Source organism: Paenibacillus favisporus (assembly GCF_040545415.1).
GTDB classification, from domain to species: domain Bacteria; phylum Bacillota; class Bacilli; order Paenibacillales; family Paenibacillaceae; genus Paenibacillus_AQ; species Paenibacillus_AQ favisporus.
In genome coordinates this window covers 1-57,671 of record NZ_JBEPLV010000011.1, presented here as the reverse complement: position 1 = coordinate 57,671, position 57,671 = coordinate 1, and the positions used below count along the sequence as shown (strand labels likewise).

The window sequence follows — 57,671 nt, the reverse complement described above, 5'->3', positions numbered from 1 at the left end:
TACGGTAAGCACGAAAGTATCGTTTTCATAGATCAGTTGGACTTTTTGTCTACACATGCTTTAACCCGCAGCACGGCACAATGGGTCTCCTATATGGATTTAGCCGCAGAATGCAGGAAGAAATTGCGCTACAATGTGAATAGCCAACTCTGTCTTGAACAGTTTTTAATCGGTTTGGAAGGATAGCTTCAAGGCTAGCCAATGGTCTCTGGCATATAAGGGGGTTAGTTTTTGTACAGTGTAGTGGGTGTCCGTTTTAAAAAGGCGGGCAAAATTTATTACTTCGATCCGCTCGATTTCCCGATTGAGAAGGATAACAGCGTTATCGTCGAAACGGCGCGCGGTATCGAATACGGCAAGGTTGTCGTTGGAAAAAAAGAGGTGCAGGAATCCGATGTGGTCCTCCCGCTGAAGAAGGTCATCCGGATCGCCGGTGATTCTGACGCACGGGTTGTGGAAGAGAACAAGCAGGCCGCCAAGGATGCTTTTGCCACCTGTTTAAATAAAATCCGCGATCACGGCCTCAAGATGAAGCTGGTGGATGTGGAATTTACGTTTGACCGAAATAAAATTATATTTTATTTTACGGCTGAGGGAAGAGTGGATTTTCGCGAGCTCGTCAAGGATCTGGCCGGTATTTTCCGGACTCGGATTGAGCTTAGACAAATTGGTGTGCGTGACGAAGCCAAGATGCTGGGTGGTATTGGCCCATGCGGTCGCATCCTTTGCTGTTCGTCCTGGCTCGGCGATTTCGAGCCTGTATCCATCAAGATGGCTAAAGACCAGAGCTTGTCGCTGAATCCGACCAAAATTTCCGGCTTGTGCGGAAGACTCATGTGCTGTCTGAAATATGAGCATGATAATTATGAAAGTGTGAAGGAAGAGCTGCCATCAGTAGGCAAAATCGTCATCACATCGTTGGGAGAAGGCAAAGTGGTCGGTATCAATGCCGGTAGCCGAAGCGTCCATGTCCAGCTGTTTGAAATCAGCAAGGTCAAGGAACTGCCATTGGATGATGTTGTCATCAAGTAAACCGTAGAGGTTACTTTCGGGGTGGAAACTTGGAAAAGAAAAATATTTTTGCACACATTCAAGAGATGGAAACACAAATGGAGCAGGTTCACAGTGATCTGGGTGAAATGAAGCTTCTCATCAAAGAGCTGCTGGAGGAAAACAACCGCCTGAGCCTGGAGAATGAGCAGCTGCGCAAAATATTAAAAGGAGCCATACCGGAGGAAGGATCCCCGCTGCCACAACCGGCCCATGCCACAGCAGAGCAGGAGCATGAGATCGAAGACGTGGTGGGGGAAGGATACGACAACCTCGCGAGGCTGTATCACGAAGGTTTCCATATATGCAACGTCTATTATGGACATTTGCGCACAGAAGGCGATTGCCTTTTCTGCCTGTCTTTTCTGAATAAATGAAGCCGTAGGATAACTCCCTACGGTTTTTTTTCAATGTTTTTATGGTTTACAATGGTTTTATGTAAAGTACCAAGGAAGGTTACCCTATGCTGCAGAGAAGGAAAATGAAGAATGAAAATCGATAAATCACAGGTAAGTCTGCGGCCGACGGAACGTCTCGACGATCTGCTGACGCACGACTTGCATATTATCCAAAGCGACGAAGTGTTCAGCTTTTCCATGGATGCGGTGCTTCTGGCACGCTTCGCGGGAATTCCGGCCAAGGGGAGAGTGCTCGACCTGTGTACGGGGAACGGCGTCATTCCGATGCTGCTCACCACCCGTACCGCGGCGGCCATCGAAGGTATTGAAATTCAGCCCCGTCTGGCGGACATGGCCCGGCGGAGCGTGGAGCTGAACGGCTTGAATGACCGGGTTCTCATCCGTGAAGGCGATTTGCGGGAGCTGCACAAGGAGACCGGGCACGGCGTATATGACGCTATTACGGTCAATCCGCCCTATATGCCGCTGAACGGCAGCGATATCAAGCTGAATCCTCACCAGGCGATCGCCCGCCATGAAATCAGCTGCACCCTGGAAGAGGTTATTCAGACCTGCTTCAGATTGGTCAAGCCCGGCGGGAAAGTCAGCATGGTTCATAAGCCGCAGCGGCTTGCAGACATTATATCGCTGATGCGGCAGCATCGGCTGGAGCCGAAACGGATTCGCTTCGTTCATCCGAGGGCCCATTTGGAGGCGAATATGGTGCTGGTCGAGGCGATGAGGGAGGGCAAGCCGGAGGTACGGTTGCTGCCACCGCTCATTGTATATAATGAGAATAACAGCTACTGTCCGGAAATTCTGGATATTTATTATGGAGCTAAAGAGGGAAAAGAATGAGTCTGAGCATACAAAGCAGTTTTCAGGAAAAAGAAGAGGGCGCGCCGGGTTCGTTATACCTGGTGGCCACACCCATCGGCAATTTGGAGGACATGACGTTTCGGGCGGTAAACACGCTAAAGGCCTGTGACATCATCGCCGCAGAGGATACAAGGCAGACGCGAAAGCTGCTCACCCATTTCGACATTTCCCCGTCTATGTTGTTCAGTTATCATGAGCATAATAAGGCGGCAAGCGGACCCGAATTAATACGCTATATAATAGAAGGAAAAAATTTGGCTCTCGTCAGCGATGCCGGTCTGCCGGCGATTTCCGACCCCGGGGCCGACCTCGTCCAGCTGGCGTTGGAACAAGGAATTTCCGTTATCCCGGTCCCGGGTGCCAATGCTGCGTTATCCTCCCTGATCGTGTCGGGACTTCCGACCGAGCGCTTTACGTTTATCGGTTTTCTTCCCCGGGAACGCAAAGAGATTCAAGCGGTGCTGGAGCCGCTGCAGGCGGCATCCGGAACGCTGCTGTTTTACGAATCGCCTCATCGGGTAATGAAGACACTCAAGGCCATCCTTGAATTTCTCGGCAATCGGAGAATTGTGCTTGCCCGTGAGCTGACCAAACGATATGAGGAGTTTGTCAGGGGAACCATTGAAGAGTGCCTCGAGTATCTGGAGGAGCATGCCCCGCTTGGCGAATACTGCCTCGTTCTGGAAGGCGCGGATCCGAAGGAGGAACAGAAGCAGCGGGATGCTTGGTGGCAGGAGTTGACCGTGGAAGAGCATGTGCAGCATTACGAAGGGGAAGGATTGCCAAGGAAAGACGCCATGAAGAAGGCAGCCGCCGACCGCGGCGTTTCCAAAAGGGATGTATATAACGCGCTGTTGTAATGAATGCAGTGGTGAGGGAGCAGTAGGTAAAAGAGAGAGATTGGGTGCATAAACCACATTTTTGAAAAGACAGTCGCCTTTTATAGGGATGAAAGTTTTTCCGAAGATAGGGAATTTGTGGCAAAATGGAAGCAGCCGGGGTGGGACGTCGTGCGGCTGCTCCTCTTCTCCTTGGAGCGGTCATATCGTCTTCAATCAAAAAAAATGCCTCCCACGGCCGGGTTCTGAGCCGAGGAGACACCAAGGAGATATGAAAAAGGTTAGAATTAACAATTTGAATTACTCTTATTATATACTAAAAATCTTAATTTGTCACAGGTGTTGGGATTTCTGATATGCAATCGTGACAAACAATTTTTCCTTTGAAGTAAGTAACATTCTCGGCATTGCCGCAGAAGATGCAGGCCGGTTCGTATTTCTTGAGCATAATACGTTCTCCGTCCACGTAAATCTCAAGTGCGTCTTTCTCTCCAATGCCCAAGGTACGGCGCAGTTCAATGGGGATAACTACCCGACCCAGTTCGTCTACCTTTCTTACAATACCAGTTGATTTCATCATAACTGATCATTGCTCCTCTCGCCATAGTTTTAAAATGTCATAATTCGACAACGTTCTCTCTTTAATGATATCAATAATACCAACGATTCCCAAAACAGTCAACCAGTAAATTTGGTTCAATAACCTTACAAATAGCATAACAGCTAGGAAATCACTCATATCAGGATTCTTTTCCAATTATATCGCCTTGGTAGTATAATGTCGATTTGGAAAACCTTAATTCTGCTTATTTCGACATGTATCGACACTAATTGTCAAAAATATTTCAAAATTAAAACACTTAACAACCCGAATTTCACAAAATGAATGGAGTTGACCTGAACATGAACCCACTAAGTGAGGAAAAGGTTTTTAAAGATCCGGTTCACAATTATATTCACGTCCAGGACTCCACGATTTGGAGGCTCATTAATACAACCGAATTTCAGCGCTTGCGGCGGATCCGGCAGCTTGGAACCTCGTATTTGACGTTTCATGGAGCGGAGCACAGCCGTTTCTCCCATTCTTTAGGGGTATATGAGATTACACGGCGGATTATTTCGCAATTTGAGCGCAGCGGATATCCGGATTGGCCGAAAGAAGAGAGGCTGCTGACGCTGTGTGCGGCGCTGCTGCACGACCTCGGACACGGCCCCTTTTCCCATTCGATTGAAGAGGCCTTTCATATGAATCATGAAGACTGGACGCGCCGGATTGTCACCGGAGATACGGAAGTGAATGACATTTTGAGCGAGATCGCCCCGGACTTCCCGGACAAGGTATCCGCCGTCATCGCGAAGACCTATGATAAACCGATTGTGGTGAACCTCGTTTCGAGCCCCTTGGATGCCGACCGGATGGATTACCTGCTTCGGGATGCCTATTATACCGGGGTGAACTACGGCACGATTGATATTGACCGTATTTTACGGATGCTCCGTCCTTACCAGGGGAGAGTAGTGGTCAAGGAGTCCGGGATGCATGCCGTGGAGGATTATTTGATGTCGAGGTACCAGATGTACTGGCAGGTCTACTTCCATCCGGTAACCCGCAGTTCAGAAATTATTTTGCGCCAAATATTCCGGCGGGCCAAGGAGCTGTACCAGGATGGTTATCCATTTGGCTTTATGGTCGAGCCGCTACCGCAGCTCTTTGAAGACAAACTGGACGTGCAAGCTTATCTGAAGCTGGACGAGGCGCTGATTCAAACGGCCTTCCTCCAGTGGTCCTATGAGGACGACCGCATACTCAGCGAGCTGTGCACCCGATTTATGCACCGCAAACTGTATAAATATGTAGAAATGGACTCCGTCGATTTGGAAATGATCGATGAAATCCGCCGGGAGTTTGGACAAGCCGGAATGAACCCGGAATATGATCTGGAGATTGATTTTCCGACCGATCTTCCTTACGATGTATTTCGTCCGGGTGACGAGTCGAGCCAGAAACAGATCCTGCTGCTCGACCGCCAGGAGCAGCTGCGGGAAATATCCGAGGTGTCGGATATTGTCCGTTCCATCAGCGGCATTCACCGCGGGAAATATCACTTGTATTATCCGGAAGATAAACTGGAAAAGGCGATAACCGATCTTTCTCCTTCGATTTCCCGCATTTTCAAGCTTTAATGACAAAATACCGTACGAAAAGGAACATGGGGTACCGACAAGAAAGGAGTTCAAATTCATGGAACTGTTCGACACGCACACCCATCTGGATGCGCAACAATTCGACGAGGACCGGGAGCGGGTCATTGATAATGCTGTACAAGCCGGTGTAACCCGGATGATCAACGTTGGTTTTAACCGGGAGACGATTCCATCGACGATGAAGCTGGTGGAAACGTATGATTTTATATATGCGGCCATAGGCTGGCATCCGCAGGACGCCGTTTTTATGCAGGAAGGCGATCTGGAGTGGATTGCATCCTTATGCAGTCATCCCAAGGTGGTGGCCATCGGTGAAATTGGACTGGATTACTACTGGGACACCTCGCCGAAGGACGTGCAGCACAGGGTTCTCCGCCAGCAAATTGGACTGGCTCGAGAGCTCAACATGCCAATTGTTATACATAACCGGGACGCCCATGAGGATATCGTGAAAATATTACGGGAAGAGAAGGCCGGCGAGGTCGGCGGCGTCATGCACTCATTCTCGGGGAGCTGGGAAACGGCGAAGCTGTGCCTGAATATGGGCTTCCATCTTTCGTTTGGCGGACCTATTACGTTCAAGAATGCCAGAGTCCCCAAAGAGGTCCTGGCTCAGGTTCCGATGGACAGGCTGCTCATCGAAACCGACTCTCCTTATCTCACGCCGCACCCCTTCCGAGGGAAGAGAAACGAGTCGGCAAACGTCCGACTGGTCGCTGAGGCGGCAGCCCAGATTAAGGGGGTTGACCTGGAGGAAATTGCCCAGATTACCACCCGAAATGGGCTGGAACGATTTGGAATTGTGTGAAATCGGGAGAAAAACAGCCAAAAAAATGAGCATGAGCGAATGATTAAAGAATTTTAACAAACAAAACGCCGAATATTACATTTTTTTAACCACTTTTTCAAATAAACGTGGTTGATTACCGCTTTACAACATGCATCAAAACAGGATATCATCTTTTCAGTGAATCATTGAGCTGTCGTTAAGGTCTTACCTTCGCAGCTTTCATGAACCAGTCTCGCTGAGTCTCCCGCATGGGAGAACGGGGGAACCAATACTGGAGTGGGTCATGACAGACCGGAAGCGGTCCCATGCTCGCAAACGTATTTGATTTCTTTCTTGGGTCTCTGGGGTGAATTGAACGGCTTTACGCCATGAGCGTAAGGACGCGAATAGGGCGGCTCTCTTTCGCCCGAACCCGACAGCTAACCCCGTAAGCGGATAAAGAGAGGTACCCTCGTGCATGACAATTCCGATATTCAGACATCCGGAAGCCACGAAAGAGTCCTCGTAAGCTCTTTTCTATCGGCTTCTTTTGTTTTGAATAAAGGAGAGGCAGTCATCATACTGTTGTATAACAGGAGGTGACAAATCATGATGGAGAGATTGGTTCATGGTGCAAGAACGCATGCTTTCTGTGGGTTCTTGTAAAAAATTGAGTATAGTCGCGTCAAATACAATCATGCATAACTCTAGACGGCGAGGCTATGAAGGAGGATCGAGAAAGTGGGCGTTTTCCAACCAGAGAAGACCCATGATTCAAAAATCTCCAGCATGTCTTACGCATTGCGATGGAAGCATGAGAATTTGCGCCAGATCTCCACTGCAGCTATCGTTTCAATCGCGGTTACCCTGATGATCTTGCTACTCGTGTACAGTCAATCGCGAAAACAAGTTTATTTGGTAGTAGACGGTCAAATGAAATCTGTACAGACCAATACATCTTTACTTCAAGAAATGCTGGATGAGCAGGAAATCAGTCTGAAACCCGAGGACCAAATATCGATGCCGCTGAGCGGGGCTATATCCGACGGCGACAAGGTCGTGATCGACCGCGCGAGTCCTGTGAAGGTGACGGCTGATGGTGCAACGAAGCATTTGTATACAACGGCCAAAACGGTCGGCGACGTGCTGAAAGAAACCGGCGTCAAAGTCAAGGAAACGGACATTGTCACTCCGGCTGTCGAAACGGCGGTCTCCACCAACACGGACATCCGGATCGTCCGGATGAACAAACAAGTGGTACAGCGTCATGAATCCCTCCCCTTCCGGGTGGTCAAAACCTCCGACCCCAGCATTTACAAAGGCGAGTCGCGGGTGATTCAGCAGGGAGCTCCTGGCGTCATGGTGCAGTACATTGAGAAGAAGTACAAAGACGGCAAGCTGGTGTCCATGAAGATGGTGGGCAAAAAAGTGGAGACGGTGACCAAGGATAAGGTCATTGCCGTCGGCACGAAGAAAAAGCCTGTTCCCGTAGTGACCGAAGTCAAAACAGCCGTTGCCAAAGCTTCTTCTACCCCTGCCAAGGTGAAGAAGGTCAGCAGCAGCAGTAACAACCGGGTCAGCAAGGCCGGCGTTGACTTTTCCTACAAGAAGCTGATCAAAGTATCCATGACCGCTTATTCGTCTGGCGAGTCCGGAGTCGGCACACGCACCGCCACAGGAACACGCGTCGCGGAAGGCCGCACGATTGCGGTTGATCCAAGCGTCATTCCTTTGGGATGGTGGGTTTACATTGAAGGCATTGGCTTCCGTCGTGCGGAAGACACGGGCGGAGCCATTAAGGGAAATAAAATCGATATATACTACGATTCCGTCCAGCAAGCACGCAATTTTGGCCGTAAATCCGGCCTTAAGGTGTACGTGATTGGTCCGGTCAAACCGGAGCTGAACTAATTTCGTTTTACTTTGCCATTCTAATGTTATAGTATTATGATCATGAAAATGTCATGCTAAAGAAGAGGAGCATTCCTCTTCTTTTTGTTGTTAATTTACAGCAGTTTGTCTATACCGGGACCCCGCAAAGTACCTGAACAGGCATCACGGTTTATGCCCACTTGCAGGGACTTGGCTGTCCGGCGGCATTGACGGGTATAATGTACTCGAAAGGAAGACAGGAAATCATGATTAAAGAAGTCATTGTGGTGGAAGGCCGGGATGATACCGTGGCCGTGAAGCGGGCGGTGGATGCCGATACGATCGAGACGGGCGGCTCCGCCATCAATGCGCGAATACTCCAGCGGATCGCGCTGGCTCAGGAACGGCGGGGGGTCATTGTGCTGACGGACCCGGACCACGCCGGCGAAAGAATCCGCAAAATCATTTCGGCCAAGGTGCCCGGCTGCAAGCATGCGTTTATCCCGGAGGCCGATGCTACCCGCAAGGGGGATATCGGTGTTGAGAACGCCTCGCCTGCGGCGATCCGCAGAGCTCTGGAGCGGGTTCACACCTCTTATGAGGGGGCGGAAAGCCAGATCGACATGGAGGACCTGATGGAGGCGGGGCTGATGGTGCACCCGAATGCCGCCGCCCGGCGGATGGCGATGGGCAACCTCCTCGGTATTGGCTACTGCAACGGCAAGCAATTTTATAAGCGACTCGCCATATTTCAAATATCCCGCGAAGAATTCGCGGATGCGCTTGCCCGTATCGAAGATGAAGGAGGCCGGACAACGTGAACGGCATGGACGACATCGCCACACCAAGGCGAACCAAAGAAATTATCCAGCGTCACGGTTTTTCATTCAAGAAGAGCCTGGGGCAAAATTTTTTGATTGACCAAAATATTTTAAATAAAATCGTGGATGCGGCCGGGCTCGATTCCACGAAGGGTGCCCTGGAGATCGGTCCCGGCATCGGCGCCCTGACCGAGAAGCTGGCCCAGCAGGCGGGGGCCGTCACGGCGGTTGAGATCGACCAGAGGCTGATTCCGATCCTCGAGGAGGTTCTCGCCCCATACCCCGGCGTAAAGGTACATCATGGGGATGTACTGAAGACAGACCTCGCTGCATTGTTTAAGAGCAATTTTGCCGGCGTATCCAAAGTCAGCGTCGTGGCCAACCTTCCGTACTATGTGACGACGCCGATCTTGATGAAGCTGCTGGAGGAGCGGCTCCCGCTGGAGAACATCGTCGTGATGATCCAGAGGGAGGTGGCGGACCGGATGGCCGCCCGGCCGGGCACGAAGGACTACGGCAGCCTGAGCATCGCCGTGCAGTATTACAGCGTGCCGGAGCTGGTGTGTATCGTGCCGAAGACGGTATTCATTCCACAGCCGAACGTTGAATCGGCAGTGATCCGTCTGGCCGTGCGGGAACAGCCGCCGGTTGCGGTGGACGATGAGCGGCATTTCTTCGAGGTGGTACAAGCATCGTTCGCTCAGCGGCGGAAGACGATATCGAACAATCTGAAAAGCCGCTTCTTCCCCACAGAGGGACGGGAGCGCCTGGATCAGCTGCTGCAGGCAGCGGGAATTGACCCATCCCGCCGCGGCGAGACGCTCAGCATTGAGGAATATGCCGTGCTTAGCAACCTGCTGCGGAAGGAAGGCATCGGCTTAAATTAAACAAAAGATGAACCAATAGGGGGATTCGCCCATACCATGGGGTAGGGGTGATGTTCATGAATATTGGAGACCTGGTCGTGCGCAGATCCTACGGCGGCGATATCGCGTTCCGCGTCGAGGATTTGCGCAGGGACGAAGCGGTGATTAAGGGAACGGAGTTCAGACTTCTGGCGGATTCGCCGCTCGATGATCTGGTAAGGGTCCCTTATGCGCCGGTAAGCGAAAAAACCGAGAAAGCAAATATTAGAGCAAACGAGTCGCTCAGTTTACTGAAACGTCACCGTCAGGAGCAGACCCAGCGGAATCAGGCCACCTTGAGCGGAAGCGGGGAATGGGGAACAGCTGAGCCGGCTTATTTCGAAGTCCCCGGGAAGGTGCTTCATCTGGATGGAGATCCGAATTATTTGAAAAAGAGCCTGAGCCTGTATGAGCAGCTTCGGGTTCCGGCCGAGGGCCATTATGTGAATGAGGCGGGGATGGCGGACGCCCTGTACCGGCTGCTGCCTCGGGTCCGGCCGGATATTGTGGTGATCACGGGCCATGACGGCGTACTGAAGCATCGCCAAAATCATGATTTGTACAGCTTGAACAGCTATAAAAACTCGCAAAACTTCGTCAGGGCGATTCAGGTGGCGCGCCAGTTTGAGCGCCATTACGATCAGATGACGATTATCGCCGGCGCATGCCAGTCGCACTTTGAGGCGCTGCTGCAGGCCGGAGCCAACTTTGCCAGCTCTCCGGGGCGCATCTTGATTCATGCCCTGGATCCGGTATATGTTGCCGCCAAGGCTTCGTTTACATCGGTTAGAGATACGATCAATATGACGGATGTGCTTCACAATACGATCAGCGGTACGCAGGGCGTCGGGGGCATTGAAACCCGCGGGAGCTACCGCATCGGCCTGCCCCGGCTTAACGACTTAACCAAGCTTAAGGTGACGCCGTCGGCCATTTAACATATCCGGAAATGCCATGCAAAGCACTTGACCTGACAGCATAACGAAATGCAGGAACCGTAATCTGCCGGCGGATTGCGGTTTTTTGTTGTTATCCGGGTGTAAGCAGAAATGAGCTGGGTTTTCGCAAAAAAATTCGTTGACAACATAAAATTGATGCTGATATAATTATTGTTTTGATTTGACAAAACCATCTTTTCGAGTTATAATGGACAAGGAAAGAGGTGGTCGTCGACAATGGCTAAAAATACGCTGTTGGAAATCAAACGCAATCTCGAAGCTCACGTGGGTCAGAAGATTTCGCTTCGGGCTAACGGTGGTCGTCGCAAGACCGTCGAGCGTACTGGTGTTTTGGAAGAAACGTACCCATCTGTTTTTATTGTGAAATTGGATCAAGAGCATCAAACCTTTAAACGTGTTTCATACAGCTATGCCGATATTCTTACGGAATCCGTGGAGGTTATTATTTGCGATGATAATACCGGCACCCGGATCGAGTTGGAGAAAGCGTAACTTTAATGACAAAACAGCCTTCCTGATGGAGGGCTGTTTTTAGTTGGCAGAGGGATATGGAATGAGGAGCGGTCGGGAGCGGGATAATACTTATGGCAGCAGCCTAATTCCGATGGAACCAAAGGAGGATGTTCATGAGCCGCAGACGCCGCAGTGTCATGTCGGATGAGCTGAAGAATGAGCTGGCTAAGGATTTGGGATTTTACGAAACCGTCCAGCAGGAAGGGTGGGGAGGTATTAAGGCCAAGGATGCGGGCAACATGGTAAAAAGAGCGATCCAGCTTGCCGAACAGGCCGCCGCACGTAAATCCTGATTCACACCAGCAATGCCGGCGGAGGCCTCCCAAGCGGGAGGTTCTCCGTTTTTGAATTCAAGGCTGTGTCCGCTCCGCCCTTTGTCTGTAAACGGAAAATGACTTGACTGGTTCAGTTTGATATAATGATTTGAAGTTGCAGATCTCTGGATTGAACTCAAGAGAAAAAAAGCTTGAGGTTCATTCCAGATCTCTGGATTGAACTCAAGAGAAAAAAAGCTTGAGGTTCATTCCAGATTTCGGATTGATCCCAAGGATTCGAAGCGGCTTGTGTCAATCCAGATAGAGGGAATCTTGAGGGTGGGTGAACGCCTTGAAAATTTACGAAAAAGCACCGGCCAAAATCAATTTGATGCTGGATGTATTACATAAACGGCCAGACGGGTACCATGAGGTCGAAATGGTTATGACGATGGTCGACCTGGCGGACCGGCTGGAGATGTCGGCTTTGCCCCGGGATACGATTATTATTTCAAGCCAGGCGGGATACATACCGCTGGATGAGAAGAACTTGGCGTTTCAGGCCGCAAGGCTGATTAAGGACCGGTATGACGTCAAGAGCGGGGTGCATATCCATCTGGATAAGAAGATCCCCGTGGCAGCAGGTCTGGCGGGAGGAAGCAGCGACGCCGCCGCCACCCTGCGTGGTCTGAACCGGCTGTGGAATCTGAACATTCCGGTAGAGGAGCTGCAGAAGCTGGGTGCGGAGCTCGGATCGGATGTTCCGTTCTGCGTGACTGGAGGTACCGCACTGGCGACCGGGCGGGGTGAAAGGCTGACGCCTGTGGCGAATCCGCTGCAGTGCTGGGTGATTTTGGCCAAACCGCCGATTAATGTGTCGACCGCGGAGGTCTACGGCAAGTTCAGAGCGGCGCAGGTCAAAGAGCATCCGTCGGCTCAAGGCATGATCGGCGCGATCGAAGCGGGAGACTTTCATGGCGTATGCAGCCGCCTGGGGAACGTGCTGGAGGATGTGACGCTGAGGCTGTATCCCGAAGTGCAGCAGCTGAAGGAAGGGATGCTGCGTCTCGGCGCGGACGGGGCTTTGATGTCAGGCAGCGGGCCGACCGTATTCGGCCTGGTGTACAAGGAATCGAAGGTAGCACGGATCTATAACGGGCTGCGTGGCTTTTGCAAAGAAGTGTATGCGGTGCGCCTATTGACCTAACTTCGCCAACCATGTTGTACAAATCCGTACAAAAATGATATATTCTTACTATAATATTCGGATTTTCTGGGTGATTTTGCTTTAGATTCCGATGAATACAGCGATAGCGAGGAGTATTTCGTGAAAAAATTAAAGCGAAGCGCGCGTTTGGTGGAGATGACGCAGTATCTTTTGTCCAGACCGCATACATTGATCCCGCTCACCACATTTGCCGATAGATACGGAGCCGCCAAGTCTTCGATCAGCGAAGATTTGGTTATTATCAAGGAAGTGTTTGAGGAGGAAGGCATCGGGGACCTGCTGACGCTGGCCGGGGCCGCCGGAGGCGTGAAATATATTCCGAAAATGCCGAAGGAGCAGGCGCTGGTGTTTGCGAACGATCTTTGTTCCCAGCTTCAGCAGAAGGACCGGATTCTGCCCGGCGGGTATTTGTACATGTCCGATTTGCTGGGACAGCCTTCTCTTATGAACGAGGCGGGAAAGATTTTTGCCACTGCATTCTCCGGCAAGGACATCGACGTGGTCATGACCGTGGAGACCAAAGGGATTCCGCTGGCTTACGCCACCGGGGCCCAGTTGAACCTGCCGGTTGTTCTCGTGCGCCGGGACCATCAGGTGACGGAAGGATCTGCCGTGAGCATCAATTACGTTTCGGGATCGCATAAGAGCATCCACACGATGTCCCTTTCGCGGCGGGCGCTGAAGGAAAAGTCGCGCGTCCTGATCGTGGACGATTTTATGAAGGCGGGCGGCACCATCCAGGGCATGGTAGATCTGCTGGCGGAATTTGATGCCGAAGTCGCAGGCGTAGGCGTATTGGTCGAGTCGGGAGCGGTGGAATCAGAGGAGCGGCTCCTGCACGATTATGTGTCCCTGGCGACACTGACGGCGGTCGATCCAAAGACGAAAGAAATATTTGTGAGCCCGGGGAATTATTTTGATCCGTCTTAACGTCGAAGAATCCTGCGGATTTTGTCGATAAAAATATTTTATCGGCGAATAGTTCCGAAGTCTGTCGACACTCACATTCTTATAAAAAAATTCCTGATTTTAGGACATTTTGTTAACTTAAAAAAGAGGATTTCGCGCATGCTGTGTGGAATTATACACCAAGTCTCTGATGGAAAAAGGTGGTGAACACACACATGCAAATTACGGATGTCAGACTCCGCCGCGTTAACTCCGAGGGGAGAATGAAAGCAATCGCATCCATTACCATTGATAACGAATTTGTTGTTCATGACATTCGGGTCATCGATGGAAACAATGGAATGTTCGTTGCTATGCCGAGCAAACGCACTCCGGATGGAGAATTCCGCGACATTGCCCACCCAATCTCTTCCGGCACCCGGGAGAAGATTCAAACGGCCGTCCTGGCGGAATATGAACGCGCTGCCAGTGAAGAAGAAGTGATCGAGGAAGGCGCTTAAGTTTACAATTGGGGTTCAAGGAAAGGAGGGCCAGGACTATGGCTCTCTTTTCTTTTTGCTTATAATACGATATATTCAGTATTGAGCGAGTTCTAGAGTAGGAGGTCAAGATCCTTGAAAAGAATGGCGATTGTTCTTGCCGCAGGGCAGGGAAAACGAATGAAATCCAAACTATACAAAGTGCTTCATCCCGTCTGTGGCAAACCGATGGTTGGGCACGTGGTGGATACCGTCAAACAGGTGAACTGCGAACGGAGCATTGTCATCGTTGGCCACGGGGCAGAGGCTGTCCAATCTTATCTGGGTGAGGCCGCTGAATATGTGCTGCAGGAGCAGCAGCTTGGTACAGGCCATGCAGTAAAGCAGGCTAAAGCTTTACTGGGCTCGGAAGAAGGCTCGACCATTGTCATCTGCGGCGATACTCCGCTGGTCACAGCCGAGACACTGCAGGGACTGACGCAGCTGCATGAAAGCAACAACGCTGCCGCCACCGTACTGGTCGCCTATACAGACCAGCCGCAGGGTTACGGGCGCGTGATCCGCAGCGAGGACGGAAGCGTACTACGTATCGTTGAACAGAAGGACTGCACGCCGGAAGAGGATGCGGTTCGTGAAATCAATACAGGCACTTATGTTTTTGATAATGCGAAATTGTTTGCCGCTTTGGAGAAGGTAACGAACAACAACGTCCAGCAGGAATATTATTTAACGGACGTGATCGGGATTCTTGTAGGCGAGGGAGAAACCGTTCTCGGCTATGTGACCGACGACTACGCTGAGTCGATCGGCGTTAATGACCGCCGTGCACTTTCAGAGGCTGAAGGATTAATGCGGGAACGCATTAATATCCGTCATATGCTGAACGGCGTCACGATCATTGATCCCGCTTCAACGTATATCGGTGCCGACGTGACCATTGGAGCCGACTCCGTGATCTATCCCGGCACGGTACTGAAGGGAAAAACGGTTATCGGTGAGGATTGCGTGATCGGTCCGCAGAGCGATATCAGCGATTCCGTCATTGGCGACGGCGTGACGATCAAGCATTCGGTGCTGGATCAGGCAGAAGTGGGTTCTAGAACATCGGTAGGCCCATATGCATATTTGCGTCCGAAATCCAAGCTTGGGGAAGACGTGAAGATCGGCGATTTTGTGGAAGTGAAAAATGCAACGATCGATAACGGCTCCAAGGTATCGCATTTAAGCTATGTCGGCGACGCGACGGTAGGCAAGAATGTCAATGTCGGCTGCGGTGCGATAACGGTCAACTACGATGGGTATAATAAGTTTATGACTGAAATTGAAGATGATGCTTTTATCGGCAGCAATGTGAATTTGGTCGCTCCGGTGAAAGTGGGCAAAGGAGCCTACGTGGTCGCGGGCTCGACGATTACACAATCCGTTCCCGAAAATGACCTGGCCATCGCCAGAAAACGCCAGGAGAATAAACCTGGGTATGCCGAGAAAATTCGCTCCAAGGCCAAAGCCAAGAAGGAAAGCAAGCAGCAGGTTTAAACGTAAAGCGTCCCCGTCTTATCGGGAAGTGTGAGATACATGGTTTCAAGCGGCATGGAGGCAGGCCAGAATTTCAATGAACCAGCACGGAGGGTTTTAATTCTATGACTTATTGTGATTCGAAGTTAAAAATATTTACATGCAATTCCAATCCGAAGCTCGCACAGCAAATTGCGGATTATATCGGCATCCCCATGGGGGATTCGCATACGACCAGCTTCAGTGATGGTGAGATTCAGGTAAAATTATCGGAGAGCGTTCGCGGCTGCCACGTTTATGTCGTGCAGTCGACATGTGGTCCGGTAAATGACAATCTCATGGAGCTGCTGATCATGGTCGATGCGCTGAAGCGTGCTTCTGCGAAGAGCATTAACGTCGTAATCCCTTATTATGGGTATGCGCGTCAAGACCGTAAGGCCCGTTCCCGTGACCCGATTACCGCTAAGCTGGTTGCGAATCTGATTGAGAAGGCGGGTGCCCACCGTGTCATCACGATGGACCTGCATGCCATGCAGATTCAAGGCTTCTTCGACATTCCGGTTGATCATCTGCTTGGGGTGCCGATTCTGGCCCAGTATTTCCGTTCCAAGCAAATCGAGAATCCGGTTGTTGTGTCTCCAGACCACGGTGGTGTGGTTCGTGCCAGAAAACTGGCTGATTTCCTGAATGCCCCGCTGGCCATCATTGATAAACGCCGTCCGGAACCGAACGTAAGTGAAGTTATGAACATCATCGGTCATATCGAAGGCAAAACGGCCATTTTGATCGATGACATTATCGACACGGCCGGCACGATCGTGCTTGGGGCCAATGCCCTGATGGAAGGCGGCGTCAAGGAAGTGTATGCTTGCTGTACGCATCCCGTCTTCTCCGGCCCGGCGATGGAACGCCTGGAGAATTCTCCACTCAGCGAAGTCATCGTGACGGATACGATTCCGATTACGCATCCGGAGCCGAGCAAGAAGATCAAAGTTCTGTCGGTAGCTCCGTTGATGGGTGAAGCCATCATCCGTGTGCATGAGGAATTGTCCATAAGCAAACTGTTCGAAATCGAATAAGGCAAGGGAAGGTATATGCAAAGAGAGGGTTATGTTTCCTGGCTCCAGGAAATATAACCCTTCTCGCGCATGCTCTTTAATATCCGGGAGTCGACACAAAGGTATACACATTCCGGTTGTAGAGCGTACCTTGAATTTCAACGAAGTGCTTGGTGAATGAGGTAATCGTTCCAATGTCCACGTGTACGCCCTGCCGGAGAACCTGAACGGGGATGCCGTGGATCTGGTGCTGATGAAAGTGCCGGTGCAGCGTAAGCAATTGGCCGAATTCAGTCATGAACCGTACCGCCTTCTTATGGTGATCATGGATGCCATGGCTAGAAGCGATGCAGCATCCTATACTCTATTGTAACAAAATTTGGTGCTAATGCTAACTTGCACAGCAGGCGTAGCGGCAGCAGCCGGTCTGGAGGATCGAATAACGCAATGAAATGGATTGTAGGACTCGGGAATCCGGGATCCAATTATGAAAAAACGCGTCACAACGTCGGCTTTATGATGCTGGATGCGCTGGCGGAGCGGCATGGCATTAAGTTTGGGCCAAGCAAATGCAAGGCGCTGATCGGCGAGGGCTTTATCGGAACCGACAAGGTCGTTCTTATCAAGCCCATGACCTACATGAACCTGTCCGGAGAAGCGGTGCGGGCCTATATGGATTATTACAAGGCTAAGCTCGAGGATATGATTGTCGTTTATGACGACATGGATACGGCAACCGGCAAAATCCGCCTGCGGTATCAGGGCAGCGCCGGAGGCCACAACGGCATCAAATCGATCATTCAGCATACGGGAACGCAGGTGTTCGACCGGATCCGGATGGGGATATCCCGGCCTGAGCCGGGATATGCGATCGTCGACTATGTGCTCTCGAATTTTCCGAAAAAGGAGAACGAGCTGCTGAAGACGATGATTGTGCAAGCCTGCGACGCCGCGGAGTTCAGTCTGAACCATACCTTTGAACAAACGATGGCCAAGTTTAACGGTTGATCTCGAGGGCAGGAATCGGGGGCTAAACGAACGTTTTTTCGGGCATACTGAAGTATAAACGACTTTCAGGAGGCATATAGATGGCAATAAATTATATTTGCCGGCACTGCCGCACGCCGCTCGGAAAAATAGATTCGTCCCTGGTTACCGACGCCCAGCTGGGGTTCCATTCCTTGACCCCGGCAGAACGTAGAGATATAATAGCGTATGATTTAAGCGGCGACGTAACGGTCAAAGTGATCTGTGATTACTGCAGAGAAGCGCTGGAGAACAATCCGGAGCTGAGCCTGTTGGCAAACCCGCTTCAATAATGCTGTGCGCGAAACCGCGACTAATGCGGACAGATACCGTGAATGGAAGGGCCTTGGCAGTGCTGCTGAGGCTTCTTTTGGGTATTCCTTTTGTCCGGTCTTCTAAGACCAGGGGATGTCCGCTGCCGGTAGATATATTTTAATGAAGCACAGCGAAAAATCACCGCAGTCAGGTATTTTATGGTAAAATTCAATCTACCATCCAAAAGATAACAAGTAAGCATAAGAGAGGTGCCCCCTTTGTTACATGCACTTATAGAAGCTTTCTCTAAAGATCCGGATTTGAAGTCGATTACCGCCGGGTTATCGGCCGGTATGAAGGAACAGCTCGTTTCCGGGTTATCGGGGTCCGCGCGTCAGGTTATGCTGTCGGCACTGTTTGAAGAAATCAAACGCCCGATGCTCGTCGTCACTCACAACATGTTTTCCGCCCAGAAAATCGCGGAGGATTTACAGGAAGCGCTTTCACCGGACCGTGTGCTGCTGTATCCGGCCAATGAGCTGGTGGCAGCCGAATCCGCGGTATCCAGTCCAGAGACCCTTGCGCAGCGTATTGATGTGCTGATGAAGTGCGCGCAGGGGTTTTCGGGCATTGTGGTGGCACCGTTTTCGGGGGTGCGCCGGTTTCTGCCTGCCCCGGAAGTGATGGCCAAAGCCCAAATTGTGATTCAGGATGGCGGCACACTGGACGCCCAAGCTTTCCTGGCCCAAATGATCGAAATGGGATACGAACGGGTAGAACGGGTCGAAGGCAAGGGCGAAATGAGCGTACGCGGAGGAATTATCGACTTTTACCCGATGACCTCCCTATTGGCCTACCGCGTCGAGCTGTTTGACGACGAAATCGATTCGATTCGCACGTTTGACCCGTCCGATCAGCGGTCAATCGATAAAGTTAAGGAAGTCACCATTACGCCCTGCAAGGAGATCATCGCCGATCATCAGAGGCTGGAGCAGGCAGCTGCAGCCACCGCTCAACTGCTGGAAGAGCAGCTTGGCAAGATGACCGACCGGCAGGCGAAGCTGCGTCTATCGGAAGAAATGAAACGGGAGATGGAGCTGCTGCGCGAGCATGTCTATTTTCCGGAAATCTATAAATATATCTCTTTGCTCTATCCGGAGCACAAGACGCTGTACGACTATTTACACAAGGACACCGTCCTCATTCTCGACGAGCCGGCGCGCCTTCTTGAAACAGCCAAACAGCTGGAGCGTGACGAATCCGAGTGGAACTTGCATCTGCTGCAGAACGGAAAGACGCTGCCGCAGCTGCATTTGTCCGTTGACGGCGACGAGATACTGTACCAGCGTCCTTTCCAGACGATATTCATGTCGATTTTCCTGCGTCAGGTTCCGCATACCCAACCTCAGAACATCCTGAACTTTATCAGCCGTGGGATGCAGGATTTCCATGGGCAGATGAACGTGCTGAAAGCGGAAATGGACCGCTGGCATAAGTCCGGGGTTCAGGTGATGATGCTTGCCAGCAGCGACGAACGGCTCGACCGGATGCGGCGGGTGCTGCAGGATTATAACATCGAGGAGCCGATCATGCTGCAGGGTAATTTGCAGACGGGCTTTGAGATGCCGTCCATTCATCTGGCGGTGATTACCGAGGGCGAAATGTTCTCCCAGAAGCAGCGGAAGATCCGCAAGCTGGGCAAAAACATTGATAACGCCGAGCGCATTAAGAGCTATACCGAGCTGAAGGTCGGCGATTATGTCGTCCATCAAAACCACGGTATCGGTAAATATATGGGTATCGGCACGCTGGAAATCAACGGCATCCACAAGGACTATATGCATATCCTGTATGCCGGCGGCGACAAGCTGTCCGTGCCGATCGAACAGATCGATCTCATTCAGAAATACGTCGGTTCAGAGGAAAAGGAGCCGAAGATCTACAAGCTGGGCGGCAACGAGTGGACACGCGTTAAAAATAAAGTCCGCTCTTCGGTACAGGACATCGCCGACGATTTGATCAAGCTGTACGCCGAGCGGCAGTCGACGCCGGGATACGGCTTTGAGAAGGACACGACCGAGCAGCAGGAATTCGAGGAAATGTTCCCTTACGATGAGACACGCGATCAGCTGCGGGCGATCGAAGAGATCAAGAAGGATATGGAGCGGAACCGTCCGATGGACCGGCTGCTGTGCGGAGACGTAGGCTACGGCAAGACCGAAGTGGCGATCCGCGCCGCGTTCAAGGCTGCCATGGAGGGCAAGCAGGTGGCCGTTCTTGTGCCGACGACGATTCTGGCGCAGCAGCATTATGAGACGTTCCGGGAGCGGTTCTCGGGATATCCGATGAACATTCAGGTGCTGAGCCGGTTCCGTTCGCGGAAGGAGCAGAACGAGACGATCAAGGGAATCCGCCAGGGGACGGTCGACGTCGTGATCGGCACCCACCGCTTGTTGTCCCAGGATCTGGTGTTCAAGGATCTGGGCCTCCTGATTGTGGACGAGGAGCAGCGGTTCGGTGTGACGCATAAGGAGAAGCTGAAGCGTCTGAAGACGAATGTCGACGTGCTGACCCTGACGGCGACGCCGATTCCGCGGACGCTGCATATGTCCATGCTGGGAGTCCGGGATCTGTCTGTCATCGAGACGCCGCCGGAAAACCGCTTCCCTGTGCAGACGTATGTCGTGGAATACAGCCAGACGCTGGTGCGAGAGGCCATCGAACGGGAGCTGGCCCGCGGCGGTCAGGTGTATTATCTGTACAACCGCGTTCAAGGCATTCATGAAATGGCTGCCCAAATTTCGGCGCTGGTGCCGGAGGCCAAGGTTGGAGTGGGCCACGGGCAAATGTCGGAGACGGAGCTGGAAAAGACGATTCTCGACTTTCTGGACGGGGAATACGACGTCCTTGTCAGCACGAGCATTATCGAGACAGGCGTCGATATTCCGAACGTGAATACGCTTATCGTGCATGATGCTGACAAAATGGGCCTGTCCCAGCTCTATCAGCTGCGCGGCCGTGTCGGACGCTCCAACCGGATTGCGTACGCGTACTTTACGTACCAGCGGGATAAGGTGCTGACCGAGGTGGCGGAGAAACGCCTGCAGTCGATCAAGGAGTTTACGGAGCTTGGCTCCGGCTTCAAAATCGCGATGCGCGACTTGGCGATCCGCGGAGCGGGGAACCTGCTCGGTGCGGAGCAGCACGGGTTCATTGCCTCCGTCGGCTTCGACCTGTACTCGCAAATGCTTGCCGAGGAAATCCAGAAGCGGAAGGTGTCCGTTCTCGGAGAAAAGGTCGAACCGGAGAAGACGTGGAACACCGCGCTCGATATCGGCATCGATGCGTATTTACCGTCCGAGTACATTTATGACAGCATTCAAAAGATTGAAATTTATAAGAAAGTGGCGGCAGTTTCTTCGTTCGACGACGGGAAGGAGCTGGAGGATGAGCTGCTGGACCGCTTTGGGGAGCTGCCAGAGGCGGTGACGAACCTGCTGACCGTCGCCCGGCTGAAGGTATACGGCAAGATGTACGGCATCGACTCTATCAACCGCCGTGGGGATGATCTGATCCTCAAATTTTACGAGGGGCAGGAAAAGGCCGTCAGCACCGCGAAGCTTGCACAAGTTGGCAATCGCTTCGAGAGACGTGTACAATTTGAGCAGGATGCTCAAATGACGATCCGAATCAAAGGCAAGGGGCTTGATGACAAGCAGCTGCTCGATCTGCTGGAACAATTCTTGGAAGCGATCCGTGAGCTGTTCAAATCGAAGGAGGAACTTCAGGATGTTGTTCAATAAGAAAAGAGCATGGAGAGGAATTCTGCTGACTTTGGTGTGCGTATTGACCCTCTCCGTGCTGGCAGCCTGCGAGAAAGGCGGCTCCGATAAAGAGAAGGATGCCAGTAAAACGGTGGCAACCTACGAAGGCGGAGAGATTACGGAGAATGAATTTGAGACGCAGAAAAAAATCATGACGTTTATGTCTCCGGAGTATGCCCAATTTATGGACATGGCCGATTTCCAGGATTATTTGGTGAAGCAAAAAATTGCTTTTAAATATTTGAGCGGCAAGGCTACGGACGATGCCAAGAAGGAAGGCGAGAAAAAGGCCGGCCAGCAAATCGACCAAATGAAGAAACAGGTGGGCGATGACCAGTTCAAGCAGCTGCTGAGCGACCAGAAGCTCAAAGAGGACGAGCTTAAGCAATATTTGGTGCAGGTTATGACGGTCATGGAGGACATGAACGCCAAAGTGACCGAAGACGACATCAAGAAGCAGTATGAGGCCAACAAGCAGGATTTCATGGTGGCCACGGTGCATCATATTTTGATCGGGCTGACCGATTCGAATAACAAGGAGCGCACCAAAGAAGATGCGCTGAAGATTGCCAAAGACGTCAAATCGCAGCTGGACAAAGGGGGAGATTTTGCCGAGCTGGCAAAAAAGTACTCGGATGATTCGTCCTCCAAGGACAATGGCGGCGTCTACAAAGACTTTACCGTTGGACAGTGGAGTGTGCAGGAGTTCAAGGAGCAAGTGCTGACCCTTCCGCTGAACAAAATCAGTGCTCCCGTCGAATCTAATCTCGGATACAGCATTATCAAGGTCGACTCCCGCAAGGACACGCCTTATGACAAGTTGACGAACGATCAGAAAGAAATGATCCGGAGCAATCTGGGCGCATCGAAGATCGATCAGTTTATGCAGAATGACCTGACGAAGATCATCAAGAAGATCGATCTGCCGAAAACGGCGGATACCTCCAAGAGCGGCACAGGAACAACCGGAACGGGAACGTCCGGCAGCGGCACGGAAGGCACCACTTCCGGGGGCTCTACTTCCGGTACATCCGGCACCGGTACAGGCACGACAGGCAGCAGCAGCGGAGATGCCAAAACCAGCGATAAAGGTACGACTACTTTTGAAGAAAAGGTAACCGAGCCCGGCGAGGGATCGGGCAAATAATCCATATTCCGCATTGAATCGTGTGCAGGAAGGAAGGCGCGGGCCAGACCCGCGTCTTTTTTTGCGGCATTGAGCTGGATAAAATGTGCAGAACAACCGCAACTAATAGTTCCAACATCATGTATAAGGAATTGGGAATGGATGAATACTATGGGCAGATATCACAACTTATATTCCTGGGACTCACCTCTTCCCATAAGAACAGTAGTTGAAAAATCTTCTCTAGAAAGCGGGGCAACATGTTAATGAAAGCTACTGGAATAGTCCGCCGTATCGATGACCTGGGCAGAGTGGTCATCCCTAAAGAAATCAGACGTACACTGCGTATCCGTGAAGGAGATCCGCTTGAAATTTTTGTAGACCGTGATGGTGAAGTTATTCTGAAGAAATACTCCCCGATCGGCGAGCTGGGCGATTTCGCCAAGGAATATGCGGAGTCGCTGTATGAAGGTACCGGACACATCACGATCATTTCCGACCGCGACACCTTTATCGCCGTTGCAGGCGGCTCCAAGAAGGAATACTTGGAGAAACCGATCGGATCCCTGATCGAGAACTGCATGGACAGCCGCAAGACGCTGCTGGAAACAAACCAAGGCAGCTACGAAATCAGCAAGGACCATCAGGAGAATCTGTCCTCTTTTGTGGCCGCGCCGATCATTTCCGGCGGAGATCCAATTGGTTCAGTCATTCTGCTTAGCAAGGACGAAGCGACCAAGATGTCCCAGCTGGAAGTCAAAATGTCCGAGACAGCCGCTGCTTTTCTTGGCAAGCAAATGGAGCAGTAATCCGGCAGCCCGGTACGGCTCTTCCTCGAGTACCCGAAGCTCCCCCTTCATATTCACGGATGATCCGGGAATGAAGGCGGGAGTTTTTTGTGTCCGCTCTCCTCAGGTATAATAGGGGTATTCGTATCGAAAAAACGGAAGCAACGCCAAATGACCGAGGTTGAATCCGGGCAAAAAGTAGGGAAGAGGATGAAACAGACAGGTGCGGCATCGAAGATGCTGCAGGGGGCTTTGATTTTAAGCATGGCTATGGTGCTGTCGAAACTGATCGGCACGCTGCAGAAAATTCCGCTGCAAAACATGGGCGGGGATGCGGTGTTCGGCATCTATAACACGGTATATCCGCTCTATTCATTAATGATGACGATCGCACTCGCGGGCCTGCCCGCCGCGATCTCGAAATTCGTCGCAGAGGACGAAGCCGTCGGGGGGACGGGGGAAGGACTCCGGGTGATGAGGCTGTCCTCGGTGCTGCTGGCGCTGCTGGGCATCGTCCTGGGGGCCGCCGTGTACACCTGCGCTCCGCTTATCGGGACCTGGATCGACAATTCCAGCGTCGTGCCGGCGGTGCGGACGGCGTCCTTAGCGCTGCTGTTCGTGCCGGTAATGACCGGGATGCGCGGCTTTTTTCAGGGATACCAAAACATGATGCCCACCGCCGTTTCGCAGATCACGGAGCAGTGTGCGCGGGTGGCCGTCATGATCGGACTGCTGATTTACCTGACGGGGATCGGGGCGAAGCCGGAGACCATCGCAGCAGGGGCACTGTTGGGATCGGCTGCTGGCGGAGCCGCGGGTCTCATCGTCATGCTCGGCTATTGGCGCAGGTTCCGGCGGACTCGGCGTGGCTCTGCCGGCGCGGTAGGCGCTGCCGTGTCGGCACACAAGGCGTCTTCCGTTCGGACGGGGCAGCCGCGTCAAGCCGGGCGAGAGAGCAGCTGGAGCCTGCTGAAGCGGATCCTGCTGTACGCGATTCCCGTCTGTCTGGGTTCACTGGCCGTGCCTTTAATCGGCATGGTGGACAGCTTTACCGTACCGCGGCTGCTCAAAGCCGGAGGCGCCGGTGAGGCGGGAGCAATGATCCAGTTCGGCATCTATAACCGCGGCATCCCCATCGTCCAGCTGGTGACGATGCTGGCTACGTCGTTGTCGGTGCTGTTCATCCCAGCTTTGGCGGAGGCAAAGGCGAGAGCCGACCGCGAGCTGGTGGGCGAGCGTACCCGGCTGTCCCTGCGCTGGTTCTGGCTGCTGGGCCTCGCCGCATCGGTGGGGATTGCGATTCTGGCCGATCCCCTGAATATCGCGCTGTACCAGGACACGGCGGGCAGCGGCGTCATGCGCTGGATCGCCTTCACCGCCGTCGGCAGCGCGCTCAGCATCATTTCGGCTGCGCTCCTGCAGGGCGTCGGCATCGTGCGTGCGCCGGCCGTGCATCTGCTGGCCGCGGCAGCGGCGAAGACGCTGCTGAACCTGCTGCTGGTTCCGCAGCTGGGCATTACCGGCGCGGCCATCGCCGGCGTGGCCGCGCACTTCCTGGCGGCAGCGCTCAACATCGCGCTGCTGGCCCGCAGCACCGGCCTGCGCATTCGCGCCGGTGCCGCCTTGGCCAAGCCGGCGCTGATGCTGGCCGGCATGGCCGTGGTGGCGGGCGCTGCGGCGCTCGCGGCGGACGCGGTGCTGTCCGCGCTCGGGCTGCCCGCCCGCCTCGTGGCCGCCGCGGCAAGTGTTGCCGGTGCCGCGGCCGGAGGCGCCGTGTTTCTCGCCGGCGCCGTGCTGGCCAAGCTCCTTACCGAAGAGGAGCTTGCCATGCTGCCGAAGATCGGCCGTCCGCTGGCCGCCTTACTGAAGCGGGTTCGGCTTCTGCGGTAATAACCGCAGGGGACGGAGGAATCTTCTATTTTTGGCCGTCATAGAGGGAGAATGATAGAAGGCGGAGGATTAAAGGAGCCGCTGAACTAGCTTCAGTAAAGGGCCGGGCCATGCGGGGACCCCCTTGCGCTTCTGGTTTTCTTTTAAAAAAGAAACCGTGATATAGTATATTTATGCCCCATTCCCGGAAGAATGGGAAATAGAGCGGAGGAATGACATATGAGCGCAGTACTGAAGGTTGTCGGTCTCGGTTCGGGCAACCCGGACCGGCTGACGATGGGTATTGTGAAGACATTGCAGCAGGCATCGCAAATCTACGTCAGAACGAAAGAGCATCCGGTCATGTCGATGCTGGAGGAGCTGAAGCTCGAAATTAGCTCGTTTGACCACATCTACGAAGCGCATGATTCGTTTCCGGAGGTGTACGCCTCCATCGCAGACCGGCTGCTGGAGCTGGCTTCGGCCGGCGATGAACAGAGCGTGATCGTCTATGCGGTGCCCGGGCATCCGATGGTGGCGGAGTCCACCGTTCAGCTGCTGAGGGAGCACTGCCCGCAGAAGGGGATCTCCCTTGAAATCCTGGGCGGGGAGTCCTTTCTCGACGAAGCCTTCATCCGTCTCGGCTTTGATCCGATCGAAGGCTTTCAGCTTCTCGATTCCACCGGCATTCGCAGCAGCATGCTGCAGCCCCAGCTGCACACCGTGATCGGGCAGGTATACGATGAGTTTACCGCTTCTGAGGTGAAGCTGTGCCTCATGGAACTCTATCCTGACGATTACCAGGTCGTTGTCGGACATGCGCTTGGTGTCGAAGGGGAGGAGCAGGTGCTTCAGGTTCCGCTGTTTGAGCTCGACCGCGCCCTTGGCTATGGCAACCTCTCGCTCGTATACGTTCCTAGAAGTGACGACGAGAGTCTGCGCCAGCGGACCTTTGCCCGGCTTCATGAGATCGTCGGCATCCTCCGCAGTCCGGAGGGCTGCCCTTGGGACCGGGAACAGACGCATGCGTCGATCCGGAAAAATCTCATCGAGGAAACCTACGAGGTGCTGGAGACCATCGATGACGATGACCCGGAGCATATGCAGGAGGAGCTTGGAGATTTGCTGCTGCAGATCATGCTGCATTCGCAAATGGAGGAAGAGGAAGGCACTTTCAGCGTGTTCGACGTCATTCAAGGGTTGAATGACAAGCTGATTTTCCGCCATCCGCATGTGTTCGGCGAGAACAAGGCCAAGGATGCGGAAGCCGCCTTGCAGAACTGGGATGCCATGAAGGCTGAGGAGAAACGCCGTAAAGGCATCGAGCCTGAGAAGGCGTCCGCCCTGGACGGGATTCCAAGAGAACTGCCTGCGCTCATGAAGGCATATAAGCTTCAGAAGAAGGCATCCAAGGTCGGGTTCGACTGGGACTCCATCGAGGGTGTATTCGACAAGATCGAGGAGGAGCTCGGAGAGCTGCGGCAGGCCGTGGCGGAGGGACAGAGCGTCGACGAGCAGGTGGGCGAGCTGGGTGACCTTCTGTTCGCGGCGGCGAACGCGGCCCGGTTCCTGGATGCCGATCCGGAAGAAGCGCTGTCGAGAACGAACCGCAAGTTCGTCAACCGGTTCCGTTACATCGAGGATGTGCTGCACGCAGAAGGCAAAATGCTGCAGGAAGCCAGCCTGGATGAGATGGAGAAAATTTGGCAACGGGCCAAAAATGAGGTATGATATGAAATCTCCGGTCCCTGGAGGGACGGGAGGCGCCTTCAATGCCTGCGGAGTGAAGCCCTTTTAGCGAACACGAATGAATGACTTCCGTGTTTCATGGTTCCGATTTCGCGCAAAATTTCCGTTAGACGACGTCCAGCAGCTTCTTTTTGCAGGGATTTCCTCGGAAATTATAAAAAATTGGCGGATTGAGGCAGGAATTCGGGCAGCACAGCAAGAATACCATACAGAACGCGCCAAAAGCGGTATGTTTTGGGGCTAAGCTCCTCTACCGCGCCAATACTTATTTCTTTGTATATTGGGAGGATTATAATTTATGAACAAGACAGATCTGATCAACAACATTTCCACGAAAAGCGGTTTGACTAAAAAAGACGTGGAGTCCGTTTTGAACGGTTTCCTGGGTGAAATTGAGGAAGCTCTGGCAAGCGGTGAAAAAGTTCAGCTGATCGGCTTCGGCACTTTTGAAACCCGCAAGCGTTCCGGTCGTACAGGCCGCAACCCGCAAACCGGCAAAACCATCGAAATTCCGGAATCCAACGTTCCTGCTTTCAAAGCGGGCAACAAGCTTAAAGAAGCCGTAAAATAAGATGCGCGTCGACAAATTCCTTAAGGTATCAAGGTTAATTAAGCGGCGTACCGTTGCGAAGGACGTCTCCGATCAGGGAAGGGTCCTCATTAACGGCAGGGAAGCCAAGCCCAGCAGCACGGTCAAGGTGGGCGATGAGATCACCGTCCAGTTCGGCCAGAAGCTGGTCACCGTGAAGGTGGAGCGGCTTGCCGAAACGACCCGCAAGGACGAGGCGAACAGCCTGTACACCTTGGTCAAGGAAGAACCGATCGCCAAAGATAACGGTTTGAACTGGTAGGCGGGCATTCCAGAAGGCATATAAGCAGCACATTAGAGGCATCTTCCGATCACGATCGGGGGATGCCTTTTTAGCTTGGCACGATGTTCGGCTCATGCTTAAAGTTCCTCTGTTTCACCCGGCAGGGCTGGTTCTAAACCCCGAAACCGCTCCATAAGCTATTGTTAAGAAGGAGGGGTACATGCCATGATCGAGCAAGCGAAAAACAAGCAGCATGAATTGCATATGCTGAATCGCAAGCAGCTGCACCTGACGGGGGTAAACAATGTGGAGAGTTTTGACAGCGAGGAGTTTCTGCTCCAAACCGAGCTAGGGCACCTGACCATCAAAGGCCAGAATTTACATATTAAAAATTTAAACCTGGAAGAAGGCCTGCTCTCGATCGAGGGCCACGTGAATTCCCTGGTTTATTTGGATCCCGGTTCGCACAGCAAAAACAAAGGAATGCTCGGCAAGCTGTTTAAATGAGTCCACAGATTCAATGGATTACCCTGCTGTGGATGCTGTTCTCGGGAGCGGCGTTGGGGGTGGCCTATGACAGTTACCGGGTGCTGTCGGGCCAGCTCCACTTTCCGAAATGGACCCTTCATGTATTGGACGTGCTGTACTGGAGCGCTGCGGCCCTGTTTGTGTTTCGGATGCTGTATATCAGCAATTACGGCCAGCTTCGGTTTTATGTATTTGTGGGACTCTTTATTGGGGTATGGTTATATTTTTTAATCTTGAGTGTTACAACCCAGCGTTTTGTGGTAATGTTAATAAGGACAGTACGTTACGTGATTGATGTAATCAAGCGTTTGTTTCGGGCGCTCGTCTGGGCTCCGATCCGTGCGATCTTGAAACTGTTGAAGTGGATTGCCGTCATGCTCGGCAGCCTCCTGATGTTTCTTCTCCACGTGATCCTGCGCTGTCTCACGCCTTTCTGGAAGCTGCTTCAATGGATGCTCCGCCCCATCACCTCCCGTCTGAAGATGCCCGAGTGGTTCAGGAAGTTTCTCACCGCAGCTGCAGAGCTGTGGAAGCGATGGTTCTCCAAGGAGTAGACAAGGCTTAGGAAACGGCCCGTTACGCAACGATTTCCGTATTTGTAAAGAGGAGGCATTCATGGGAAAATACGCTGCATCACCAGCCCAAACCCGTCCGCAGACTACACAAAAGAATGACAAACAGCCTGCCGGTCATCATGCTGGCGCACGGAGGCGGATTTTTTTATGGCTGACTTTCATGATTCTGTTTATGGGGTGGGCAGGTTATACCTTTATTGACCAGAATTCGCAAATTGCGGACAAGAGTTCCGAGCTGTCGAAGAAGCTGAAGCTGGAGGCACAGACCACACAGACGAAGGCACAGCTCGAGCGGGACGTGAAACGGCTGAACGATCCGGAGTATATTGGACAGTTGGCAAGGAAAAATTATGGTCTGTATTTGCCGGGGGAAACCCCGATTCATGCGGAATCCACCAGCCCTTAATATAGGCGCTGAAGTGGGTTATTACTCAGTTGACCTGGGTTTACGCTTTATGTATAATCAAATCACCACAGCCAAGGTTTTATTAAATCTTGTTGTATATTTTTAAGGGAGGATCATTTTATTCTATGGCAATCGAAGTGGGCACCAAGTTAGAAGGCAAGGTGACAGGCATAACGCATTTTGGAGCATTTGTGGATCTGTCAGGAGGTGTCACGGGTCTCGTTCACATCTCGGAAATCGCCGATAATTACGTCAAGGATGTTAACGATCACCTGAAGATCAATGATGTTGTGACAGTGAAGGTGATCAATGTCGATAAGGACGGCAAGATCGGGCTTTCCATCAAACAAGCTGTTGATAAGCCGGTATCCGAAGCTCGGCCTCCAAGAGGACCAAGACCGGAACGTACCGGTGGAGGCGGCGGAGACCGTTTTGGCGGTGGTGGAGGTTACAATCGTGAACGTGGCGGGCGTCCGTTTAAGCCTGCGGCCAACAAGACTTCATTCGAGGATAAAATGTCTCGTTTCCTAAAAGACAGCGAGGAGCGCATATCGTCGATCAAGAAGAACACGGAATCCAAGCGCGGAGGCCGTGGCGCGAAACGCATGTAATTTTTACCTAACAGATTAGAGCATACGATAACCGTATGAAGCAGATAACCGTAGAGGGCACCGAGCCTTCTGCGGTTTTTTTGTTTTTGCAGCGGGCCAGGCGCAGTTCTGCAGTCTTCTTCCCGTTCAAGGGCGGCATTCGGTAATTTTGTCGTTCTGCAAGAAATTACCGACAGCATCCAACGCCATTCCAGCTATCTCTTTCGCAATCGCTAGCCGAAGCGGTGATTTTATTCGGGAGATTCCCCCGGATCGAACCCGCTGGAAACGGGCTGGAAGTGTTGGGGGACAACCAGTCGACCCGGATTTCCGATCATTCGGGAACGCAGGCTTTTTTGTCGGAAATTTCTTGTTCGCTTGTCCGCTGTTCTGACAAACTTTCATGTTTCACCGGTTCTATAATGGGTACCAACAAATCCTACGAAATGGTGGTGCCAAGATCATGGAAAAATGGAATGTGATGGACGTGCCTGTCATGAAATCGGCAAAGGGGGAAGCGGTCGTGGACGGAATGAGCTGGTCGGAACGGATCCGGAACATGTCGGCCGTGCAGCGGCCGATGCAGTTCCTCGCAGCTAAGAAGTGGATGCTGCTGCTGACTTTTATGGGCTTCTTACTCGGAAAAGCCATGATACTGGACGAGCTGTCGCCGTTTGCAGTCGCCTTTTTTGCAGTCATCGCCTTCATGCGGAGGGATTACATCCTGCCGGTAGGGATGGCCGTGATCCTGGGCTCCCTGTTTGCTCCGTTTCCGGCACCGCTGATTATCGCCGCCGAGCTCATCATCTTCCACCTGATGTATAAAGGGCTGAACGCTTTTGACCACGCCGAGCTCTCCTACGCGCCGCTGATGGTGTTCGTCTCCGCCTTCTGCGTCAAAATATTCACGGTGCTGATCGGTCCGCCGTTTACATGGTATGCCCTGATGATGACCGCGGTCGATGCCGTACTCAGCTTCGTGCTGACGCTCGTGTTTATCCAAGCGATCCCGGTGTTTACGTACAGGAAAAAGAACTACCAGCTGAAAAACGAAGAAATTCTATGCTTGATTATCCTGCTTGCTTCCGTCATGACGGGTGCGGTGGGGTGGAGCGTATATAATTTGTCCGTGGAGCATGTCCTCTCCAGATACCTGATCCTGGTGTTTGCGCTGGTCGGCGGGGCGCCGCTAGGGGCTTCGGTCGGCGTCGTAACCGGGTTGATTCTGAGCTTGGCGGATATATCGGCCATTTATCAGATGAGCCTGCTCGCTTTTTCCGGGATGCTCGCCGGCATGCTGCGGGAAGGGCGGAAGGGAGCGGTATCCATCGGCATGCTGCTGGGCTCTTCCATTCTGTCCATCTATTTCAGCGGTCCGGGCGACGTCATGCAGTCCACCTGGGAAACCTGTATCGCCATCGGACTGTTTCTGCTGACCCCGAAAGCGATGATTGCGGTGATCTCCAAGTATGTGCCGGGGACGACGGATCACAGCAAATCGCAGCATGAGTATGCCAAGCGGGTAAGGGATCTGACCGCCGAGCGGGTGACCCAGTTCTCGCAGGTGTTCCGTCAGCTGTCCCAGAGCTTTGGCCAGGTGTCCGGCACGGAGGAGGTGAGCAAGCGGAACGAAGAAATGGACCATTTTATGAATGCCGTGACGGAAGGGGCGTGTGCGAACTGCTTCAAGAAAAGCCATTGCTGGGACGCGAAGTTCTATCAAACCTATAAATATATGACCGACGTGATGACTTCGGTGGAGGAGAATCCGGAGATGTCGGCTGAGGACGTTCCGGAGGAATGGAAGAGAATGTGCGCCAAAACCGGCGACGTTGTGGATGTCATGAAGCAGCAGTATCATCTCTACCAACATGATATGCAGTGGAAACGGCAAATATACGACAGCCGTCAATTGGTCGCCGAGCAATTATCGGGCGTATCCCAGGTGATGGAGGACCTGGCTAAGGAAATTCAGCGGGAAGGACAAGCGATGTACCGGCAGGAGGAGCAAATTCGGGACGCTTTGGAGAAGCTGGGGCTGTCGATCCAGGGGATCGAAATCATCAGTCTGGATCCCGGACATGTGGAAATCGAAATTGTGCATGCGTATACAAGGGGGTACGATGAATGCCGTAAAATTATTGCGCCGCTGCTGTCCGATATATTGGACGAGCATGTGGCCGTACTGAATGAAACGTTCAGCAGCACCAAAGACGGGCTTGCGACCGTCATGTTCGGGTCGGCCAAAACGTTTGAAATTACGACGGGGGTGGCCGGGGCCGCCAAAGGAGGAGATCTGCTGTCAGGCGACAGCTTCAGTACGGTCGAGCTGGGCAACGGCACTTTCGCCGTGGCGCTGAGCGACGGAATGGGCAACGGAGAGCGGGCGAGACTGGAGAGCAGCACCGCGCTGAACATTTTGGAGCAGCTGCTGCAGTCGGGCATGGATGAGAAACTGGCGATCAAATCGGTGAATTCCATTCTGATGCTGAGATCCCCGGAGGAGATTTATGCGACGGTGGATATGGCGTTAATTGATCAATATACAGCGGAAACGACGTTTATGAAAATCGGCTCTGCCCCAAGCTTTATCAAACGCGGCAATGAAGTGATTCCCGTCTCGGCCAGCAACCTGCCGATCGGCATTATTCAGGATATTGAGGTGGACCTGGTCACCTTGAAACTGCAAGCAGGGGACATCGTTATCATGATGACGGACGGCATCTATGATGCGCCGGGTTACGCCGTGAACAAGGAATTGTGGATGAAGCGGATGCTGCAGGAGATCGAAAGTAACGACCCGCAGCATATTGCCGACTGCCTGCTCGAGAAAGTAATTCGTTACCAGCAAAATCAAATTCATGACGACATGACCGTCGTTGTCGGAAAGGTGGAGCATTACCAGCCGGAGTGGGCTACCCTGCATGTGCCGGGCGTCGACCGCATGGAGCGGCCGCGCACGGTCAGCTGACCGCATTGCCGGATCATCATCGGAGGTGAATATGTAAAACTAGTTGTTATCCGTCCCATTGCCCGGGAAATGGGATGGAGAGGCCGGGCAGCCGTTTGAATCTCTCAAAAGTGGAAATACTAGAACTTAAAGGGTGATAGTCACTTTTGGGAGGAATGATGCCATCATGAAACAAATTTTATTAATTACGGACGGTTGTTCCAATGTCGGGGCAAGCCCGGTCATGGCCGCAGCTCATGCGCTGCAGGAGGGAATTACGGTAAATGTCGCCGGTGTGATCGATTACGGAACGATTGGGGAGCTTGGCAGCTTGGAAATTGCTGAAATTGCCAAGGCCGGCGGGGGGGTTAGCCGCATCGTGGGGACCAGGCAGCTGGCTCAAACGATGCAGATGATGACGCGCAAAACGGTGATTCAGACAATACAGCAGGCGGTTAATAAGGAGTTAAAGACGATTTTGGGGGACGGATCCCTGGAGGAGCTTCCGCCCCAGCAGCGGTCTCAGGTAGTTCAAGTCGTGGATGAGCTGACCGAAACGACACCGCTTCAGGTCGCCCTGTTGATTGATGCCAGTGCCAGTATGAAGCCGAAGCTGGCTGCGGTCGAGGACGCCATTCGGGATTTGATGCTCAGCCTGCAGGCCAGGGAAGGCCAAAGCGAACTGGCTGTATTCCATTTTCCCGGACGGAAAAGCGGAGAGGACGCCGTCATGGACTCCGACTGGATCCAGGATCTTGGCGGAGTGCGTAACTTGTTCCAACGAATCCAAATGAAAGGGGCCACGCCAACCGGACCGGCGATTCTGAAGGTGATTGATTTCTTCCGTTATGGTACACTAGACGGACAAACCTGGCGGGGAAATGACGGAGAAGGAGAAGGGATGCTCGGTGACTACGTCGTCTAGACCGGCATATCCGGCCGGAACGGTAATTACGGGAAAATGGCATAATAACCGCTTTGTGATCCGGCGAGTGCTTGGACAGGGCGGCAATGGCATCGTGTACCTCGTTCACAAGGCCGGATACCGGAATTTGTACGCGCTGAAAATGGGGTATGACACGCTGGATCTGCAGTCGGAGATCAATGTGCTGACCTCATTGCAGTCACAGAGCAGGCGCCAGGACGGGCTGAAGGGGAGCTTCAAAACTCCGTTTCTGCTGGAAGTGGATGATTTTACGGGGATGGGTAAAGAAGTGCCATTCTACGTGATGCGTTATATTGAGGGGAATCCGATCCATCATTTTATCCGCCGGCGGGGCGAGGAATGGGTTGGAATTACAGGGCTGCGGCTGCTCGAAAAGCTGACCGGCCTGCATCGGCTCGGATTCATATTCGGAGACCTTAAGCCCGACAATGTCATGGTATCGGATTATGGGCAGGTGGAATTGATCGATTACGGCGGCGTCAGTAAAATCGGACGCAGCGTCAAGCAGTTCACGGAGTGGTATGACCGGGGTTACTGGAATGCCGGCAGCCGCAGCAGCGATGAAGCTTACGACTTGTTCGCTTTTGCCGTGCTGATGATCCAGCTTCTGAATGAAGAGGGACTGAAGGCGGCCTGCGCCCAGCTGCTTCCGCAGACGCGGAACCGCTCGGAGCTGCTCAACCTGATCGGCCGGAGCCCGAAGCTGAAGCCGTATGCCCTATGGCTGCGGAAAGCAATCCAAGGTGAATTTTCGGGGTCCAGGGAGGCGCTGGCCGCGTGGAAACAGCAAATTTATGCACCGGCCGTTTCCGGCAGAGCCCCGGGCAAGACGCCGAGGTGGCTGATCAATACGTTTGCCTTCTCAGTCATTATGCTGGGAGCTGCCGTGTACTTTGTATTTTTTAAATGAGCAACACCAGATCGGTGAGCTGTATAATAGAAGATATTGATACATAGGCATGAATGCGAAAAAAGGAGAACATGGATGGAGAGCAGGCAGAAGTTCAGCACAATTAAAGAGCAAGTGCTCCGCACGGCGGAAGAGCACCGCTTATGGTCTCCCCATGACACCCTCGTAGTCGCAGTATCCGGAGGTCCGGACTCTGTGGCTCTTTTGCATGTTCTGAAGGACATTTCCGAAACGGCGGTCCCCCTTAACCTCATTTGTGCCCACGCTCACCATGGGCTGCGGCCCGAAGCGGAAGAGGAAGCCGAACTGGTCCGGCGGCTGGCCGCGGAATTAGGCATCCTGTTTGAGATGGCCAGAGTCGACGTACCCTCTTATATGAAGGAGAGCGGCAAGGGGGTGGAAGAGGCGGCCCGGTTCAAGCGCTATGAATTTTTGTTTGAAACGGCGCAGGCGTGCGGCGCCAACACTATCGCTTTGGCCCATCACGCCGACGATCAGGCGGAGACGGTGCTGATGCATTTGCTGCGCGGAAGCGGGCCGGGGGGACTCCGGGGAATCCGGTTCAAAAGACGGGAAAAAAATGTGGAACTTATCCGCCCTTTCTTACGTATATACAAAACAGACCTCGTGGATATGTGTGAGCAGAATGGTTATCCTTACGCTGTCGACCAGACCAACTTCCAGACTGAGTACAGACGGAATGCAATCCGTCTGGATGTCCTGCCTTATTTAGGGCAATATAATAGTCGGATTGTTCAATCGATCAATCAGATGGCTGACATTATCGGCCCGGAAGACGACTTCGTGGAACAGGCAGCAGTGAACGCATACCGCGAACTGGTACAGTGTAATCATGGAAGGCACGCTTTTCGGGCGCCTTCCTTTTTGGCCTTACATGTCGCTTTACAACGGAGGTTGATTAAACTAATATTAAATTATCTGTCGCCGGGTTCCGAAAACACCGATTATCACAAGATCGAAACCATTCGGCACGGGATTCACCAGAAAGACAGCACAACATGGCACCTGGATCTGGGCTGCGGCCTGGTCTGCATACGCGAATACGATTGGATAACGTTTATGCACGGGATGCCGGAGAAGATGATTAGCTATACATATCGGTTGGATGCAATCGTCCCGGAGTTGTGGTTGCAAGAAATAAGGAAAGTCCTGAGAATGGCGGAGCATACGCCTGAAGTAAATCAATTGTCCAAGATGGCGTTAGACGGTCATCAAGCGGTTTTTGACGCCGATGAGCTGCAGTTTCCACTCACGATCCGTTCAAGACAGCCTGGGGACACAATGAGAATCATGGGATTAAACGGAAGCAAAAAGGTAAAAGATATTTTCATTGACGCGAAGATACCTCCATCCATGCGCTCCCGCATACCGGTTCTTGTTGACGGTTCAGGCAGCATCGTATGGATCCCGGGTGTACGGCGTTCGATTCATGCCGCTGTAGGTGCGCATACATCGACGGTGCTTCACTTTTCCCTGGAGGATGCGGGGAATGCGGAGTAACTGTAATGGTCATTGTTAGGCTTTCATAGTATAACGTAGGAGGTTCGCTCAGTTGCAAAACGATATTCAAGAAGTTCTGATCAGCGAAGAAGAAATCCAGAAGAAAATTAAGGAACTCGGTGCCGAGCTGAGCTCGGTATATGAGGGTCGCAACCCTCTTGTGATTTGTGTACTCAAAGGCGCGTTTATTTTTATGGCGGATTTGGTTAAAAATATGACAGTACCTATGGAACTCGATTTCATGGCCGTATCCAGTTACGGGGCGCAGACCAAGTCTTCGGGCGTTGTCAAAATCATCAAGGATTTGGATGTCCCAGTTGAAGGACGTGACGTGCTGATTGTCGAAGATATTATCGACAGCGGTCTCACGCTGAGCCATCTGATTGAGCTGCTCAAGAGCCGCAACGCCAAATCGACGTGCGTGGTTACGCTCTTTGACAAACCTGCCCGCCGAACAGTGAAGCTCGAGGCGGATTATACCGGATTCGTACTCCCTGACGCGTTTGTTGTCGGATACGGTCTGGATTACGCTGAGCATTACCGGAACCTGCCCTACATCGGGATCTTGAAACCGGAAATCTATACCCACTAATTGCGCTACTCAAGCCCATGAGCTTAAGCACGCTCATGCCTTTACCACCTCTATTTGAGATGGTCAGACAGGCTATGGTAAAATAATTAAAGTGTTTTGAGAGGAGGTAGGGGATGAATCGGTTCATCCGGAATTCTGGTTTTTATTTGATTCTTTTTTTAGTTGTGGTGGGCATAGTCCAGTTTGTCAGCAACAGCGGTGAATCTGCTGACAGCCCTAGATACGATCAATTGCGCCAGCAAATCGCTGCTGGTAACGTATCGGAAATTACGGTTCAATTCGACGGTTACGCCTATCTGGTAACCGGTAAATATAAGAATAAACCGGCCGACGTTAAATCAGAGAATTTCTCGACCTACACTCCGGCTACAGATGCTGCAATCGAAGAGCTGGTAGCTGCCAGTGACAAAACCGGCATGAAATTCACCCAGAAGAAGATGGAAGGCGAAAGCGTCTGGCTGACGCTGCTCTCTTCACTGATTCCTTTGGTTATTATGTTTATTCTCTTCTTCTTCCTGTTCAATCAAGCGCAGGGAGGCGGGGGCAAGGTTATGAACTTCGGCAAGAGCCGCGCCCGCCTATATAATGAAGAGAAGAAAAGGGTTACCTTTGAGGATGTTGCGGGAGCTGACGAAGAGAAGCAGGAGCTTGTCGAAGTCGTTGAGTTCCTGAAGGATCCGCGGAAATTTGCCGCAGTAGGTGCCCGTATTCCTAAAGGGGTTCTCCTTGTAGGCCCTCCAGGTACAGGTAAAACCCTCCTCGCCCGCGCCGTAGCGGGTGAAGCCGGAGTTCCGTTCTTCAGTATTTCCGGTTCGGACTTCGTGGAAATGTTCGTCGGGGTCGGTGCATCCCGTGTGCGTGACTTGTTCGAGAACGCCAAGAAAAACGCACCATGTATTATCTTCATTGACGAGATTGACGCCGTAGGTCGTCAGCGCGGTGCCGGACTCGGCGGCGGGCATGACGAACGCGAGCAGACGCTGAACCAGCTCCTCGTTGAGATGGACGGTTTTGGCGGTAACGAAGGCATCATCATCGTGGCTGCAACGAACCGTGCCGACATCCTCGACCCTGCGCTTCTGCGTCCAGGCCGTTTTGACCGTCAAATTACGGTCGATCGTCCAGACGTGAAAGGCCGCGAGGCGGTACTGAAGGTTCACGCACGCAACAAGCCGCTGACCAAAGACGTCAAGCTGGATGTTGTGGCTAAACGTACGACAGGCTTTACCGGCGCCGAGCTGGAGAACCTGATGAACGAAGCGGCGCTGCTTGCTGCACGCCGTAACCGTAAAGACATCTCCATGCGAGAGGTTGATGAAGCGATTGACCGTGTCATCGTCGGTACCGAGAAGCGCAGCCGTGTGATCAGCGACCGGGAGAAGCGGATTGTCGCTTACCACGAAGCCGGTCACACGATCGTGGGCTACTTCTTGGAGCATGCCGATATGGTACACAAGGTAACGATCATTCCGCGCGGACGCGCCGGCGGATATGTCATCATGATGCCGAAGGAAGACCGGATGCTTGTAACCAAGCAGGAGCTGCTTGATAAGGTGACGGGTCTCCTGGGCGGCCGGGTCTCCGAGGAACTGTTTATCGGTGAAATCGGAACAGGCGCATACAGCGACTTCCAGCAGGCTACGGGCATCGTCCGCAGCATGATTATGGAATACGGTATGAGCGAGAAGCTTGGACCGCTTCAGTTCGGGTCCTCGCAAGGTCAGGTATTCCTGGGCCGTGACCTCGGTCACGAGCAGAACTACAGTGATTCGATCGCTTATGAGATCGACCAGGAAATGCAGCGCATGACAAACGAGTGCTACGAGCGGGCGAGAGACCTGCTGACCAAGTACTCGAAAGAGGTACACCTCATCGCGAACACGCTGCTTGAGAAGGAGACGCTCGAGCTTGAACAGATCAAGGAACTGATCGAGCAAGGTTATCTTTCTGAAGACGGCCCGAAAGAGGGCGGAAGCGGAAATGATGAAGGTTCTTCCGAACATGGCGCCCCTGTCATCGACAACGTCGGTGACGTGCGAGTACGCATTCAGGGCAAGGATAATACCAGCCTGCCAACGGAAGAAATTCCGAACGATGTTCCATCCAACTTGCCGAATGACCCGCCAAGCGATATCAACACGGATACGCCGGGCGACATTCCAAATAACAATGATGGAACGAATGAGAATCCAGGTTCGGGCAACGGCGGAACACCGCCGGAATCCAGATCCTAATCCCAATGCAACAACAGCCCGGAGACGGTTAGCCGTCCCCGGGTTTTTTGTGTCGTTTGCCAGGAACTAAGAGCGGCGGCCATTTGGGGTGTTCAAAGCATAAAAGCCGATAGCGTTCCGCCTTAACTCTGTGGCATCAGTTAATTTTTTTTTGAGGCATAGTAGCGATTGGGACGGCTGCACGCTCCAAACAGAAGTGAGGCGGCCTAATCGGACGGAATCGAGCGGGAAGCTTTGTTTTCTTTCGGCTAGATAGCATATAAAGATCATTTTAGTCAATTGACAGTATCGTGAACCTTGTGTAAATTAGTTGATAAACAAGATGGTCTCGAGGTTGCAACGGGCAACTTTGGGAGAATTTTCACAAACTATTCATGATGTTATGAGGTTATGAAGCCATCAACCGGGTAAAATCATGGGATTTCAGAGGGAGTGGGTTACTGGTGGAAGCTCTGGCACTGGAGCATAAGCAGGAACAAAAGCGGGAACTGACGGAGAAGCTGCTTAAGCTGAAGAAGGAAAGAAACGCCATTATTTTGGCGCATTATTATCAAAGGGATGAAATTCAGGAAGTAGCGGATTTCCGTGGCGATTCCTTCCTGCTTGCCCAGAAAGCGGCTCAAACCGATGCGGAAGTCATCGTCTTCTGCGGCGTTCATTTTATGGGTGAAAGCGCTAAGATTCTGGCTCCGAACAAAACGGTGCTGATTCCGGATGAGCGTGCAGGCTGTCCAATGGCCGATATGGTCAACGTGGACGGACTCCGCAAACTGAAAGCGCAGCATCCTAACGCCAAAGTGGTTACGTATATCAACTCTTCGGCAGAGATCAAGGCGGAAACGGATATTTGCTGTACCTCTTCCAATGCGGTAAAAGTGATTCAATCGGTCGATTCCGATGAGATCATCTGGGTACCGGACAAAAATTTGGGTCACTATGTGCAACAGCATACCGACAAGAAGCTCATCATTTGGGAAGGTTACTGCAATACGCATGATATGCTGACGGTAAAAGACGTTGTGGAGATGAAAGCCAAATATCCCGACGCCGAGTTTGTCGTACACCCGGAATGCCGTCCGGAGGTCGTAGCCATGGGCGATTTCGTCGGCAGCACCACGGCGATTTTGGAATACTGCAAAAAATCAAGCAGCAAACAGTTTATCGTCGGAACCGAAGACGGTACCGGATACCAGCTTCGTCTCGACAGCCCGGATAAGGAGTTTCATTTCGCCACCAAGTTTTTGGTATGCCCGAACATGAAGGTGAACAATCTGAAAAAACTGGTGAAGTGTCTGGAAACCATGAAGCCGCAAATTTACGTGCCGCCGGTTGTTGCAGATAAAGCCAGAACTTCTTTAGAGCGCATGTTACAAGTACAGTAGCATGCGCTACTCTTTCTCTTAAGACAGGTGAACAGGCACATGATTCCACAATATCTGGTTGACTTTGATCTGCAGACTTTGCCCCGGACCAAGACGGATGTCATCGTCATCGGCTCTGGTATAGCCGGACTGTTTACGGCGATTCAGGCAAGCCAGGACCGGCACGTCATCATGATCACGAAAAAGGCACTGCTCGAAAGCAACACCCGGTACGCACAAGGGGGGATTGCCGCGGTCATTTCGGAGGATGATTCCCCTCAGTATCACCGGCAGGATACGCTGATGGCGGGGGCAGGGCTGTGTTCGTCCTCCTCGGTGGACCTCTTGGTCAATGAAGGCCCTGAGGGCGTCAAGGAGCTGATCCGGCTCGGCACAACGTTTGACCTGGAAAACGGGGAGCTTGCCCTGACCCAGGAAGGCGCGCACAGCCACCGGCGGATTTTGCATGCCAACGGGGACGCGACCGGCTACGAAATTGTCAGAGCGCTGGCCGAGAAAGTGGCGGAGCATGATCATATTGAGGTATGGGAGCATCACTTTGTAATAGACGTTATTACAGAAAACGGCGAGTGCAAGGGAGCACTGGTTCAGCGTCCCGACGGGCAGCGGATCTTTGTGCAGGCGAACGCGACTGTGCTTTGTTCCGGCGGCGCGGGACAGCTCTACCGGTACACCACCAATCCGGAAGTGGCCACGGCCGATGGTGTGGCGATTGCCTATCGGGCGGGGGCTGAGGTTCGCGATATGGAGTTTATTCAGTTTCACCCGACCGCTCTTTGTTATCCAGGTGCTCCGAGGTTTTTGATCTCCGAGGCCGTTCGGGGCGAAGGCGCCGTTCTGCGGAATATTAAAGGCGAACGTTTTATGGAAAAATACCATGAGCTGCTCGAATTGGCGCCGCGCGACATTGTCGCCCGGGCGATCCTCAGCGAAATGGAAGAAACGAAATCCACCTTCGTCTATTTGGATATTACCCATGAGCCGGAGGATATGCTTAAGCATCGGTTTCCGACCATTTACGAAACGTGCATGTCTTACGGATTGGATATGTCGACGGACTGGATTCCGGTGGCTCCGGCTGCGCATTATATGATGGGCGGCGTCAAAACGGACCTGAACGGCGAGAGCAGTATCAAGCGGCTGTTTGCCTGCGGCGAAGTGTCCTCGACCGGTGTTCACGGCGCCAACCGACTGGCCAGCAACTCGCTCTCTGAAGCGATCGTGTTTGGACGGCGTATTGTGAACCGCCTGCGGGAACTGTCCCCGCTGGACTGGGAACCCCAAGATATCCGGGTCGATGAGGGGCGCCTGGAATCGCCAAGGCAGGCCATTGTAGAGCGCCGGCTCAAGCTTCAGAAGGTGATGGTGCGGTACGTTGGATTGCGCCGGAACAAGACGCTGCTGCTGAAGGGGCTGGATGAACTGAAGCGCCAGCTGCCGATTTTCCAGTCCGGACTGAGCAAGCGTGAGGAATTTGAATTTGCCAACATGCTGACCAGCAGTCTGCTGGTGACCAGCGCGGCATTGTCCCGGGAAGAGAGCCGTGGGGCGCATTACCGCGAAGACTTCCCCCTGCGGGATGACGAAGGCTGGCGCAAGCATCTGCTGCAGCGGCGGGATCAAGAAATAGTGGAGGAAATCAGCGATGACGTTTAACGGATATGATGAAAGTCTTGTGGAGTCCATCCGGCTGTGGCTGAGAGAGGACGTCGGATCGGGAGATGTGACGACGCTGTCGACCATTCCGGCAGGACATGAATCCAAGGGAATCATCCATGCCAAGGAAGATGGCGTGGTAGCCGGACTTCCCGTATCGGAGCTCGTGTTTCAAGTCGTGGACCCGGCGCTCACGTTCACGCCTCAAGTATCGGAAGGCGATTTCGTAAAGAAGGGAACGGTACTCGCTGTCGTAGAAGGCAGCACGCACCGGATTTTGACGGGGGAGCGGCTGGCCTTGAATTTGCTGCAGCGCTTGTCTGGCATTGCGACCCGGACACGTTCGTTCGTGGATGCGCTGGAGGGCTTGCCAACCCGCTTGGTCGATACCCGGAAGACGACGCCGGGACACCGCATGCTGGAGAAATACGCGGTGCGCGTCGGTGGGGGAGCCAACCACCGCTTCGGGCTGTATGATGCTGTGATGATCAAGGACAACCATATTAAGGGCGCCGGCGGAATCCGTCAGGCCGTGGAGCGTGCCCGGGCGTTTATTCCTCATACGATGACCATCGAAGTGGAGACGGAATCGCTTGATCAGGTCGAAGAAGCGCTGGAAGCCGGTGCGGACATCATCATGCTGGATAACATGAGCCAGGATCTGATGAAAGAGGCCGTTCGGCGCATTAAGGCCAAGTCCCCGCATGTAACCGTGGAGGCCTCCGGCAACGTGTCTTTGAAAACTGTGAAGGGGATCGCGGCCTGCGGCGTCGACGTCATTTCGGTCGGCAGACTGACGTATTCCTTCGACAGCCTGGACATCAGCCTCGATCTCAATGCGGTGAAGGAGGGATAGCCCCCGTGATTCTGGTGATCGACATCGGGAATACGAACATCGTCCTGGGGATATACAGAAACCGGGAGCTATTGCATCATTTCCGTCTCAGCACGGTTAATCATTCCACACCGGACGAGTACGGCATTATGTTCCGGAACATGTTTCAGATGTCCGGGATCCCGGTCAGCGACATTGAGGGCGTGATCATTTCTTCAGTGGTACCGCCTATGGTCCATGTCATTGAGGAGATGTGCCAAAAATATATCCACCATTCGCCGCTCATCGTGGGGCCGGGGATTAAAACCGGACTCAATCTGCGTTACGAAAATCCGCGCGAGGTCGGGGCTGACCGGATCGCCAACGCCGTTGCCGCCGTGGAGAAGTACCAGGGCCCGCTCGTCGTGATCGACTTTGGCACGGCTACCACATTTGACTGCATTGATGCCAAAGGCGCCTATCTCGGCGGCCTGATCGTGCCGGGCATCGGCATTGCGACCGAAGCGCTGTATCAGCGCGCATCGAAGCTGCCGCGGATTGAGCTGGAAAAGCCCAAAAAGGTCATCGGACGAAATACAGTTCATGCGATGCAGGCAGGCATTATTTTCGGATACGCCGGGCAGGTTGACGGCATTGTAGAGCGGATTCGCGGCGAGATGCAGGTGCCCTCCCTGAAAGTGGTCGCAACGGGCGGACTGGCGGATCTGATCGCCAGCGAAACGAAGGTCATCCAGGAAGTGAATCCGCTGCTGACGCTCGACGGCCTCCGGATTATTTATGAGCGCAACCGCTGAATTGCCAGAAAGATCAACCGGATCACCAAAAAGGCCTGTTTTGCGGTAAAATAGATAGATAATGGCAGAGCCTTCCCGGCTCATCCAATAAAGGAGGCAGTACACATAATGGAAAACAAACAGGACCGCCTCATCCGGGGCACGGCCATGAATGGACGGGTCCGGGCTTTCGCGGTGAGAACGACGGCTCTCGTGGAGGAGCTTCGCAGAAGGCATGATACGTGGCCTACCGCCACAGCGGCGCTGGGACGCACGCTGACAGCCGCTGGTATGATGGGCGCCATGCTGAAGGGCAAGGAAAAGCTCAGCATTCAAGTCAAGGGCGACGGACCGATTGGACAAATCGTCGTGGAAGCCAACTCCTTTGGCGAAGTGACGGGATACGTCACTAATCCGCATGTCCACTTGCCCAGCAACAGCCAGGGAAAACTCGACGTAGCCGGCGCGGTCGGCCGTGAGGGATACCTACACGTAACGAAAGACCTCGGCCTCAAAGAGCCTTACCGCGGAAGCGTACCGATTATTTCGGGAGAGCTCGGAGAGGACTTTACGTATTATTTTGCCGTATCGGAGCAAACCCCTACTGCGGTTGGCCTGGGCGTACTCGTCGCTCCCGACAACTCCGTGCTCGTGGCCGGCGGCTTTATTATTCAGCTGCTTCCGGGCCTTTCCGATGAGGAAATCACGGCGATTGAGCAGGCGGTAAGCGCGATTCCGCCGGTAACCACCCTGCTGGACCAAGGGCTGGAGCTGGAAGATATGCTGAAGCAGCTGCTTCCCGATGTAGAGGTTCTCGAAGAGATGGACATCATGTTTCGCTGTCAGTGCTCTCGTGACCGGGTAGAGCAAACGTTGGTCAGCCTGGGCCAAGCGGAACTGGAGCGTTTGATCGAGGAAGATGGACAGGCAGAAGTGGTGTGCCATTTCTGCAATGAAGCGTATGATTTTGACAGGGAACAACTGCAGCAAATTCTTGAACAAGCCATGAAGTAAGGGGCGGGTTCGATGATATGATAACCAGACAGGAGAAGGGGCTGTGGGCCGCGGTCATTATTTTGGCAGCGGGCGTGTTGTTTATGGGGAGTCTGATTGTCATCCGTGGACTTAAACCGGCAGATGAGCCGACACCGGCTGAAGACAAGCAAGGGGCGGATGCGGTGGCGTCTTTTAACGGCAGCACCATTACGGAAAGCGATTGGGTCGAGGAGCTGAAACGGACGCACGGGGAGGAAGCATTGACGCAGATGCTGAATCACAAGGCGGTATATGCGGAGGCCCAGTCCCTGAATATTAAGGTGACCCCGGAGGAAGTGACGGAGGAGATTAACCGGGAAATGCAGGGTTACGCTTCCCCGGACGATTATTATCGGGAGATGGCCGACCAGCTTAACCTGACTCCCGAGGAAATCCGGGCGGAAACCGAGTACCGTCTCACACTGCAAAAGATCGCAACCGCAGGAATTCGCATCACGGATGCGGAGGTACAGCGTTATATCGATCAGCATCAAGAGGAGTTTGCAGCCAAGAAGGCTTATCATCTTGCCTGGATTCAGACGGATACGGAAGATGAGGCGAATCGGGTGCTTGACCGCCTGCAGCAGGGAGAGGATTTCGGCACGCTGGCAGCAGCGTACTCCCTGGATGAATTTACACGCGATCAAGGCGGTGACCTGGGGACGGTGGAAGAGGATGATCCTTTTATTGCTCCGGAAGTACTGCAGACAGCCTCAACCCTGAAGCCAGGGGACGCAGCGGGTCCGGTACGGCTAAATGACGGATATGCGGTCGTCCAGCTGATCAGCGTGGTGAACGGCAGTACCAAGAGCAGCGAGGAGATCATTCGGGAGGCCCGCAAACAGCTGGCCTTAAGCGAGGCTGTTCCCCTTTCGCAGCTGGAAGAACAGTTGAGAAACAAATATGACGCCAAGATTTTGATCAAAATATCGCCATCCAAAGCATCCTGAAACGACAGAAGCGGCAGGCAAGATGATGAGCCCTGGCTTACATACGTTTTCAGGATGTTTTCTTTGTTTACAACCAGGCCTTACGTCCGGGTTCATATTGACATTGAGGTGGAAGGTTGATAAGATGAAGGTATAAATACCTACTTATTTACTCGGATATAGTTTGATCCAAGCCAGCCAGATTCTCTTTCTAGAATTTTGTATACAGCAGTTATTCATCAAATTCATTATATACAGGGAGGATTTACCTATGGCTAAGGTCGTCAACAACGTAACGGAATTAATCGGAGGAACACCCCTTGTCCGGCTGAACCGGCTTGCACCGGAAGACAGCGCGGAAATTTACTTGAAGCTGGAATATCAAAATCCGGGCTCCAGCGTTAAGGACCGGATTGCGATCAGCATCGTCGAACAAGCGGAGAAGGACGGCCTTCTGAAGCCTGGGGGTACGATTGTGGAAGCGACAAGCGGCAACACCGGTATCGGTCTGGCTATGGTAGCTGCAGCCAAAGGCTACAAAGCTGTGATCGTCATGCCTGAAACGATGAGCCTTGAGCGCCGCAACCTGCTTCGCGCCTACGGTGCAGAATTGGTTCTGACGCCGGGAGCTGAAGGCATGAACGGTGCCGTTAAGAAAGCCGAAGAAATCGTGAAGGAAAATCCGGATTACTTCATGGCTGAGCAGTTCAAAAACCCGGCCAACGTGAAGATTCACCGCGAAACGACGGGTCCGGAAATTGTGGAAGCGATTGAATCCATCGGCGGCTCCCTCGACGCCTTCGTGGCAGGAATCGGAACGGGCGGAACGATTTCCGGTGCCGGCGAAGTGCTGAAGAACCGCTTCCCTGACATCAAGATCGTGGCTGTTGAGCCTGCGGCTTCTCCAATTCTGGCAGGAGGCAAACCAGGACCGCACAAAATTCAAGGTCTGGGCGCCAACTTCATTCCGGATATCCTCAACCGTGACATCTACGATGAAATCATTCACGTGGAGAACGACGAAGCCTTTGAAACGGCACGCCGTGTCGCCAAAGAAGAAGGCGTCCTGTCCGGTATTTCTTCCGGCGCTGCCGTGTTCGCCGCACTTAAGGTGGCCAAAGAGCTCGGTAAAGGCAAACGTGTCGTGGTAGTCATCCCAAGTAACGGCGAACGTTATTTGAGCACACCGCTGTATAACTTTGAGGCGTAATTAGCGTCTTATACATTGTAAAAACTCTCGCCCCTGCTGCCGGTCTATCCGGCTGCAGGTTTTTTTTGTTCATGCAGCCGCTCATTGGCAGCCAAATCAGGCATCTTTTTGGAAAAAGACTTTTCAAACCTGCCGACTCCAAGTATACTGACAACCAATAGACGGGTCTTGTTACTAAAAGGGGATCAGAAAATGAAGAGAAACGAGAGCGGTTTGATCACCTTGGATCAATGGATGACTTGGGCCGCAGAGGGCATGACGATGTTTCCATATGTGCTGTCGTCCGGAGGATGGGACCGGCAGGAAGAAGGGGAGCTCCCGGCGGCTTGGACGTCGGCCTGGGAACAGGCTTCGCCCTATTCCTTCGTACTCGAGAGCGGTAAGGAGGGGCGGTATACCTACCTGGGGCTGCGACCGGTGTCGGTTCTTCACGGAAAAGATCACGGTGGCGTCGTGACGCACCTGCTGAGCGGGGCGACTGAGAAGGTGGACGGAAGTCCGCTGCAGGTGCTGCAGCAGTGGATGGCGCCGTACCGGGCTCCCCAGCAGCCGGATCCAGAATTGCCACCCCTTCTTGGAGGATGCGTTGGCTTTCTAGGGTATGACATCGTTCGTTCCCTTGAAAATCTGCCGTCCACCGCAGCCGATCTTCCGGCATTCCCGGATTATTTGTGGATGCGGATGGAAGAGTTGTGGTTGCATGATGCAGACAGCCGGAAGGTGTACTGCACGGTCCATGTGCATTTTGATGCAGAAGGGCTGGACAGGGATCTGATCGGGCAGAGGATGGGTGTGCTTTACGAGGAGGCTGCCGAGCGTGCCCGGTCCATGCAGTCGTTGTGGCTGTCCATGGTGAACCTGGACGACGGGATCCAGGCCGAAGCGGACCGGCGGCGAAAGCAGGCGGAGGAGCTGTCCCCCCGGATGGAGTGGCCGCAGCTGCGTACCGGATTCCCGCAGGAATCCTTCGAACAGGCTGTGCGGGCCATCCAGCAGTATATTCGCGAAGGGGACGTCTTCCAGGTGAATCTGTCGCTCCGTCAGGAGCTGGACCTGCATTCGCCGCCGGAGCAGGCCTATGAATGGCTCCGCCTGCTGAATCCTTCCCCTTACATGGGTCTTCTGCGCTCGCCGGGATTCACGCTGGTCAGCGGCTCCCCGGAACTGTTGGTGAAGCTTCAGGGGGAGCGGATCAGCACCCGCCCGATCGCCGGCACGAGGCGCCGGGGGCTGACCCCGCAGGAGGATGCGGCCATGGCGGCCGAACTGCTGGGCAGCGAGAAGGAGAGAGCCGAGCATATCATGCTGGTGGATCTCGAACGCAACGATCTGGGGAAGGTGGCGGCGTACGGCTCGGTGCACGTTCCGGAGCTGATGACGGTCGAGCATTACTCCCATGTGATGCATCTCGTTTCTCAGGTGGAAGGCCGGCTCGCTCCGGGCAAAGGCGTATACGACGTGATCGCGGCTTTTTTCCCGGGAGGAACCATCACGGGCGCACCCAAAGTGAGGACGATGGAAATCATCGAGGAGCTGGAACCGGTTAGGCGCGGTCCTTACACCGGCTCGATCGGCTGGATTGACTACAACGGCAATATGGAATTAAATATTATCATAAGAACGATGGCCGTCCTGGACGGTACGGGATATATCCAGGCCGGGGCGGGAATCGTCATCGATTCCGACCCTTACCGGGAATACCGGGAATGCCAAAACAAGGCTAAAGGCATGATCCTGGCGGTTCTCGCAAGCGAAGAGGAATCCGCCGCCAAATCTGGGATAAGGGGATGAGCATATGATTTTGGTTATCGACAATTATGACTCTTTTACGTACAATCTGGTGCAGTATTTGGGGGAACTCGGACAGGAAGTGAAGGTATACCGCAACGATGAAATTACCGTATCCGGCATTGAGGAGCTTGCACCCGACCATATTTTGATTTCCCCGGGTCCCTGCACGCCGAACGAGGCGGGAATCAGCTTGGAGACGATTGCGAATTTTAAAGGCAAAATCCCGATTTTCGGCGTATGCTTGGGTCACCAGGCCATTGGGCAGGCATTCGGTGGCAATGTCATCCGCGCTGAACGGCTGATGCACGGAAAAACATCGCCGATCCACCATCACGGCACCTCCGTGTTCGAGGGTCTTCCTTCGCCATTTACGGCGACAAGATACCACTCGCTGCTGGTGGAGCGGGACAGTCTGCCGGACTGCCTGGAGATCACCGCAGAAACCGAGGAAGGTGAGATTATGGGACTGCGTCATAAGGAGTATCCGATTGAAGGCGTCCAGTTCCATCCGGAGTCGATCATCACCGATTACGGGCATCAAATACTGCGTAATTTCCTGAAGCAGACCGCAGGCGCCAAAGCATGAAGAAGATAGGATTGAACGGCGGGATCGTGGATGCCGCCGACGCCGTGGTACCTGTAATGGATCACGGCTTTTTATACGGAATGGGGCTGTTCGAGACGCTGCGGACATACCGCGGCCGGCCCTTTTTGCTGGAGAGGCACTTGAAGCGGATGGCAGAGGGCTGCCGGATGCTGGGCATTCCCTTTTCACCGGAGGATGCCCTCGCGTCCATGCCCGGCTGGATTGAAGCCTTGATGAAGGCGAACGGCCTTGAGGAGGCATACATCCGTTATACCGTCAGCGCTGGCGTTGATGTTCTCGGGCTTCCCGGGGAGGAGTACAGCCGTCCCAATCATGTTCTGCTTGTGAAGGCGCTGCCCGAGGTGCCTGAGAACCTCTACACCCAAGGAAAAGCCCTGCAGCTGCTGGACACGCGGCGCAACTCTCCCGAAGCTCCGATCCGCTTGAAGTCGCTCCATTACATGAACAACATTTTGGCGAAAAGGGAGCTGGCGGCTCTGGGTGATCCGCGTTCCCGCCAGGCGGAAGGTCTGATGCTCGATGAGCGCGGACATGTCAGCGAAGGCGTCGTCAGCAACGTGTTTTTAGTGAAAGAAGGGGAACTCTATACACCTGATGCATCCACCGGGCTGCTGCCTGGCATTACGCGCCAGGTTGTGCTTGAGCTCGCCGGCGCGGCCGGCATCCGCTGCGCGGAAGGCCTGTACACATGGGAAGATCTGCTGGCCGCAGATGAGGTGTTCGTGACCAGCTCCATCCAGGAGCTTGTGCCCGTTACGCTCCTGCTGGACAGGCAGGGAACGGGCAGAACGGTGGGGAACGGCGCGGCCGGCCCGATCACCCGCAGGCTGCTCAATTTGTACCGACAGAAAGCAGGGATTTGACAGTGAAAACGACAATCTACGAACGTAACTTTACGATGGGTCAAGCCGTGCTGAGGCTCGGACAGTCTACCCAGGTGATGGGCATTTTAAATGTAACGCCTGATTCCTTCTCCGACGGCGGCCGGTATGTGGATCCGGACACGGCTGTACGCCATGCACTCAAAATGATGCTGGACGGCGCCGACCTGATCGATATCGGAGGAGAATCAACCCGGCCGGGATATACGCCGGTATCCCAGGAAGAGGAATTGGCCCGCGTGATTCCCGTGATTGAAGCGATCCATAAAGCGGCCCCGCACATTCCGATCTCGATCGATACGTACAAGGCGGAAGTGGCTCGCCAGGCCATTCTGGCCGGTGCCCATATCATCAACGATATTTGGGGAGGCAAAGGCGATCCGGATATGCTGAAGGTGGCAGCCGAGCTGGGCTGTCCGATTATTCTGATGCATAACCGGCAAGACATGGACTACACCGATTTTGTGGAGGACGTCGTCGCTGACCTGAAAGAGAGCGTGCGCCTCGCCTTGGCGGCCGGAGTTCGTCCGGAACATATTATTTTGGACCCCGGGATCGGTTTTGCCAAAAACGGAGAGCACAACTTGAAGCTGATGACCCAGCTGGACCGTCTGAACCAGATCGGATATCCCGTGCTGCTGGCCACGTCCCGCAAAAAGTTCATCCGCAGCGTGCTGGATCTGCCGGTGGATGATCTGGTCGAGGGCACCGCGGCCACGGTGGCATTCGGAATCGCCCAGGGCTGCCAGCTAGTGAGGGTGCACGATGTGAAATCGATCAAACGAACCGTCAAAATGTGCGATGCGATGATATACACTTCAGCGGTTGTGAGTCGGGAATAACGGTTTTATATACAGGATCGTTTGTTACGATGTTGATTATTGGGGAGGCGGAGTAGAAAATGGATAGAATGGTCATTCACCGCATGGAGTATTACGGGTATCACGGCGTGTTCGAGGAAGAGCGGAAGCTCGGCCAGCGCTTCTACGTCGATCTGGACATGGAGCTGGATTTGCGCGCAGCCGGAGAGAACGACGATCTCACCCAAACGGTAAATTATGCCGAAGTCCACGAAACGGTCAAAAACGTGGTAGAAACCGAGTCTTTTCGCCTGATTGAAGCTTTAGCCGAACGTATTGCATCTGTTGTACTGGACACTTATACTAGTATCAATGCACTGACGGTCAAAGTGACCAAACCGCATCCTCCATTTGACATCCACTTTCAGGGTGTTACTGTGGAGCTGCATAGAACAAGAAAGTGAGACTCCACCATGAATGCACATTTCACCTCTGAGCTATCAGAGGCTTATATTGCTTTAGGGGCAAATTTGGGTGACCGCGAGCATACGCTAATGGAAGCCATCCGGCGCCTGGATGAAGATCCCCGCATTACGGTAGCCCGCTGTTCCCATCTTTATGAGACGGAGCCTGTGGGTTATGTGGACCAGCCCCTCTTTTTAAATATGGCCGTGTGCGTCCGCACAAGTTTGGATTCCCATGAACTGCTGCACGTGATGCAGGGGATTGAGAACGGGCTTGGGCGCATTCGGGAGATCCATTGGGGGCCCCGGACCGTCGATTTGGATTTAATCTGGATGGAGGGCCGCAGGGAGAACACGGAAGAACTGGTGCTGCCGCATCCCCGGATGGAGGAGCGCGCCTTCGTGCTGGTTCCCTTATCCGATATCGTTCCTCCCGACGAGCCTTCCGGCTTATATACAATCGTAGAGACAGCTCTGGATAAGCTGGATGGAAAGGAAGGTCTGCAGCTTTGGAAAACATGCAGCTGGCGAAGCGCGTCCGCGCCTTCCGGAAGCTAAAAGGCTACACGCAGCAGGAGCTCGCAGCCAAGAGCGGCATATCGCTTGCGGTGCTGGGGGCCATCGAACGGGGAAACCGTCGTGCAGAAGAACAGGTTTTGATCAAAGTAGCGGAAGCACTGGGTGTATCTGTTCAGGAACTGAGGAACGGTTAGACTTTTGAGAAGCAGGAATACTGCTTATGTATATACAATGAATAATAAGGGGGGAAATGATGCGATGCTGAAGATTGGCGATATTGAAATGAAGAACCAAGTCGTGCTGGCACCGATGGCGGGCGTGTGTAATCCTGCGTTCCGTCTTATCGCCAAGGAATTCGGAACGGGTCTGGTCTGCGCAGAAATGGTCAGCGGCAAGGCGATCGTTCACGGCAATCAGCGCACGCGGGAAATGCTATATGTAGATGAGCGCGAGAAGCCGCTCAGCCTGCAGATTTTCGGAGGAGACCGGAATTCCCTGGTGGAGGCAGCCAAAGTTGTGGACCAACAGACCAACGCCGATATTATTGATATCAATATGGGCTGTCCGGCTCCGAAAGTGACCAAAATCGATGCCGGTGCACGCTGGCTGCTCGATCCCCAGAAAATTTATGAAATGGTCTCCGCGGTCGTGGATGCAGTCGATAAACCAGTGACCGTGAAAATGCGAACCGGATGGGACAGCGACCACATTTACGCGGTGGAGAACGCCCAGGCGGTGGAACGCGCCGGAGGCCAGGCAGTCAGCCTGCACGGCAGAACCCGGGAACAGCTGTATACGGGACATGCCGATTGGAGCATTATAAAGCAAGTTAAAGAGTCGGTATCGATCCCGGTCATCGGTAACGGTGACGTGGTTACTCCTGAAGACGCGCGGCGCATGCTCGACGAAACCGGATGTGACGGGGTTATGATCGGACGCGGCGCTTTGGGAAATCCGTGGATGCTGTATCGTACGATTGAGTACCTCAAGAGCGGTGAGCTGCTTCCGGAGCCTGCGGCTGAAGAGAAAATTCGCATCGCGATTCTTCATATGGACCGTCTGATCGCGCTGAGAGGCGAGTTCGTGGCGGTACGCGAAATGCGCAAGCACCTGGCATGGTACCTGAAAGGTCTCAAAGGGTCCGCGCGGATCAAGGATGAGATTATGGAAGGTACGAAGCGCGACGAAATGGTCGGAATATTGGAGGATTTTGTGGCGAACCTGAACCAGCGTGCCGAAATGGAGACCGAGGAAATAGGTGTGGAAGCGGTGGCCCAATAAGATGGGCGGCCGCGGCTGCACCCCTGTCATTGACATTTTGAAACGGTTACCATATAATTTTGCAGTATAAATTCGACTCTTCGTTTAACAAGCAGCAGGAGGATGTTCTGATCCTTCAAATTTTGCATATAGTTTTGCATATATATAGATTGAACTAAAGTAAGCATTGCCATCTCCTGACCACGGAGCAAGAACGTAAGTTTCTTTAGTTCATTCTATGGAAGCAGGATGTTTTTTAATTTATTTACATGACAGGAGAATCGGTTAAGATGAGCGATAAAGAAGTCATTCTTACACAGGACGGACTTAAGAAGCTGGAAGACGAACTCGAGAACCTGAAATCGGTGAAGCGCCGCGAAGTCGCGGAGCGGATCAAGGTTGCCATCGGCTACGGTGATATCAGTGAGAACTCCGAATACGAAGACGCCAAGAACGAGCAGGCTTTTATTGAAGGCCGAATCATTACTTTGGAAAAAATGCTGCGCAATGCCCGGATCATCAATAATGATGAGATCAACACGGACATTGTAGGCGTAGGTGCTACGGTAACGGTGCAGGACCTGGAATTCGGCGATACGATGGAATATACAATCGTCGGTAGTGCCGAATCCGATCCGCTGAACAATAAAATTTCCAATGAAAGCCCGGTCGGCAAAGCAATCATCGGCAAGCAAAAAGGAACCGTCGTGGATGTGAACGTTCCTGCGGGCGTCATTCAATATAAAATCATCGATATCAAAAAGTAATATCCATGCTTTAGGATTGAAAGAAAGCTTCCTTGAGGAAGCTTTTTTTCAAGATTGTGGAATGTAACACTTGAGCTAACGTCGAGGCAAAGGAAAGGCCCCACTTGGTGGGGTTATTTTCGGATATAGATGGCAGACGGCATGCCGCTTGGACAAGCGGGAGAGGTATAGCAGTGAAATGAAGGAGATGAAGACTGACCATGTCAGAAGAAGTGAACAACCAGGAACAGGAAATTGAATTAAGCGAGATGCTGAAAATCCGCCGGGGCAAGCTGGACGAGCTGCGTGCACTGGGGATCGATCCTTTTGGCAAAAAATACGACAGAACCAGCATGGCCGGCGATCTGCTGAGTAAATACGACGGCATGACAAAAGAAGAACTGGACGAGCAGCACGCCGAAGTTCGCGTTGCCGGACGGATTATGGCCAAGCGTGGCATGGGTAAGGCTATTTTTGCTCATATTCAGGATCTCAGCGGCAAAATCCAGATCTATGTGCGCCAGGATTCCGTGCCTGAGCATGCGTTTGAGGCGTTCCGCCTGCTGGACCTGGGTGATATCGTCGGCATCGCCGGAACGATGTTCAAGACGAAGACCGGGGAAACGACGATCAAGGCCAGCGAGGTGGAGGTTCTGTCGAAATCCCTTTACCCATTGCCTGATAAATACCATGGCCTCAAGGACGTGGAGCTTCGTTACCGTCAGCGTTATGTGGATTTGATCATCAATCCGGAAGTACAGCAGACGTTTATTGCCCGCTCGCGGATTATTCAATCGATGCGCCGTTACCTGGATTCACAAGGCTACCTGGAAGTCGAAACTCCGACACTGCATGCGATTGCCGGCGGAGCCGCGGCCAAGCCGTTTATTACGCATCATAACGCGCTGGACATGCAGCTGTACATGCGGATTGCCATCGAGCTTCACTTGAAGCGCCTGATTGTGGGCGGTCTGGAGAAGGTATACGAAATCGGACGCGTATATCGTAACGAGGGGATCTCCACCCGCCACAATCCGGAATTTACGATGATCGAGCTGTATGAGGCTTATGCCGATTACCAAGACATCATGAACCTGACCGAGAACATGATCGCGCATATAGCGCAGGAAGTGCTCGGCACCAAAGTCATCAACTATCAAGGGCATCAAGTCGACCTGACTCCGCCTTGGCGCCGGGTATCCATGGTGGATGCGGTCAAGGAAGTCAAAGGCGTGGACTTCGGCGTGCATATGACGGATGAGGAAGCTCACCGTCTGGCCAAAGAGCATAACGTCAAAGTCGAGCCGCACATGACATTCGGTCATATCCTGAACGCGTTCTTCGAGGAATTTGTTGAGGAAACGCTGATTCAGCCGACGTTTGTGACCGGGCATCCGGTGGAAATTTCGCCGCTTGCGAAGAAAAACGAGCAGGATCCGCGGTTTACCGACCGTTTTGAGCTCTTTATCGTTGCCCGTGAGCATGCCAATGCGTTCAGCGAGCTGAACGACCCAATCGATCAGCGCCAGCGTTTTGAAGCACAGCTGAAGGAACGTGAGCAGGGCAATGACGAAGCGCATGAAATGGATGAGGATTTCCTCACAGCGCTGGAGTACGGCATGCCGCCGACCGGTGGTCTGGGCATCGGCATCGACCGTCTGGTGATGCTGCTGACGGATTCTCCGTCGATCCGTGACGTGCTGCTCTTCCCGCATATGCGGAATCGTCAGGAGTAGTTTTCAGGTTTTTAGGAAAAATAAATAAAAGGAACAGCTGTCGTGATCATGTATCACGCGGCTGTTCCTTTTTTGCGTTTGAGTCAGGCCTCTGTGCCATGGATTGGGCATCCGGCCGGCATAAGGATAACAAATGCCGCTTGATGACCGCGACCATGACCTCAGGGGTCACACGCTCCGGACGCATCACGGCATGGATGGCCAGGCCGTCGAGGACAGCGTAGAAGCGTTCCACTTCGATGGCAAAATCCAGACCTGGAAGCAGGAGCTGGCTTTCCGATAAGCCGTTGAATACGGTAACGAAAATCGACCGCAGCTCGTCGTCCACCTGATGGCGCAGCGTACGCAAGGAATCATCCGACAGCGACTTGACGACAAAAGAAAACCACACCTCCATTTCCAGCCGCTTTTCGTTGTCGGTAGGGAGAACCTCATGCAGAAGAGAAGGGATGTCCTGCATCAGGTCACCGGAGAAGACCGTATCGTATATTCGCTGCGATACCCGTTCGGATACCCGTTTCATGGAATAGGACAGGAGCTCGGATTGGGTTGAAAAATAATGCCGCATCGAACCTACGGAGATCCCCGCCTCTTCCGCAATGTTTCGGACGGAAGCTTGCTCGATACCGTGCTTCTGAATGACGCGCCAGGTGGCCTCGGCCACTTTGGCTTTCTGGAGTTCATGATCAACAATTTTAGGCATGTCTCCATTATACCACGTGCTTGATTTATTTAGTACGACTGTGGTAAATTGATTTTAACACATTTGTATTAAATAAGGAGTGGGATAGGTTTGATCGGTATATGGATTGTAGGGTGCGAAATAGCCTTCTGGGTCTTAGTGTTAGCCGGGCTTAGTGTTCGGTATTTGGCAGGATGGAAAAAGGGCGGTGCCGCGCTGCTGTTGATGACTCCAGTAGTTGACCTTCTCTTGATCATTCTTACGATTATGGATCTGCGCGGCGGAGCCGAGGCGGAATTTATGCATGGGCTGGCTGCAGTGTACATCGGTGTAACCATTGCTTTTGGCCACCGGATGATTCATTGGGCCGACGAGCGGTTCGCCTATCGTTTTGGAGGAGGGGCTAAGCCCCAAAAGGCACCCAAATACGGGAAGGCACATGCGAGACGAGAGCGGCAAGGGTGGTTCAGACATGCGCTGGCTTGGGTCATCGGTTCGATTCTGATCTTTCTCATGATTGTAGTCGTTAATGACCACGAGCGTACAGAAGCGCTTAAGCAAGTTCCATTACTTTGGGCATGGATTGTTGGCATTGATTTCGTTATAAGTTTCAGTTATACGCTTTGGCCAAGGAAGAAGAAAGGCCACTGACTTATCAGCAGGTGCCGCAGCTATGAAATGCATAAATTAGGCGAAACGGTCGGCACCCTATATATACAATTAAATTATAATTTCAGAAAAAGACTTGCATAATACAACAATGCGTGTTATATTAATATTCCGGCCAATGATTTGGTTGTAACTTGAATCAAATCACAACCTTTCATATTAAATCTGATTAAAAGATTTAAAAAAAGAGCTTGCTAAGTTGAGCCGAACATGATATACTATAAAAGTTGCTGAGGCGATGAGCTTCCGGTAACGAAACGAAGTTTGATCTTTGAAAACTGAACAACGAGTGAGTATAAACGCGATGGTCGTATGACCGGAGCGATTGAGATTAAATCAATC

58 protein-coding genes and 1 riboswitch (1 of these 59 running past the window's edge) are annotated in these 57,671 nt (G+C 53.0%); of the genes, 55 read left to right on the top strand and 3 right to left on the bottom strand.

The window, feature by feature from the left end; genetic code table 11:
- The 5 genes from holB to rsmI all read left to right on the top strand — a co-directional run.
- A protein-coding gene (holB, locus tag ABID47_RS32850) for a DNA polymerase III subunit delta' (RefSeq protein WP_354503333.1) crosses the window boundary here: on the top strand, nucleotides 1–186 show its 3' end. Its footprint begins 789 nt before the window's first position; only the last 186 of its 975 coding nucleotides appear in the window; its start codon lies beyond the left edge, outside the window; it ends in the stop codon at nucleotides 184–186.
- A gap of 45 nt (nucleotides 187–231) precedes the next feature.
- Nucleotides 232–1,032, top strand: a complete 801-nt coding sequence (locus ABID47_RS32845) for a PSP1 domain-containing protein (protein ID WP_076176646.1) — start codon at nucleotides 232–234, stop codon at nucleotides 1,030–1,032.
- Between the two features lie 29 nt (nucleotides 1,033–1,061).
- Nucleotides 1,062–1,427: a DNA replication initiation control protein YabA gene (gene yabA / locus ABID47_RS32840; protein ID WP_076176647.1), complete on the top strand. Its 366-nt coding sequence runs from the start codon at nucleotides 1,062–1,064 to the stop codon at nucleotides 1,425–1,427.
- 111 nt (nucleotides 1,428–1,538) lie between these two features.
- Nucleotides 1,539–2,306: a tRNA1(Val) (adenine(37)-N6)-methyltransferase gene (locus ABID47_RS32835; protein ID WP_076176648.1), complete on the top strand. Its 768-nt coding sequence runs from the start codon at nucleotides 1,539–1,541 to the stop codon at nucleotides 2,304–2,306.
- A complete protein-coding gene (rsmI, locus tag ABID47_RS32830) occupies nucleotides 2,303–3,187 on the top strand; it encodes a 16S rRNA (cytidine(1402)-2'-O)-methyltransferase (RefSeq protein WP_354503330.1) in 885 nt (294 codons plus the stop codon). The genes ABID47_RS32835 and rsmI overlap by 4 nt, the downstream gene beginning before the upstream one ends.
- 304 nt (nucleotides 3,188–3,491) lie before the next feature.
- Here the strand turns inward: rsmI and ABID47_RS32825 are convergent, their stop codons facing one another.
- Nucleotides 3,492–3,746 carry an AbrB/MazE/SpoVT family DNA-binding domain-containing protein gene (locus tag ABID47_RS32825; RefSeq protein ID WP_036712714.1) on the bottom strand — a complete coding sequence of 85 codons (255 nt, stop codon included), beginning with the start codon at nucleotides 3,744–3,746 and terminating at the stop codon, nucleotides 3,492–3,494.
- 323 nt (nucleotides 3,747–4,069) lie between these two features.
- Between ABID47_RS32825 and ABID47_RS32820 the strand changes: the two genes are divergently transcribed.
- The 13 genes from ABID47_RS32820 (at nucleotide 4,070) to ABID47_RS32760 (ending at nucleotide 16,674) form a co-directional block, all read left to right on the top strand.
- Nucleotides 4,070–5,350 (top strand): HD domain-containing protein, encoded by a 1,281-nt coding sequence (locus ABID47_RS32820; RefSeq protein WP_089549468.1) that lies wholly within the window; start codon nucleotides 4,070–4,072, stop codon nucleotides 5,348–5,350.
- A gap of 58 nt (nucleotides 5,351–5,408) precedes the next feature.
- On the top strand, nucleotides 5,409–6,179 hold the full coding sequence (locus ABID47_RS32815) for a TatD family hydrolase (RefSeq protein ID WP_145029964.1): 771 nt from the start codon (nucleotides 5,409–5,411) through the stop codon (nucleotides 6,177–6,179).
- 205 nt (nucleotides 6,180–6,384) lie between these two features.
- Nucleotides 6,385–6,611: riboswitch (cyclic di-AMP (ydaO/yuaA leader) on the top strand.
- 270 nt (nucleotides 6,612–6,881) lie between these two features.
- A complete protein-coding gene (locus tag ABID47_RS32810) occupies nucleotides 6,882–8,051 on the top strand; it encodes a ubiquitin-like domain-containing protein (protein ID WP_354503326.1) in 1,170 nt (389 codons plus the stop codon).
- Nucleotides 8,052–8,278: 227 nt separating this feature from the next.
- Nucleotides 8,279–8,833 (top strand): ribonuclease M5, encoded by a 555-nt coding sequence (gene rnmV / locus ABID47_RS32805; RefSeq protein ID WP_354503323.1) that lies wholly within the window; start codon nucleotides 8,279–8,281, stop codon nucleotides 8,831–8,833.
- Complete coding sequence (rsmA, locus tag ABID47_RS32800) at nucleotides 8,830–9,720, top strand: 16S rRNA (adenine(1518)-N(6)/adenine(1519)-N(6))-dimethyltransferase RsmA (protein ID WP_354503321.1); 891 nt, start codon at nucleotides 8,830–8,832, stop codon at nucleotides 9,718–9,720. Before rnmV ends, rsmA begins: the two co-directional genes overlap by 4 nt.
- 56 nt (nucleotides 9,721–9,776) lie before the next feature.
- The gene (gene yabG, locus ABID47_RS32795) at nucleotides 9,777–10,676 is read left to right on the top strand and encodes a sporulation peptidase YabG (protein ID WP_076176699.1); all 900 of its coding nucleotides are present in this window, start codon (nucleotides 9,777–9,779) and stop codon (nucleotides 10,674–10,676) included.
- Nucleotides 10,677–10,913: 237 nt separating this feature from the next.
- Nucleotides 10,914–11,189, top strand: a complete 276-nt coding sequence (gene veg, locus ABID47_RS32790; RefSeq protein ID WP_076176655.1) for a biofilm formation stimulator Veg — start codon at nucleotides 10,914–10,916, stop codon at nucleotides 11,187–11,189.
- A 134-nt stretch (nucleotides 11,190–11,323) separates the two neighbouring features.
- Nucleotides 11,324–11,503, top strand: coding sequence for a small, acid-soluble spore protein, alpha/beta type (locus ABID47_RS32785; protein ID WP_076176656.1), 180 nt, complete (start codon nucleotides 11,324–11,326; stop codon nucleotides 11,501–11,503).
- 313 nt (nucleotides 11,504–11,816) lie between these two features.
- Entirely contained in the window at nucleotides 11,817–12,671 is an 855-nt protein-coding gene (gene ispE / locus ABID47_RS32780; RefSeq protein WP_116234468.1) for a 4-(cytidine 5'-diphospho)-2-C-methyl-D-erythritol kinase, read from the top strand.
- A 120-nt stretch (nucleotides 12,672–12,791) separates the two neighbouring features.
- Nucleotides 12,792–13,622 carry a pur operon repressor gene (purR, locus tag ABID47_RS32775; protein WP_076176658.1) on the top strand — a complete coding sequence of 277 codons (831 nt, stop codon included), beginning with the start codon at nucleotides 12,792–12,794 and terminating at the stop codon, nucleotides 13,620–13,622.
- 194 nt (nucleotides 13,623–13,816) lie between these two features.
- Nucleotides 13,817–14,101, top strand: a complete 285-nt coding sequence (spoVG, locus tag ABID47_RS32770; RefSeq protein ID WP_076176659.1) for a septation regulator SpoVG — start codon at nucleotides 13,817–13,819, stop codon at nucleotides 14,099–14,101.
- A gap of 123 nt (nucleotides 14,102–14,224) precedes the next feature.
- Nucleotides 14,225–15,616: a bifunctional UDP-N-acetylglucosamine diphosphorylase/glucosamine-1-phosphate N-acetyltransferase GlmU gene (gene glmU, locus ABID47_RS32765; RefSeq protein ID WP_163883102.1), complete on the top strand. Its 1,392-nt coding sequence runs from the start codon at nucleotides 14,225–14,227 to the stop codon at nucleotides 15,614–15,616.
- A gap of 104 nt (nucleotides 15,617–15,720) precedes the next feature.
- On the top strand, nucleotides 15,721–16,674 hold the full coding sequence (locus ABID47_RS32760; protein WP_105442434.1) for a ribose-phosphate diphosphokinase: 954 nt from the start codon (nucleotides 15,721–15,723) through the stop codon (nucleotides 16,672–16,674).
- A 76-nt stretch (nucleotides 16,675–16,750) separates the two neighbouring features.
- Here the strand turns inward: ABID47_RS32760 and ABID47_RS32755 are convergent, their stop codons facing one another.
- Complete coding sequence (locus ABID47_RS32755; RefSeq protein WP_354503316.1) at nucleotides 16,751–16,951, bottom strand: hypothetical protein; 201 nt, start codon at nucleotides 16,949–16,951, stop codon at nucleotides 16,751–16,753.
- Nucleotides 16,952–17,100: 149 nt separating this feature from the next.
- Between ABID47_RS32755 and pth the strand changes: the two genes are divergently transcribed.
- The 36 genes from pth to lysS all read left to right on the top strand — a co-directional run bounded on the left by pth (nucleotide 17,101) and on the right by lysS (nucleotide 55,978).
- Complete coding sequence (pth, locus tag ABID47_RS32750) at nucleotides 17,101–17,661, top strand: aminoacyl-tRNA hydrolase (protein WP_354503314.1); 561 nt, start codon at nucleotides 17,101–17,103, stop codon at nucleotides 17,659–17,661.
- A gap of 80 nt (nucleotides 17,662–17,741) precedes the next feature.
- Nucleotides 17,742–17,972: an anti-sigma-F factor Fin family protein gene (locus ABID47_RS32745; RefSeq protein WP_076176664.1), complete on the top strand. Its 231-nt coding sequence runs from the start codon at nucleotides 17,742–17,744 to the stop codon at nucleotides 17,970–17,972.
- Nucleotides 17,973–18,212: 240 nt separating this feature from the next.
- Nucleotides 18,213–21,737: a transcription-repair coupling factor gene (gene mfd / locus ABID47_RS32740; RefSeq protein ID WP_251679205.1), complete on the top strand. Its 3,525-nt coding sequence runs from the start codon at nucleotides 18,213–18,215 to the stop codon at nucleotides 21,735–21,737.
- Nucleotides 21,724–22,905, top strand: coding sequence for a peptidylprolyl isomerase (locus tag ABID47_RS32735; protein ID WP_354503312.1), 1,182 nt, complete (start codon nucleotides 21,724–21,726; stop codon nucleotides 22,903–22,905). Before mfd ends, ABID47_RS32735 begins: the two co-directional genes overlap by 14 nt.
- Before the next feature lie 245 nt (nucleotides 22,906–23,150).
- Nucleotides 23,151–23,693: a stage V sporulation protein T gene (gene spoVT, locus ABID47_RS32730; protein ID WP_116234479.1), complete on the top strand. Its 543-nt coding sequence runs from the start codon at nucleotides 23,151–23,153 to the stop codon at nucleotides 23,691–23,693.
- 189 nt (nucleotides 23,694–23,882) lie between these two features.
- Complete coding sequence (locus tag ABID47_RS32725) at nucleotides 23,883–25,562, top strand: putative polysaccharide biosynthesis protein (RefSeq protein ID WP_354503309.1); 1,680 nt, start codon at nucleotides 23,883–23,885, stop codon at nucleotides 25,560–25,562.
- 219 nt (nucleotides 25,563–25,781) lie between these two features.
- The gene (gene yabN / locus ABID47_RS32720; RefSeq protein WP_354503306.1) at nucleotides 25,782–27,272 is read left to right on the top strand and encodes a bifunctional methyltransferase/pyrophosphohydrolase YabN; all 1,491 of its coding nucleotides are present in this window, start codon (nucleotides 25,782–25,784) and stop codon (nucleotides 27,270–27,272) included.
- A gap of 316 nt (nucleotides 27,273–27,588) precedes the next feature.
- A complete protein-coding gene (locus ABID47_RS32715) occupies nucleotides 27,589–27,861 on the top strand; it encodes an HU family DNA-binding protein (protein WP_076176669.1) in 273 nt (90 codons plus the stop codon).
- 1 nt (nucleotide 27,862) lies between these two features.
- Entirely contained in the window at nucleotides 27,863–28,141 is a 279-nt protein-coding gene (locus ABID47_RS32710; protein WP_076176670.1) for an RNA-binding S4 domain-containing protein, read from the top strand.
- Nucleotides 28,142–28,327: 186 nt separating this feature from the next.
- A complete protein-coding gene (yabP, locus tag ABID47_RS32705; protein ID WP_089549461.1) occupies nucleotides 28,328–28,609 on the top strand; it encodes a sporulation protein YabP in 282 nt (93 codons plus the stop codon).
- Nucleotides 28,606–29,184 carry a spore cortex biosynthesis protein YabQ gene (gene yabQ, locus ABID47_RS32700; RefSeq protein WP_354503302.1) on the top strand — a complete coding sequence of 193 codons (579 nt, stop codon included), beginning with the start codon at nucleotides 28,606–28,608 and terminating at the stop codon, nucleotides 29,182–29,184. Before yabP ends, yabQ begins: the two co-directional genes overlap by 4 nt.
- 61 nt (nucleotides 29,185–29,245) lie before the next feature.
- Nucleotides 29,246–29,611: an FtsB family cell division protein gene (locus tag ABID47_RS32695; protein ID WP_116234463.1), complete on the top strand. Its 366-nt coding sequence runs from the start codon at nucleotides 29,246–29,248 to the stop codon at nucleotides 29,609–29,611.
- A gap of 125 nt (nucleotides 29,612–29,736) precedes the next feature.
- Entirely contained in the window at nucleotides 29,737–30,222 is a 486-nt protein-coding gene (locus ABID47_RS32690; RefSeq protein ID WP_354503300.1) for a S1 domain-containing RNA-binding protein, read from the top strand.
- A 538-nt stretch (nucleotides 30,223–30,760) separates the two neighbouring features.
- Entirely contained in the window at nucleotides 30,761–33,172 is a 2,412-nt protein-coding gene (gene spoIIE, locus ABID47_RS32685) for a stage II sporulation protein E (RefSeq protein WP_435530694.1), read from the top strand.
- A 166-nt stretch (nucleotides 33,173–33,338) separates the two neighbouring features.
- The gene (locus tag ABID47_RS32680; protein WP_354503298.1) at nucleotides 33,339–34,076 is read left to right on the top strand and encodes a vWA domain-containing protein; all 738 of its coding nucleotides are present in this window, start codon (nucleotides 33,339–33,341) and stop codon (nucleotides 34,074–34,076) included.
- On the top strand, nucleotides 34,060–35,007 hold the full coding sequence (locus ABID47_RS32675) for a serine/threonine protein kinase (protein WP_354503296.1): 948 nt from the start codon (nucleotides 34,060–34,062) through the stop codon (nucleotides 35,005–35,007). Before ABID47_RS32680 ends, ABID47_RS32675 begins: the two co-directional genes overlap by 17 nt.
- A 75-nt stretch (nucleotides 35,008–35,082) precedes the next feature.
- A complete protein-coding gene (gene tilS, locus ABID47_RS32670; RefSeq protein WP_354503294.1) occupies nucleotides 35,083–36,528 on the top strand; it encodes a tRNA lysidine(34) synthetase TilS in 1,446 nt (481 codons plus the stop codon).
- A gap of 52 nt (nucleotides 36,529–36,580) precedes the next feature.
- Nucleotides 36,581–37,120, top strand: coding sequence for a hypoxanthine phosphoribosyltransferase (gene hpt / locus ABID47_RS32665; RefSeq protein WP_076176679.1), 540 nt, complete (start codon nucleotides 36,581–36,583; stop codon nucleotides 37,118–37,120).
- Between the two features lie 113 nt (nucleotides 37,121–37,233).
- A complete protein-coding gene (ftsH, locus tag ABID47_RS32660) occupies nucleotides 37,234–39,354 on the top strand; it encodes an ATP-dependent zinc metalloprotease FtsH (RefSeq protein WP_076176680.1) in 2,121 nt (706 codons plus the stop codon).
- A gap of 443 nt (nucleotides 39,355–39,797) precedes the next feature.
- Nucleotides 39,798–40,736, top strand: a complete 939-nt coding sequence (nadA, locus tag ABID47_RS32655; RefSeq protein ID WP_076176681.1) for a quinolinate synthase NadA — start codon at nucleotides 39,798–39,800, stop codon at nucleotides 40,734–40,736.
- Nucleotides 40,737–40,775: 39 nt separating this feature from the next.
- Nucleotides 40,776–42,392, top strand: a complete 1,617-nt coding sequence (nadB, locus tag ABID47_RS32650; protein WP_116234456.1) for an L-aspartate oxidase — start codon at nucleotides 40,776–40,778, stop codon at nucleotides 42,390–42,392.
- Nucleotides 42,382–43,248, top strand: coding sequence for a carboxylating nicotinate-nucleotide diphosphorylase (nadC, locus tag ABID47_RS32645; RefSeq protein ID WP_354503290.1), 867 nt, complete (start codon nucleotides 42,382–42,384; stop codon nucleotides 43,246–43,248). Before nadB ends, nadC begins: the two co-directional genes overlap by 11 nt.
- Before the next feature lie 5 nt (nucleotides 43,249–43,253).
- Nucleotides 43,254–44,021, top strand: coding sequence for a type III pantothenate kinase (locus ABID47_RS32640; protein WP_354503288.1), 768 nt, complete (start codon nucleotides 43,254–43,256; stop codon nucleotides 44,019–44,021).
- A 108-nt stretch (nucleotides 44,022–44,129) separates the two neighbouring features.
- A complete protein-coding gene (gene hslO / locus ABID47_RS32635; protein WP_145029920.1) occupies nucleotides 44,130–45,014 on the top strand; it encodes an Hsp33 family molecular chaperone HslO in 885 nt (294 codons plus the stop codon).
- A gap of 17 nt (nucleotides 45,015–45,031) precedes the next feature.
- A complete protein-coding gene (locus ABID47_RS32630) occupies nucleotides 45,032–45,985 on the top strand; it encodes a peptidylprolyl isomerase (RefSeq protein ID WP_354503285.1) in 954 nt (317 codons plus the stop codon).
- A 250-nt stretch (nucleotides 45,986–46,235) separates the two neighbouring features.
- Nucleotides 46,236–47,174 carry a cysteine synthase A gene (gene cysK, locus ABID47_RS32625; RefSeq protein WP_076176686.1) on the top strand — a complete coding sequence of 313 codons (939 nt, stop codon included), beginning with the start codon at nucleotides 46,236–46,238 and terminating at the stop codon, nucleotides 47,172–47,174.
- Nucleotides 47,175–47,366: 192 nt separating this feature from the next.
- Nucleotides 47,367–48,965, top strand: a complete 1,599-nt coding sequence (locus tag ABID47_RS32620; RefSeq protein ID WP_354503283.1) for an anthranilate synthase component I family protein — start codon at nucleotides 47,367–47,369, stop codon at nucleotides 48,963–48,965.
- A 4-nt stretch (nucleotides 48,966–48,969) separates the two neighbouring features.
- Nucleotides 48,970–49,551, top strand: a complete 582-nt coding sequence (gene pabA / locus ABID47_RS32615) for an aminodeoxychorismate/anthranilate synthase component II (protein WP_105442418.1) — start codon at nucleotides 48,970–48,972, stop codon at nucleotides 49,549–49,551.
- A complete protein-coding gene (locus ABID47_RS32610; RefSeq protein ID WP_354503281.1) occupies nucleotides 49,548–50,435 on the top strand; it encodes an aminotransferase class IV in 888 nt (295 codons plus the stop codon). Before pabA ends, ABID47_RS32610 begins: the two co-directional genes overlap by 4 nt.
- Before the next feature lie 35 nt (nucleotides 50,436–50,470).
- Nucleotides 50,471–51,295 carry a dihydropteroate synthase gene (gene folP / locus ABID47_RS32605; RefSeq protein WP_354503342.1) on the top strand — a complete coding sequence of 275 codons (825 nt, stop codon included), beginning with the start codon at nucleotides 50,471–50,473 and terminating at the stop codon, nucleotides 51,293–51,295.
- Between the two features lie 59 nt (nucleotides 51,296–51,354).
- Entirely contained in the window at nucleotides 51,355–51,717 is a 363-nt protein-coding gene (gene folB / locus ABID47_RS32600; protein ID WP_076176691.1) for a dihydroneopterin aldolase, read from the top strand.
- Between the two features lie 9 nt (nucleotides 51,718–51,726).
- Nucleotides 51,727–52,275: a 2-amino-4-hydroxy-6-hydroxymethyldihydropteridine diphosphokinase gene (gene folK, locus ABID47_RS32595; protein WP_076176692.1), complete on the top strand. Its 549-nt coding sequence runs from the start codon at nucleotides 51,727–51,729 to the stop codon at nucleotides 52,273–52,275.
- Nucleotides 52,227–52,430 carry a helix-turn-helix domain-containing protein gene (locus tag ABID47_RS32590; RefSeq protein ID WP_105442414.1) on the top strand — a complete coding sequence of 68 codons (204 nt, stop codon included), beginning with the start codon at nucleotides 52,227–52,229 and terminating at the stop codon, nucleotides 52,428–52,430. Before folK ends, ABID47_RS32590 begins: the two co-directional genes overlap by 49 nt.
- Before the next feature lie 64 nt (nucleotides 52,431–52,494).
- Nucleotides 52,495–53,517, top strand: a complete 1,023-nt coding sequence (dusB, locus tag ABID47_RS32585) for a tRNA dihydrouridine synthase DusB (RefSeq protein ID WP_354503278.1) — start codon at nucleotides 52,495–52,497, stop codon at nucleotides 53,515–53,517.
- Nucleotides 53,518–53,786: 269 nt separating this feature from the next.
- The gene (gene greA / locus ABID47_RS32580; RefSeq protein ID WP_076176695.1) at nucleotides 53,787–54,263 is read left to right on the top strand and encodes a transcription elongation factor GreA; all 477 of its coding nucleotides are present in this window, start codon (nucleotides 53,787–53,789) and stop codon (nucleotides 54,261–54,263) included.
- A 200-nt stretch (nucleotides 54,264–54,463) separates the two neighbouring features.
- Entirely contained in the window at nucleotides 54,464–55,978 is a 1,515-nt protein-coding gene (lysS, locus tag ABID47_RS32575) for a lysine--tRNA ligase (RefSeq protein ID WP_116234446.1), read from the top strand.
- 46 nt (nucleotides 55,979–56,024) lie between these two features.
- On the opposite strand, the gene ABID47_RS32570 is transcribed toward lysS, so the two are convergent.
- Nucleotides 56,025–56,681 (bottom strand): TetR/AcrR family transcriptional regulator, encoded by a 657-nt coding sequence (locus ABID47_RS32570; RefSeq protein WP_354503274.1) that lies wholly within the window; start codon nucleotides 56,679–56,681, stop codon nucleotides 56,025–56,027.
- A gap of 90 nt (nucleotides 56,682–56,771) precedes the next feature.
- Here ABID47_RS32570 and ABID47_RS32565 point away from each other — a divergent pair, with 90 nt between their 5' ends.
- Nucleotides 56,772–57,311, top strand: coding sequence for a hypothetical protein (locus tag ABID47_RS32565; RefSeq protein ID WP_354503271.1), 540 nt, complete (start codon nucleotides 56,772–56,774; stop codon nucleotides 57,309–57,311).
- Nucleotides 57,312–57,671: the final 360 nt, after the last annotated feature.

Bases quoted from the DNA above. Each gene is read 5' to 3' on its own strand.
- ABID47_RS32610 (WP_354503281.1), top strand. From the start codon at position 49,548: ATGAAGAAGATAGGATTGAACGGCGGGATCGTGGATGCCGCCGACGCC.
- ABID47_RS32755 (WP_354503316.1), bottom strand. From the start codon at position 16,951: ATGACTGAATTCGGCCAATTGCTTACGCTGCACCGGCACTTTCATCAG.
- ABID47_RS32745 (WP_076176664.1), top strand. From the start codon at position 17,742: ATGGCAATAAATTATATTTGCCGGCACTGCCGCACGCCGCTCGGAAAA.
- hslO (WP_145029920.1), top strand. From the start codon at position 44,130: ATGGAAAACAAACAGGACCGCCTCATCCGGGGCACGGCCATGAATGGA.
- pth (WP_354503314.1), top strand. From the start codon at position 17,101: ATGAAATGGATTGTAGGACTCGGGAATCCGGGATCCAATTATGAAAAA.
- ABID47_RS32680 (WP_354503298.1), top strand. From the start codon at position 33,339: ATGAAACAAATTTTATTAATTACGGACGGTTGTTCCAATGTCGGGGCA.
- nadB (WP_116234456.1), top strand. From the start codon at position 40,776: ATGATTCCACAATATCTGGTTGACTTTGATCTGCAGACTTTGCCCCGG.
- spoVG (WP_076176659.1), top strand. From the start codon at position 13,817: ATGCAAATTACGGATGTCAGACTCCGCCGCGTTAACTCCGAGGGGAGA.
- lysS (WP_116234446.1), top strand. From the start codon at position 54,464: ATGTCAGAAGAAGTGAACAACCAGGAACAGGAAATTGAATTAAGCGAG.
- veg (WP_076176655.1), top strand. From the start codon at position 10,914: ATGGCTAAAAATACGCTGTTGGAAATCAAACGCAATCTCGAAGCTCAC.
- ABID47_RS32815 (WP_145029964.1), top strand. From the start codon at position 5,409: ATGGAACTGTTCGACACGCACACCCATCTGGATGCGCAACAATTCGAC.
- yabN (WP_354503306.1), top strand. From the start codon at position 25,782: ATGAGCGCAGTACTGAAGGTTGTCGGTCTCGGTTCGGGCAACCCGGAC.
- glmU (WP_163883102.1), top strand. From the start codon at position 14,225: ATGGCGATTGTTCTTGCCGCAGGGCAGGGAAAACGAATGAAATCCAAA.
- pabA (WP_105442418.1), top strand. From the start codon at position 48,970: ATGATTTTGGTTATCGACAATTATGACTCTTTTACGTACAATCTGGTG.
- folK (WP_076176692.1), top strand. From the start codon at position 51,727: ATGAATGCACATTTCACCTCTGAGCTATCAGAGGCTTATATTGCTTTA.
- ABID47_RS32760 (WP_105442434.1), top strand. From the start codon at position 15,721: ATGACTTATTGTGATTCGAAGTTAAAAATATTTACATGCAATTCCAAT.
- folP (WP_354503342.1), top strand. From the start codon at position 50,471: ATGGGTCAAGCCGTGCTGAGGCTCGGACAGTCTACCCAGGTGATGGGC.
- dusB (WP_354503278.1), top strand. From the start codon at position 52,495: ATGCTGAAGATTGGCGATATTGAAATGAAGAACCAAGTCGTGCTGGCA.
- spoVT (WP_116234479.1), top strand. From the start codon at position 23,151: ATGAAAGCTACTGGAATAGTCCGCCGTATCGATGACCTGGGCAGAGTG.
- spoIIE (WP_435530694.1), top strand. From the start codon at position 30,761: ATGTCGGCCGTGCAGCGGCCGATGCAGTTCCTCGCAGCTAAGAAGTGG.
- folB (WP_076176691.1), top strand. From the start codon at position 51,355: ATGGATAGAATGGTCATTCACCGCATGGAGTATTACGGGTATCACGGC.
- rnmV (WP_354503323.1), top strand. From the start codon at position 8,279: ATGATTAAAGAAGTCATTGTGGTGGAAGGCCGGGATGATACCGTGGCC.
- yabG (WP_076176699.1), top strand. From the start codon at position 9,777: ATGAATATTGGAGACCTGGTCGTGCGCAGATCCTACGGCGGCGATATC.
- tilS (WP_354503294.1), top strand. From the start codon at position 35,083: ATGGAGAGCAGGCAGAAGTTCAGCACAATTAAAGAGCAAGTGCTCCGC.
- yabQ (WP_354503302.1), top strand. From the start codon at position 28,606: ATGAGTCCACAGATTCAATGGATTACCCTGCTGTGGATGCTGTTCTCG.
- ABID47_RS32735 (WP_354503312.1), top strand. From the start codon at position 21,724: ATGTTGTTCAATAAGAAAAGAGCATGGAGAGGAATTCTGCTGACTTTG.
- rsmI (WP_354503330.1), top strand. From the start codon at position 2,303: ATGAGTCTGAGCATACAAAGCAGTTTTCAGGAAAAAGAAGAGGGCGCG.
- ABID47_RS32785 (WP_076176656.1), top strand. From the start codon at position 11,324: ATGAGCCGCAGACGCCGCAGTGTCATGTCGGATGAGCTGAAGAATGAG.
- greA (WP_076176695.1), top strand. From the start codon at position 53,787: ATGAGCGATAAAGAAGTCATTCTTACACAGGACGGACTTAAGAAGCTG.
- ABID47_RS32710 (WP_076176670.1), top strand. From the start codon at position 27,863: ATGCGCGTCGACAAATTCCTTAAGGTATCAAGGTTAATTAAGCGGCGT.
- ABID47_RS32825 (WP_036712714.1), bottom strand. From the start codon at position 3,746: ATGATGAAATCAACTGGTATTGTAAGAAAGGTAGACGAACTGGGTCGG.
- ABID47_RS32725 (WP_354503309.1), top strand. From the start codon at position 23,883: ATGAAACAGACAGGTGCGGCATCGAAGATGCTGCAGGGGGCTTTGATT.
- ABID47_RS32690 (WP_354503300.1), top strand. From the start codon at position 29,737: ATGGCAATCGAAGTGGGCACCAAGTTAGAAGGCAAGGTGACAGGCATA.
- ABID47_RS32820 (WP_089549468.1), top strand. From the start codon at position 4,070: ATGAACCCACTAAGTGAGGAAAAGGTTTTTAAAGATCCGGTTCACAAT.
- cysK (WP_076176686.1), top strand. From the start codon at position 46,236: ATGGCTAAGGTCGTCAACAACGTAACGGAATTAATCGGAGGAACACCC.
- ABID47_RS32570 (WP_354503274.1), bottom strand. From the start codon at position 56,681: ATGCCTAAAATTGTTGATCATGAACTCCAGAAAGCCAAAGTGGCCGAG.
- nadC (WP_354503290.1), top strand. From the start codon at position 42,382: ATGACGTTTAACGGATATGATGAAAGTCTTGTGGAGTCCATCCGGCTG.
- ABID47_RS32835 (WP_076176648.1), top strand. From the start codon at position 1,539: ATGAAAATCGATAAATCACAGGTAAGTCTGCGGCCGACGGAACGTCTC.
- ABID47_RS32715 (WP_076176669.1), top strand. From the start codon at position 27,589: ATGAACAAGACAGATCTGATCAACAACATTTCCACGAAAAGCGGTTTG.
- ABID47_RS32630 (WP_354503285.1), top strand. From the start codon at position 45,032: ATGATAACCAGACAGGAGAAGGGGCTGTGGGCCGCGGTCATTATTTTG.
- ftsH (WP_076176680.1), top strand. From the start codon at position 37,234: ATGAATCGGTTCATCCGGAATTCTGGTTTTTATTTGATTCTTTTTTTA.
- ABID47_RS32620 (WP_354503283.1), top strand. From the start codon at position 47,367: ATGAAGAGAAACGAGAGCGGTTTGATCACCTTGGATCAATGGATGACT.
- yabP (WP_089549461.1), top strand. From the start codon at position 28,328: ATGATCGAGCAAGCGAAAAACAAGCAGCATGAATTGCATATGCTGAAT.
- ABID47_RS32695 (WP_116234463.1), top strand. From the start codon at position 29,246: ATGGGAAAATACGCTGCATCACCAGCCCAAACCCGTCCGCAGACTACA.